Raw genomic sequence first — 56,725 nt, forward strand, 5'->3', positions numbered from 1 at the left:
CCAGCCGCAAAGCCAACCAAGCCCTCAATCCAGATCCATCCGCCCTGCATCCAGCCCACCTCACGGCAAACCAGACCAGAGCTCGTACACTCTCATACCGAAACGTGCGACAACCGGTTCATCTCTCCGGGATACCCCCAGAAGTCCAAAGGATAGGACCCCCAAAAGCCCCGAGCAGACCATTCCGCCGCCCACGCTTCTCTTTCTTCTCAATATCCAATTGTCAAACAACACGGGAGTGTCACCACCCACGCCGGATCAGCGGCAATACTTCGCCACTCCCCGTAAGAGGCCCATCACGAGCAACTCTCTAGAAAACCACAAACGATGGAGGCGCAGATGCCGACCGCCCCGGAACCTTCGTTCCCAGCCAGTCAATCCGGCGACCCCAGGGCCGCCCCGGCGCCACCGCCGTCGTCGATGAGCGGCTTATAGGACCCACCAACCAAACCTGTCAACACAGACGTCGCAAAAATGTCGAGAAAAACGACGGATCGGAAAAACGTCGAGACAAGCCAACAGGTTGCAGGACCGGAGCGTGGGATGGGCGCCGGGCTCCGGGCCGCCTCCGGACCAAGGAGGGCGCATGGCCTCCTCCNCAACACAGACGTCGCAAAAATGTCGAGAAAAACGACGGATCGGAAAAACGTCGAGACAAGCCAACAGGTTGCAGGACCGGAGCGTGGGATGGGCGCCGAGCTCCGGGCCGCCTCCGGACCAAGGAGGGCGCATGGCCTCCTCCGGCGCCCGTCCGGCTCCCCTCCCCCCGGGCGTTCCGACCGGCATGGATGCCTTTCGCAGCGTCCTCCTCTCGTCGCCCTCGTCGCGCATGCCGTCGTGGTGCGGTTCCGAAACCGGGACGGCGGCCCGTTGGAAACGCCGGCACGAACCGGATATGGTCGAAGAAGCGGCGTCCGGGACTGTGCGGGGAACTCCCCGGAGGCCTCGCATCTGAAGGGGGACCGACGCCAGCATGCACCCTATGGCGCACCATCCGCTGTTCATCCTGCTCTCGCTCGGCGTCGCCGTCCTGGGTTCGTGGACGGCGCTCGATCTTCTGCGCCGCGTCGCCGGGAATTTCGGGCGCGCGCGGCTCGGCTGGCTGGCGGCGGCCTCGCTCGTCATGGGCCTCAGCATCTGGTCGATGCATTTCGTCGCCATGCTCGGCTTCGATCCGGGCTCGGCGGTCGCCTACGATCCCTGGCTGACGGCCCTGTCGCTGCTTCTGGCCATCGGCTCGACGGCGGGGGCCTTCTTCTTCGCCTCCGCCGAGACAGTGTCGACGCCGCGCGTGGTGGCAGCCGGCATCGTGATGGGCGGCGGCATCTGCCTCATGCACTACACGGGCATGGCGGCGCTGCGCACGGCCGTCTCGCTCGGCTATGACGGGCGCCTCGTGGCGGCCTCGTTCCTCCTTTCGGTCATCGCCTCGATCGGGGCCCTCTTCGCCGCGCGACGCCAGCATTCGCTGGGCTCGCAGGCGCTCGCCGCCACGATGCTCGGCTTCGCCGTGGTCGGGATGCACTATACGGCGATGGCCGCCCTGCGGCTGACGCCTGCGGCGGACGCGCCCGCCTCCGCGGCGACGCCGCCTTACGCGCTCGCCGTGGCGGTGGCGGCTGCGACCGCGCTCATCCTCTTCGTGGCGCTGATGGCAGCCCTCCATGACGAGCGGGGAAACCTGCAGGCGGCGCTCGCGGCGGGCGGGGTGGGCTACTGGGAGCTCGACCTGCGCAGTTTCACGCTCCACATCTCCGACACCGGCAAGGCGATCTTCGGCCTTGGGGCCGCCGACGATCTCACCTTCGAGAAGGCGCTCGAGCGCATCGCGCCGGAGAGCCGCGAGCAGCGCGCCCGGGCCATGGCCGAGGCGATCCGCTCCGGGACCGACTACGACGTGGAATATCCGCTCGCCGAGGCCGGCCGCTGGGTGAACGCCCGCGGGCGCACGCTGAAGGCCCGCTCGGGGCGGCCGCGCCGCATGGTCGGCGTCGTCATCGACGTGACCGAACGCCATCAGGCGATGACACGCATCATCGAGAGCGAGCAGCGCCAGCGCCTGCTCATCGACGAGCTGAACCATCGCGTGAAGAACACGCTCGCCACCGTCCAGTCGATCTCGCGCCAGACGGCCAAGCGCGCCGAGAGCCCGGCCGCCTTCAACCGCGACTTCGAGGCGCGGCTCCTGGCGCTCTCCTCCACCCACAACGCGCTGACGCGCGGCGGCTGGGAGGGGGCGAGCCTGCGGGAGATCGTGGACGGGGAACTGCGCCCCTACGCGCAGTCGCAGGTGAGCCTGTCGGGCGAGGACGTCGTCCTCAAGGCGCGCGAGGCGCTGGCGCTCGGCATGGTGGTGCACGAACTGGCGACGAACGCGGCCAAGCATGGCGCGCTGTCGCTCGCCGCGGGGCGGCTCAGCCTTTCCTGGCGCTGCGAGGCCTTCCAGGAGTCCCGCGCCCTCGTTCTGGACTGGGTCGAAGAGGGGCGCCCGATCCTGCAGGCGCCGACCGCGCGGGGCTTCGGTTCGCGCCTCATCCATGCCAGCATCGAGCAGGAACTCGGCGGCGTCCTGCATCTGGACTATGCGCCGAGCGGCCTGAAGGCCCGCCTCCTCGTGCCGCTGGCGGGCGCCCGGCCCCAGGCCATGGCGGCGGTGGCCTGATGCGGGGCGCGACAGGGAGAGACGACATGAGCGACGACACCACGGCGCAAACGACGGAGCCGCGCTGGAAACACGACGGCGTGCGCGTCGTCCCCGGCGACAGGCTCGACGCCAACACGCCGCAGACGCCGGGCATGCTCCGGCAGGCGGCGATCGACCATGCGCGGGTGGGGGCGCAGAAGCTCTGGGCGGGCACGGTGCGCATCGATCCCGACGCCAAGACCGGCGTGCATCATCACGGCAGCCTGGAAAGCGTGATCTACGTCGTCAGCGGCCGGGCGCGCATGCGCTGGGGAGATCGGCTGGAATTCGTCGCCGAGGCGGGGCCCGGCGACTTCATCTTCGTGCCGCCCTACGTGCCGCACCAGGAGATCAACGCCAATCCGGACGAGCCGCTGATGTGCGTGCTCGTGCGCTCGGACAACGAGGCGGTGGTGGTGAACATCACGGATATCGAGCCGGTGGAGACCCCGCAGACCGTGCCCTGGATCGACCCGACGCACCGCCATCCCTGATCCGCCCCTGATCCGCGAGCCTCCGTGCCCCCGGGGCCACGCGCGGTCGCCGAGACAGGGCGGGCCGGCCCGGCTATGACGGGGCTCGACAGCGAAGGAAGACCCGATGCCGGCCAAGACCTATTTCATCGCGCAAGGGTTCCAGAAGAGCGGGCGCAAGCTCGTGCCCGTGTCGCCCAACCAGTTCCGCACGGCCGAACAGGCCGTGGCGCGCGCCGGGCGCGACGGCGAGCGCTATGCGGGCGCGGTCGCCTTCCAGCAGATCGCCGACGAGGAGACGGGCGAACTCCTGGAGGAGCCGACGATCCTGGCCCGCTTCGGCGAACTGCCGGCCGAATTCGGCAGCTGAAGGCGCGGGCGACGGCCGAACCCGCCGGCGCGGCATCGAAAAATCGGCGATTGGCGACGCGATGACGAAGGCGAGGCCTATCCCCTTTCTCCGCCGCCGGACTATCTGCGCAGGAAGGGGCGAATTTTAAGGCCTTCGGAGAGCTTCGTGGACATCGTCTCATCCCAGATGCTGCGGCGCGCGCTGCCGCTTTATACCGCGCTCGCCGTGTCGATGCTGGTTCTGATCTTCGCGGTCATCCTCTATTTCGGCCGCGAAATCTTCGTTCCCTTCGCGCTGGCCATCCTCCTCTCGTTCGCGCTCGCGCCCATCGTCAACGCGCTGCAGCGCATGAAACTGCCGCAGGGGGCGGCGATCGCCGGCGCGGTCGTGGCCGCCGTCGTCGTCATCGGCATCGTGGGCATGGTCGTCGCCAACCAGCTGGCCTCGCTGGCCGGCGAGCTGCCGGCCTACCGCACGACGATGCAGGAGAAGATCCGCACGCTCGCCAGCGCCTCGGACGGCACGGGGCCCATGGGCCGCGCCTTCCAGACCATCCAGGAACTCGCCACCGATTTCGAGACGCTCGGCAGCAACGAACGCGTGCAGGATGCGCGCGAGGCGGCCAAGCCGACGCTCGTCACGCTCGACAACGGTTCGGGCGGCACGCTCGCCACCATCTCCACCATCGTCTCGCCGCTCCTGCATCCGCTGGCGATGGTGGGCATCGTCCTCATCTTCGCCTGCTTCATCCTGGCGCAGCGCGAGGACCTGCGGAACCGCTTCATCCGCCTCGCGGGCACCGACGACCTGCAGCAGACGACCGCCGCCATCGACGACGCCGCACGGCGCCTCTCGCGCCTTCTCCTCACGCAGCTCGCCGTCAACACGCTCTTCGGCATCGTCATCGGCACCGGCCTCTGGTTCATCGGCGTGCCGAGCCCCTATCTCTGGGGCATCCTCGCCGGCATCCTGCGCTTCGTGCCCTATGTCGGCGCGATCATCGGCGCGGCCTTCCCGCTGGCGCTCGCCTTCGCCGTCGATCCCGGCTGGTCGATGGTGATCTGGACCGCGGTGCTCTTCCTGGCGGTCGAGCCGATCCTCGGCCATGTCATCGAGCCGCTTCTCTACGGTCACACGAGCGGGCTCTCGCCGATCGCGGTGATCCTGGCAGCGGCGATCTGGGCCTTTCTCTGGGGTCCGGTCGGGCTCGTCCTGGCGACGCCGCTGACGATCTGCCTCGTCGTCATGGGCCGCTACGTGCCGCGCCTGTCGACGATCGACGTCATCTTCGGCGACCGGCCGGCACTGTCTCCGGCGCAGATCTTCTACCAGCGCATGCTGACGGGCTCCTCGCGCGAGGCGGCCGAGCAGGCCAACGCCTTCCTGCGCGAGCGCGCGCTCGCCACCTATTACGACGAGGTGGCGCTGGAGGGGCTGCGCCTCGCCCACGAGGACGTGGCGCGCTTCGCCGTCACCGGCCCGCGCCTCGAAATGCTGCGCGGCTCGACCCTCGATCTCGTGCACCGGCTCGACCGGCAGGCGAGCCCGCTGCCGCGCGGCGGCAAGCTCAACGCGGAGGCGGCGGCCGCCGTCGACGCGGCCGGGCCCGACAAGGAAGTGGCGCGCATCGTCAAGCGCCGCGACGAGCTGGCGCCCGCCTTCCGCAGCGATGCGCCCGTCGTGTGCGTCGCCGGCGTCAGCGAGCTCGACGAGCCGCTGACGGAGATGCTGCGGCAGGTCGTGGAGAAGCACGGGCTCGGCGCGCGCATGACGACCTGGAAGGCGCTGCGCGAGCGCCGGCCGACGCGCGAGGACGCCAAGGGCGTCGCGCTCGTGGTCCTCTCCTTCCTCGAACCCTTGAGCGTCCTGCATCTGCGCGCCGCCGTGCGCGAGGCCCATCGCATCGCGCCGGGCGCCAAGATCGTCATCGGCATCTGGCGCGAGCGCGACAGCCAGATGGTCGGCGACCTGCGGCGCAAGGTGCATGCCGATGCGCTGGTGACGACCTTCAACGAGGCGCTGGACGCGATCCTGCGCCTGTCGACGATCGACGGCACGAAGGGCCGGCTGGAGACGGTCGAGGCGCGGACCGGCGAGAACGCCAGCGCCTCGATCGCCGCATGACCGCAGGCCCCCTCCCCTCGCTCGACAGGACAAGACCGGCATGAAGGTCTCTGAGATCATGAGCCGCTTCGTCGACTTCGCCGCGCCCGAGGATTCGGCCAAGGCGCTGGCCGAGCTGATGGGCGATCTCGACGTGGGCGCGGTGCCCGTGGGCACGGCCGAGGAGCCGCTCGGCGTCGTCACCGACCGCGACATCCTCTACCGGGTCGTGGCGCGCGGCCTCGATCCGGCGACGACGCCGGCGCGCGACATCCTCTCGACGCCGCTCATCGCCTGTTCGCCCGACGACGATCTCGATGCGGCGATGGACCTGATGGCGGCCCACCACATCCGCCGCCTCGCCGTGCGCGAACGCGACGGCGCGATGGTCGGCTGGGTGACCCTGTCCGACCTCTCGCGCAAGCTGCTTCTGGAGACGAAGACGGTGGAGACGGCGCTGCGCGAGCTCTCGGCCTGAGCGCTCGCAGCCGACAGTGCGGCGGCGGCCGGTCCATGGCCGTGCCCACCGACCGGACTCCTGCCCGGGCGGCGCCGCCTAAGTCCTGAACCGCCGCGTCAGGCTGCCGACGATCTCGGGGCCGAGCTTGAGCCGGGCCGCCATATAGGCGAGGTGCAGGCGCGCCAGATCCGTGCGGCGCGGCTGCACGACGAGCGCCACGGCATAGGCCTGGCCCGACAGGCCCGCCGAGACGGCCGAGTCCAAAAGCGGGGCCAGCGCCGCGGGCCTTGCCATCGCGGTTTCGAACGCTGCGATCTGGCGGTCCTCGGCGCCGGCCTTGCGCAGCCGCTCCGCCGCCTGGAGCCGCGCGGCCGCGTTCGTCTCGCCGACGGCCACGAGCGCGCCGGCCGCGACCCCCATGAGGATGGCGGAATGGACCTCGCCGTAATGGCCGAGATTGAGGACGAGCGGCGAGGAGGTCTGGAAACGGTTGTCGAGATGGGCGCCGAGGAGCTTGGCCGCGAGACGCTCCTCCAGAAGCGCGCGGCGGGCCTGCGCGGGATTGCGCAGCGAGGCGGGCGCCCTGGCGGCCGCGCCCTCCTTCGGGACCGGATCGGAAAAGCGCAGCGCCTCGAGTTCGGCGACATGGCCGTCCCGCGGGCCCGCCTCGTTGGCGGCCCTTCGCCAGAGCCACTCGAAGCTCACGAGGGCGTCGCCTCCGCGGCCGCACCCGCCGGCAGCAGCGCGTCGATCTGGGCGAGCAGCTTGGAGAAGTCCACCGGCTTGGCGTGATAGTCGTCGCATCCGGCCGCCAGCGTCTTCTCGCGGTCGCCCGACATGGCGTGCGCCGTCAGCGCGATGATCGGCATGCGCGGCATGGACGTGTCGGCGCGCATCGTGCGCGCGGCGGTCCAGCCGTCCATCACGGGCAGGTTCATATCCAGCAGCACGATGTCGGGATTGGAGGCGCGCGCCTTGTCGACCCCGTCCTGGCCGTCATGGGCGAGAATGACCTCGAAGCCGCGACGCTTCAGCCGGCGCGACAGGAAATCCCAGATCTCTTCGTGGTCTTCCACGAGCAGGATGCGGGTCATGAAAGCGGTTCCACTTCTTGGTCTGGTGCCCGGAGGGAGGGGATCGGGGGATCGCCGACCTCCCCTCGTTCGACGATAACGCGGATCTCGGCCGCAAGGTCCTTCAGCGCCACCTCGCCCTTCGACAGGATCTGGTCGGCATCGGACTGGAGGCGGCGCCACTCGTCGGCGGTGAGATCCTTGGAGGTGAGGACGACGACGGGGATCGTGCGCCATTCGGGGTTGGCCCGCAGCGCCTGCAGGAACTCGAACCCGTTCATGACGGGCATGACGAGGTCGAGCAGGATGAGGGTCGGGATGCGTTCGGCGACGCGCTCGAGGCCGATCCGGCCGTTGGGCGCGGTGACGACGGGCAGGTTCTCGCGCATCATCATCGTGGAGAAGCGCGCCAGCGTGTCAGCGTCGTCGTCGATGGCCAGAACCAGCGCGTCGGCATCGGCGCGGTAGCGCGACATGACGCGTTTCAGGCGGTCCCATTCGACGGGCTTCAGGAGATAGTCCGAGGCGCCGAGCGCGTAGCCGAGATTGTGCTCGTCGATGACGGTGATCATCACCACGGGAATGCCCGCCAGCACCGGATCGGCCTTCAGCTCGGTCAGCACCGCCCAGCCGTCCATGCGCGGCATGGTCACGTCGAGGATGATGACGTTCGGCCGGATGGCGCGCGCCATCTCCAGGCCCGAGACGCCGTCGGACGCCGTGCGCACGGCGAAGCCCTCGCGCGACAGGAAGCGCGTGACGAGCTCGCGCGCGTTCGGGTCGTCGTCGATGGCGAGCACCAGCCCGGCCGACTGGCCCTTCGAGCCGTCGGGCAGGTGCTTGATCTCCTCGTCCACCTTCGGCTCGGCCACGTCGGCGGGAATGCGGATGGTGAAGATCGACCCCTCGCCCTCGTGCGAGCGCACGCCGATATCGCCGCCCAGAAGCCCGCAGAAGGCCTTGGTGATGGCGAGGCCGAGCCCCGTGCCGCCGAACTTGCGCGTCGTGGAGGCGTCGGCCTGCGTGAAGCGCTGGAACAGCTTCTCCACCTGTTCGGGCGTCATGCCGATGCCCGTGTCGCTGACCTCGAAGGTCAGCCAGTCGCGGCCGTCGTCCGGCGCGCGGCGGGCCTTCAGCGTCACCTTGCCGTTCTCGGTGAATTTCGAGGCGTTGGAGAGAAGGTTGATGAGGCACTGGCGCAGCTTGACCTGGTCGGTATGGGCCGAGCCCAGATTCGCGCCGAGATCGAGCACGAGCTCGTTGTTCTTCTTGTCGAGGAGCGAGCCGACGGTCGAGGCGACCTCGCGCGCGACGTCCTCCACGGCGAAGGTCTCGGCATAGAGGTCCATGCGCTCGGCCTCGATCTTGGAGAGATCGAGCACGTCGTTGATGAGCGACAGGAGATGGCGGGCGTTGCCCTCGATCTTCTTCAGGTCGGCCAGGAGATGGGCCTCGCCCAGATCCTCGACCTCCTCCTCCAGCATCTCGGCATAGCCGATGACGGCCGAGAGCGGCGTGCGCAGCTCGTGGCTCATATTGGCGATGAACTGGCTCTTGGCGCGGTTGGCGTTCTCGGCCGCTTCCTTCGCGGCCTCCAGCTCCTGCTCCACGGCGCGCTGGCGCGTGACGTCGGTGTTGGTGCCGAACCAGCGCACGATCTGCCCGTCCGTGTCGCGGATGGGCGTCGCCTGCGAGAGGAACCAGCGGAAGGTGCCGTCGGCGCCGCGCAGCGGGAACGTGTCCTCCCAGACGTCGCCGTCCGACAGCGACCGGTCGAAATTATCCTCCACGCGCTTGCCGTGGTCGGGATGCTGCACGTCGCGCCAGCCGCGGCCGCGCATCTCCTCCAGGGTCTTGCCGGTATAGTCGAACCAGCGCTTGTTGTACCAGAAGATGCTGCCGTCCGGATCGGCCATCCAGGCCAGCTGCGGGATGTTGTCGGCCAGCGTCTCGAACTGCGCGCCCGTCTCGCCGAGCTTCTGCTGCATGGCCTTGAGGTCGGTCACGTCCGTATGGGTGCCGACCCATTCGGACACCTCGCCCGCGTCGTCGAGGATCGGCACGGCGCGCACCGACATGGCGCGCCACTCGCCGTCGTGCCGGCGCAGGCGGTGCTGGACGTTGTAGACCTTGCGCTCGGCGAGGGCCGCCGACCAGAGGCGCATGGTCATCTCGCGGTCGTCGGGATGCACGGCCTCGATCCAGCCGGTGCCCAGATGCTCGTCCGCGCTCTGGCCGGTGAACTCCATCCAGCCCGGCTGCGGCGCGGAGAAGCGCCCGTTCGGCGGCGCGGCCCAGACGATCGAGGTGGAGGCCTCGACCAGCGAGCGGAAGCGCAGTTCCGTATGGCGCAGGCGGCGCTCGGCCTGCTTGCGCCGCGTTGTCTCGATGAGGACGAGGCCGACGCCCCGTTCGCGCCCCGGATCCTGCAGGGTCACGGGGAAGGCGTTGAGGATGAGCGAGCGGCGCTCCGCGTCCGGCCGGTCGGCGAAGAGGTCGATGTCGAGGCTGGAATGGGTGCGCCCCTGCGCGATCACGCTGCGCAGGAGCGGCTCGATGGCTGCGCGCGCGCCGTCGTCCACCGCCCAGAGCGGCACGCCGGCGGAGTCGCGCGCGATGGCGTCGAACGCGGCGTTCGAGCGGAAGGGGCGCAGCGAGGCGTCGAGGAAGCCGATGGCCACGGGCGCGTTCTCCAGGAGCCCCTCCATCAGTTCGGTCGTGGCGCGGCTCTCCTTCTGGCGCCGCCAGGCGAGGAGCGACATCCACAGCGCGAGCGCCACCATGGTGGCGAAGGCGATGGCCTGGATGACGCTCGTGCGCCGCGTCTCGGCCGCGATTCTCGCGATCTCGCCGTTGGCTTCCGCGATCACCTCACGCGCCCGGTCGCGCAGCGCGTCCATGATGCGCTTGCCGTCGCCCTGGCGCACGGTCTCGGCCGCGGTCTCGAACCCGTCGGCCCGGCGCTGGTCGATGCCGTCGGCGGCGAAGGCGACCTGCTCCTTGGCGTATTGGAGGACGGCGGAGAAGGCGTCCGAGGGCGGACCGCTGCGCGCCTGCACGTCCTGGAGGACGACGAGGTCGTCGGGAAAGGTCTGGATCGCGGTGCGATAGGGCGCGAGGAAGCTCTCGTCGCCGCTGATGACATAGCCGCGATGGGCGCTCTGGATCGTCGTGACGGTGGAGACGAGACGCTGGACGGAGGCCACCAGCTCGTTCTGGTCGCGCGTCTGGCGCCCCTTGGACCAGACGTCGAACACGGTCCAGGCGAAGACGAGGATCGTCAGGACGAGGAAGGCCCCGGCGACCAGCGGACGGCGCGACTGCCGTTCGACGAATGAGCCGCTATTGCCGCCCTGCGGGCGCGCACCATCATGCATGTCGAAGAGGGCCTTTCCAGAACCGGACGTTCACGGGGCGAACACGCCCGCGTGCGGATAAGGTGGACCCGTTTCGTTCGACGAGAAGAGCTTCACCCGCGTCGGGGCGCATCTATTTCTTCTTCCGCCTTCCTTTCTCCCCGGACCGGATCTTCATGACCCTCGACCAAGCGCTCGCCTTCGCCCTCGTCGCGCTGACGGTGGCCGCCTTCGTCTGGGGTCGCCTGCCCTACGACCTCGTGGCGCTCGCCTCGCTCGCCACCGGCTTCGCGATCGGGATCGTGCCGGCCGACCGGGTCTTCGCCGGCTTTGCCGACGACGTCGTCGTCATCGTCGCCTCCGCCCTCGTCATCAGCGCGGCGGTGGCGCGCTCCGGCATCGTGGAGGACGCGATGCGCCCGCTCCTGCCGCACATGAAGACGGCCAGGACCCAGGTGCCCATCCTGGTCGGCGCGACGATGCTGATGTCGATGGTGACCAAGAATATCGGCGCGCTCGCCATCTTCATGCCGGTCGCCGCCCAGGTCGCCAAGCGCTCGCAGACCTCGATCTCGCGCCTCCTGATGCCGATGGCCTTCGCCTCGCTGATCGGCGGGCTCGTCACCCTCGTCGGCACCTCGCCCAACATCATCGTCTCGAAGATCCGCGTCGACGTGTCGGGCGAGCCCTTCCGCATGTTCGACTACGCGCCGGTCGGTCTCGTCATCGCCTTCGTCGGCTTCGTCTTCCTGTCCTTCGGCTCCGGGCTCCTGCCCAAGCGCAAGCCCGGCGGCTCGCTCGGCGCCTCCTTCGCGCTCGACGCCTACACGGCCGAGGCGCTGGTGCCGGACGGCTCGCCCTTCGCCGGCCAGAGCGTCGCCGCGCTGGAGACCATGGCCGACCGCACGATCCAGGTGCGCTTCGTCCTGCGCGAGCGCTTCCGCCGGCTCATCCCCTCGCCGGACCTCGTGCTGCAGGCCGGCGACCACCTCCTCCTCGGCGGCGAGCCCGAGGACCTCGAACGCGCCGTGCAGCGGGCCGGCCTTCGCCTGTCGGGCACGGAAGGCGTTCCGGTGGCGGACGTGGAGAGCGAGAGCGTGGTGGAGGGCGTCGTCACGCCGCAGTCGCCGGCCATCGGAAAGACGCCGGCGGGCCTTGCGATGCAGGATCGCCACGGCGTCACGCTGCTCGCGGTCAGCCGCGGCGGCCTGCCCATCGGCCAGCGCCTCTCCTCCCTGAAGCTGCGCGCCGGCGACGTCGTGGTGCTGAAGGGCACCGCCGAGAGCGTGCCGGAGGCGCTCGCCGCGCTCAAGGTCCTGCCGCTCGCCGAGCGCCAGATCGTGCTCGGCCGCTCGCGCCGCAGCTTCCTGCCGATCGCCATCCTCGGCATCGCCATGGCGATGACGGCGCTCGGCATCGTCAGCGCCGCCATGGCCTTCTTCGGCACGGCGGTGATCCTCCTCCTCCTGCGCGTGATGAGCATGACGGAGGCCTATCACACGGTGGAAGCCTCGGTGATCGTGCTGCTCGCCGCCCTCATCCCCGTCTCGGAGGCGATCCAGACGACGGGCGGCACCGACCTCATCGCCCATTGGCTGTCGCCCCTCCTGTCGGGCCTGCCGCCGGCCGGCGCGCTCGCGGTCGTCATCCTCATCGCCATGGCGGTGACGCCCTTCCTCAACAATGCCGCGACCGTGCTCATGCTCGCGCCGATCGCCGCCTCGATCGCCATCGACCTGAAGATGAATCCCGACCCGTTCCTGATGGGCGTGGCGCTCGGGGCGGCCTGCGACTTCCTCACGCCCATCGGTCACCAGTGCAACACGATCGTCATGGCGCCCGGCGGCTACCGCTTCGGCGACTACTGGCGTCTCGGCCTGCCGCTCTCGGTCCTCGTCGTCGTCGTCGGCACGCCGATGATCGCGCTCGTCTGGCCGTTCTTCCAGTAGCGGCAGGAACCGCCGCGATCGGGCGCGCCTGCCGAGGCCCTGCAGCGCGTTGACGCGCTGCCGTCCCATTTGCTAGCCTTTCGTCTCAACATATGGGACGGACGATGGCGCCCTCGACCGTCCGTGCCCCTCATCGGCGGCGCCGCAGGGAGCGAACGGCATGAAACTCTTGCGTTACGGGCCGCGTGGTTCGGAAAAGCCCGGCCTGATGGCCGCCGACGGCACGATCCGGGATCTCTCCGGCCATATCGCCGACGTGACGCCCGAGGCGCTGTCGCGCGCCGAACTCGACAGGCTCGCCGCCCTCGACCCCATGAGCCTGCCGAAGGTTGAGGGCACGCCCCGGCTCGGCGTCCCAGTGGCCGGCATCGGCAAGATCGTGGCGATCGGCCTCAACTATGCCGACCATGCCAAGGAATCGAACCTTCCGATCCCCTCCGAGCCGGTCATGTTCATGAAGGCGCTGTCGAGCCTCACCGGCCCGAACGACGAGGTCATGCTGCCCAGGGATTCGGTCCATTCGGACTGGGAGGTCGAGCTCGGCGTCGTGATCGGGCGCACCGCGCGCTATGTCGAGGAGGCCGACGCGCTCGACCACGTGGCGGGCTTCACCATCGTCAACGACGTGTCCGAGCGCTTCAACCAGAAGGAGCGCGGCTCGCAATGGTCGAAGGGCAAGGGCCACGACACGTTCGCGCCGACCGGCCCCTGGCTGGTGACGACGGACGAGATCGCCGACTGCCAGGCGCTCGACATGAGCCTCGACCTCAACGGCCGGCGCATGCAGACCGGCAACACGAAGACGATGATCTTCCCTGTCGCCGAGCTCATCGCCTATGTCAGCCGCTTCGTCACGCTCCTGCCGGGCGACCTCGTCATCACCGGCACGCCTCCGGGCGTCGGCGACGGCATGAAGCCGCCGCTCTTCCTGAAGGCGGGCGACCGGATGGACCTGTCGATCGCGGGCCTGGGCACCCAGTCGCAGGCCGTCGTCGAATGGCGCCGCCTGCCCGAGGACGCGCGGTGACGGCCGCGCGCTTCGAGGGTCAGGTCGCCATCGTCACGGGCGGGGCGGCCGGCATCGGCCGCGCCTGCGCCGAGCGGATGACGGCCGAGGGCGCCACGGTCGTCGTCTGGGACGTGTCGCAGGAGGCGCTGGACGGCGCGTCCTTCGCCGCCCACCGCGCCCGGGTGGACCAGTCGGACGAGGCCGGCGTCGAGGCGGCGACGCGCGCGGTGATGGAGCGCTTCGGGCGGATCGACGTCCTCGTCGTCTCGGCCGGCATCACGGGTCCGAATGTCGAGGTGAAGGACTATCCGGCCGACGCCTGGCGCCGGGTGATGGAGGTCAACGTCAACGGCACCTTCTACTGCAACAAGGCGGTGGTGCCGACGATGGTCGCGCAGGGCTACGGGCGCATCGTCAACATCGCCTCCGTCGCCGGCAAGGAGGGCAATCCGAACGCCTCGGCCTATTCGGCCTCCAAGGCCGCCGTCATCGGCCTCACCAAGTCGCTCGGCAAGGAGCTCGCCCGCACCGGCGTCACCGCCAATGCCGTCTCGCCGGCCGCGGTGAAGACGGCGATCTTCGAGCAGATGTCGCAGACCCATATCGACTACATGCTCTCGAAGATCCCGATGGGCCGCTTCGGCACGGTGGAGGAGAACGCCTCCGCCATCCTCTGGCTCGCCAGCCGCGAGGCGTCCTTCACCACCGCCTCGGTGATCGACACGTCCGGCGGACGGGCGACCTACTGACGGCGCGGCGCCGGGCCGCCCGAAAGGCATGGCGATGAGAGAGGACGACAGGGAGCCGGCAGGCGAGCCCTCGCCGGCCGCGGGCCCGGCAGGGGCGCAGACGCTGCTGCGCGGGCTCGCCGTCCTCGAGGCGGTGGGCGAGGGCCGCAGCGGCCTTGCCGCCATCGCCGCCTTTCTCGGCCTCTCGCGCTCCACCACCCACCGCCTCGCCTCGGCGCTGGTGGAGGCGCGCTATCTCGTCTTCGACCCCGCGCACGGCTATCGGCTCGGCCCCAAGCTTCTCTCGCTGGGAGACCGCGCCAAGGCGCAGCGGCCGCTCGTGCAGGTGGCCCGCCCCATTCTCGAGCGCCTCGCCGAGGAGACGGAGGACACGGTGCATCTGGGCGAGCGCGAGGGCCTGTTCGCGGTCTATCTCGACAAGGTGCCGGGCCGGCGCCGCGTCGAGATCCGCTCCAAGATCGGCGAGCGCCAGCCGCTCGCCTCCACGGGCCTCGGCAAGGCGCTGATCTTCGACGCCTCGCCCGACGTCTGGGCGAGGGCCTGCGCCGCCGCCCCGCCGGCCGACGGCGCCGGCGCCTGGGGCGAGCGCATGCGCGCCTATGCCGAGAACGGCGTCGCCTTCGATCTCGAGGAGAACGAGGACCGCATCCGCTGCGTCGCCGCCCCCGTGCGCGACGCCTCGGGCGCGATCGTCGCCGCGATCAGCCTGACGGGCGCGGCGCATTACATGGACGACGCGCGCCTGCGCGCGCTCGCCGCGCGCGTCGCCGCCGCCGCCGCCGAGATCGGCGCGGCCCTCGGCTGGCGGGGCGACGCAGCCCCGCGGTGACGGCGCCAGGAACGCCACGGACCACCGGCGCGACAAGCGGGTTAGCCGTGACGATAAATATCCCGTGACCTGCGGCCTTGACCTCGCCTGACGCCGCCCCATGCCGATGGGCCCGTCCCGGGAAGCCGCTCCATCCCGTCGAGCCCCGCCGGACCGCCTGTGCGCCGGGCCTTGCGCCCCCTCCGGGCCGCGGGGGCGGCAAGACCGCGACGATCCGCTGAGCGCCCGCGCGATCCGTCCCGCGCCGCGGCAGGCGCCCGGCCCCGGCCCGGCCTTTACCGAATCATGAAGGTTTGCGGACTATCGAAATTCATCGCGAAGAGGACGAGTGACCGGTCGACGGGGCGGAATCCATGGCGTTGCATGTCGATCTGCAGACCCTCTACTATCTCGTCATCGGCCTTCTCTGCCTTGTCGCGGGGATGACATTTCGAGAGCGGGCCGCGTTTCCCCGGCGCGCGCGCGCGATCGAGGCCTGGGCCGGCGGCTCGGCCATCCTCGCCATCAGCTGCATCACCATCGCCTGCCGCGAGTTCCTGCCCGTGCGCCTCGGCTCGGCAACGTCGAGCGTCATGTCGGCGGGCGCCTATCTCCTCATCGCCCACGGCGTGGCGCTGCTCGACGGCCGATCCTTCCGCCGCGCCATGATCGCCGGCCTCGTCGCCTTCGCCGCGGGCTGGGCGGTCTGGGGCCCCGGAAACGAGCTCCTGCTCTGGCGCTACTACGGCTCCCTGGGCGTCGCCCTGGCCAATGTCGCCCTCGTCTGGCTGCTGGTCACGAGCGAGGCGCTGCGCGGCCAGCGCTCGCGCAGTCTTTGCATCGCCATCGCCGCCATCCATGCCGGCTTCTATCTCGCGCGCGTCTTCGTCGTGCCCTTCGTCGAACTGGCATACGGCCCGCAGACCCTCGAGATCACCGCCGTCGCCACCCTCTTCGAAGGCTGCCTCTACGCCGTGGCCATGCCGATGACGCTCCTGTCGCTCCTGCGCGAGGAGATCCACGGCCAGCTGCTCACGGCCACGCGCACCGACTTCCTGACCGGCCTCGGCAACCGCCTCTATTTCTTCGAGGAATGCCGGCGCCTCCTGAAGACCGAGGCGCGCCCCGTGGCGCTGCTGGCCTTCGACCTCGACCATTTCAAGTCGATCAACGACCGGCACGGCCATGCGGCCGGCGACGAGGTGCTGAAGCTCTTCGCGAGCGTCGCGCGCGAGGCGCTCGGCCCCGAGGTGACGCTCGCCCGGCTCGGCGGCGAGGAATTCGCGGCCCTCCTCTTCGGCGAGAGGGCACGGGCGGCACGGGCGAGCGCCCAGACGATCTGCGACCGGTTCCAGGTCGCGAGCCTTCTCGACGGCTCGCCGGCGCGCGCGACCGTCAGCATCGGCATCGCGCTCTGCGAGAAGAGGACGCGCGACGCCGACTGCCTGCTCGGCGAGGCGGACAGGGCGCTCTACCGGGCCAAGAGCCTCGGCCGAAATCGCGTCGAGGACAATGCGAAACCGGCGGTGGCGACGGCCGCCTGAAGCGCGGTCCGCGGCCTCGCCCGCCGCCGTCCCGCGCGCGCGGACCGCGATCCGGCCGATCCCCGTCAGGCCGTCGCCGGCACGCCCTGTTCGATCGCCCCGAAGATCGAGCGCCCGCGCGCGTCGCGCATCTCCAGCCGCAGGCTGCGCCCTTCGCCGGACGCCGAAAGGCGCATCTCCACGATCGTGCCCGTCCTCAAGGGTCGCGCGGCCGCGGCGGCGGCGAGGAGGCCGGCGATGTCGAAGGGCGGCGATCCCAGCGGCTCGAAGGCATGGTTGTCGAGGGAGCGCAGCAGGGGCAGGTCGAGCCGGCCGTCGGCGAAGGCGGCATCGAACTCGTCGGGCGTCACCGCCACGGGCGAGAAGCGGCCGGGGCCCTCTCCGGCCGTCCCGGAGGAAAGCATCATCAGGCGGATCGCCTCGGTGGCCGCCGCGCGCGAGGCGTCCATCGGCACGTCGCCGGTCACGACGGCGAGGCCCGGCAGGCCGCTCCCGGCGCCCCTCTCGACCTCCGCCGCGTCGCGCGCGCCGAGGCAGAGGTCGGCCGCGGCCGGCCGGACCTCCCGCGCGTCTGTTTCGGCGTCGACCAGAAGCCGCAGGTAGCTGCGCGGCAGAGGGCCGGCGCAGTCGTGCTCGTGGAAGCGGAAGGACGGCACCGTGTCGAGTTCGAGCGCCGTCGCCAGATCGCCGAGGCGTGGTCCCGCCTCGCTCCAGCGGTCGAGCGCGCCCTGCAGGGTCGGCGCGACCAGAAACGCGTCGGTCGCGCGCGTCAGATCGTGCGAGACGACGACGAGGCGCCCGTCGCGCCCGTGCCTGAGGGAGGCGAGCTTCAAGACGCCCTCCCCTGCCGCAGCCGAGCGGCGCCCCGCCCGCTTCGGCGGATGGCGGCGCCCTGCGGCCGGACGGGCGACGCCGCGCCCGTATCGAAGCCGCGCGAAACGCGGCGTGTCGGGATAGAACGGTTCATTGGACGGCCCTCCCAGATCCGTCCGACGAGCATGGCACCGGGCACCAAGCCCTGTCGAGACGCCGCGATCGAAAGGGCGGCGCGCCGGGCCTGGGCTTCCGCGTCTAGCGAGAGGCCGAAGGCGGGATCATTCCCACTCGATCGTGCCGGGGGGCTTGGACGTGATGTCGTAGACGACCCGGTTGATGCCCTTGACCTCGTTGATGATGCGCGTCGCGGTCTGGCCGAGGAATTCCATGTCGAAGGAGTAGAAGTCGGCCGTCATGCCGTCGACGGAGGTCACCGCGCGCAGGGCGCAGACGAACTCGTAGGTGCGCCCGTCGCCCATCACGCCCACGGTCTGCACCGGCAGGAGCACGGCGAAGGCCTGCCAGATGGCGTCGTAGAGGCCGGCCTTGCGGATCTCGTCGAGATAGATCGCATCCGCCTGGCGCAGGATCTCCAGCTTCTCGCGGGTGATGCCGCCGGGACAGCGGATGGCGAGGCCCGGGCCGGGGAACGGGTGGCGGCCGACGAAGCGCTCGGGCAGGCCGAGTTCCTTGCCGAGGACGCGCACCTCGTCCTTGAAGAGTTCGCGCAAGGGCTCGACGAGCTTCATGTTCATGCGCTCGGGCAGGCCGCCGACATTGTGGTGCGACTTGATCGTCACCGAGGGCCCGCCGGTGAAGGAGACGCTCTCGATCACGTCCGGATAGAGCGTGCCCTGGGCCAGGAACTCGGCACCGCCGATCTTGGCGGCCTCGGCCTCGAAGGTCTCGATGAACAGGCGCCCGATCGTCTTGCGCTTGACCTCCGGGTCGACCTCGCCCTCCAGCGCGCCGATGAAGAGATCCTGCGCCTGAACGTGGACGAGAGGGATGTTGTAGTGATCGCGGAACATGGTCACGACCTCCTCCGCCTCGTTCAGCCGCATCAGGCCGTGATCGACGAAGATGCAGGTGAGCTGGTCGCCGATCGCCTCGTGGATGAGGACGGCCGCGACGGAACTGTCGACGCCGCCCGACAGGCCGCAGATGACGCGGCCCTTGCCGACCTTGGCGCGGATCTCCTCGATGGCCTGCTCCTTGAAGGCGGCCATGGTCCAGTCGCCGGGCAGGCCTGCGATCTTGTGGACGAAGTTGGAGATCAGCCGGGCGCCGTCCGGCGTGTGCACGACCTCGGGATGGAACTGCACGCCGTAGAAGCGGCGCGCCTCGTCGGCGATGGCCGCGAAGGGGGCGCCCGGCGAGGTTCCGACGACGGAAAAGCCCTTGGGCAGCGCGGTGACGCGGTCGCCGTGGCTCATCCAGACCTGATGGCGCGTGCCCTCGGCCCAGATGCCCTCGAAGAGCGGCGAGGCCTTCTGGACCTCGACGAAGGCGCGGCCGAACTCGCGATGCAGGCCGCCCTCGATATGGCCGCCGAGCTGGGCGCACATGGTCTGCTGGCCGTAGCAGATGCCGAGGACCGGAATGCCCGCCTCGAAGATCGCCTGCGGGGCACGCGGCGAATTCTCCTCCGTCGTCGAGGCCGGCGAGCCCGACAGGATCACCGCCTTCGGCGAGAGCCGGGCAAAGCCTTCCGCCGCGAGCTGGAACGGCACGATTTCGGAATAGACGCCGGCCTCGCGCACGCGCCGCGCGATGAGCTGCGTGACCTGGGAGCCGAAGTCGACGATGAGGACGGTGTCGGGATGCGCTGTCATGGCGGACTTCTAGGAAAGTGCGGGACAAATGCAAGGCCGATTCGTTACTCCGGGGCATGGGACGGAGGAACTCTTCGCCATGCCGGCCCGCTAGTTCAGCCGAACGATGGCAAGGTTCAGGAGGCTCGCATAGGCGACCCAGGCCGCATAGGGCACGAAGCACCAGAAGGCGACGGGCTCGCGGGCGCGGGTGGCGGCCAGGAAGCCGAGGATCGCGGCGAGTAGCGCCAGGATGACCGCGAGCGCCAGACCCGGCGCCTGTGCGGTGAAGAACAGCGGCGACCAGGCGAAGTTCAGCGCCATCTGGAGCGCCCAGAGCGCCTTCGGCCGGCTCTCTCCGGTCCGCCAGACGCGCCAGCCGGCGATGGCGATGAGGATGTAGAGCACCGTCCAGGCCGGCGCGAAGACCCAGTCCGGCGGGTTGAACCAGGGCTTGTTCAGCCCTTCGTACCAGCCGCCCGGCACGTTGTTCGCCCCGATCAGCAGGCCGCCGCCGAGCGAGACGAGAAGGAAGAGAAGAAGGGCGCCCCAGCGTTTCACGAGCCGGTCCTTGTCAGGAGAGCGAAGAAGAAGCCGTCCGTGCCGGTGCGGCGCGGCGTCATCGTGAGGACGGAGCCCGTCGCGACCGGCTCGACGAAGATCGCCTCGCGGCCGGCGGGAAAGACGGTCGCAAAGAGAGCCGCCGCGTCGGCGGGCCCGAAGTCCGGCCGGGCCGCGAGAAAGGCCTCGACGCGCGCGGCATTCTCCGCGCGCAGCACCGAACAGGTGATGTAGGCGAGGCGCCCGCCCGGCCGCACGAAGCGCGCGGCGGTGGCGAGCACCTTGTCCTGCTCCTCCATGCGCTTTGCGAGCTGGCCCTGGCTCAGCCGCCACTTGGCGTCCGGCCGCCTGCGCCAGGTGCCGGTGCCGGTGCAGGGCGCGTCGACGAGGACGAGATCCATCGTGCCCTCGAGCGCGGCGATATCCTCGCGCGGCGCGTGGACGATGACGTTCGACGCGCCCGCGCGCGCCAGGCGCTCGTAGATGGGCGCCAGGCGCTGGCGGTCGGCGTCGGTCGCATGCAGGGCGCCGGAATTTTCCATGAGGGCGGAAAGCGCCAGGGTCTTGCCGCCGGCCCCGGCGCAAAGGTCCAGCACCCGCTCGCCGGGCGCGGCGCCCGACAGGAGCGCGGCGATCTGCGAGCCCTCGTCCTGGATCTCGAAGAGGCCGGTCTGGAAGCCGGCCTCCACCTGCACGTTCGGATGGCGTCCCGCCCCCTCGATCGGCGCGATGCGCAGGCCGAGGGGCGACAGGGGCGTCGGTGCCGCCGCGAAGGGCGTGAGCATCGCTTCCACATCGGCGCGCGAGGCCTTCAGCGTGTTCACGCGCAGGTCGAGCGGCGGCCGGTCGCAGAGCGCGGCGGTCTCGGCCACCCAGTCGGCGCCGAGCGCCTCGGCGAGCGGCGCCTCCAGCCAGTCCGGCACATCCGCCCTGACCGGCCCCGGCGCCGCGTCGAGATGGCCGGCGAGGAAGCGGTCGATGACCTCGCGGGGCGGCGGGGGCGGCGCGAACCGGTCGCCTTCGAGCGCTTCGCCGAGCGCCTCGGCCGACAGGCCGCCAGCCTCCAGCGCCGCGCCGTAGACGAGCGCGGCGTGGTCCGGCATGCCCATGCGATGGGCGAGCGAGCGGCGGCGGCGCAGGACGTCGTAGACGAGATTGCCGATGGCCGAGCGGTCGCCCGAACCCGCGAAGCGATGCGAGAGGCCCCAGTCCTTCAGCGCGTCCGCCACGGGGCGGCGGCGGGCGGCCATGTCGTCGAGCACCTCGACGGCCGCGGCGATGCGTCCGCCTAGGCGCATGGGAGAACTCCCCGGCCGGTGGAGCGGGCGGGATGGCGGGTGCGTGGAACGGTCAATCGATCAGGCTTCGTAGGGGTTGAAGAGCTTGGCGCCGGTCGGCTCGAAATGGCGGATGTTGCGCGTGGCGACGACGAGATCGTGCTCCAGCGCGGTCGCGGCGATGAGGAGGTCCATGTCGCGGCGCTGCAGATTGGTGACGAGCCGCCCCCAGCGCATGGCGACGGCCGTCGTGACCGGCAGCGTTCTCTTCGCATAGTCGACTTGCGTCTCGTCAAGCCAGTCCTCCAGACGCCTGAAGACTTCGACGTCCCGCCCACGCTGCTTTTCGATGCCGGCCTCGATTTCACCGAAACTGACGACGCTGACGAAGAGCCGCTCGGAATCGGTGCGCTCCAGCCAGTCCACGACACTTTGAACGGGCCTCGGACGAAACCCTTCGGAGATGACCATCGTATCGAGAAGGTACATCGCTCAGTCGAAGTCGATCTCGCGCGGAGCGAGTTCGAGCTCCATCGGGTTTCGCTTCTCGAATAGGTCTTCGCAGCCCTCGGGCAGCTTGGGCGCGCCCAGAATATGCTCGACGAAGGTCTTGGGCCGTTTCGACATCAGCTCGTAGTCGTGCGCGGAGACGACGACGACGGCCTCGCCGCCCTCCGTCGTCACGCGCTGCGGCTCGCCCTTCTGCGCGGCCTCGACCACGGCGGCGAGACTGTCCTTGGCATCCTGAAGCGTCCAGATCGAACCCATGGAAGGTCTCCGTGCCCGTTTGCGCCCAAGGATAGGCGCGACCGGGCCCCGCAACAAGACGAGAGCGATGGACGGGCGCAGAACGGCAAAGGGCCGGGATCGCTCCCGGCCCTTCGTCATGCGTTGCGAAGGTCGCCTATTCGGCGGCCTGCTGCGGCGTCTCGGCAGTGACCGAGATGGCCGGCTCGCGGCCCGTCAGCGCGGCGCGGGCGCGGCGCACGCCCGCCTCGTAGTCCGGATGGACCCGCTTGAAATGGGCGAGCTGGCGCTCGGCGATCTCCTCGGGAATGCCGCTCATCGCCGCGGCGAGATTGGCGAAGAGCCGCTCCTTCTGCCCGGCGTCGAACAGGTTGAACAGCGCCGTCACCTGCCCGTAATCGTCGTTGCCGATCCGGTGGTTGTAGCGGTCCGCGTCGCCGTGGATGCGCAGCGGCGGCTCCTTGGCGGAGGGCTGCTCGACCGGGCCGTTCACCGAGTTCGGCTCATAATAGGCGTCCGGATTGCCGGTCTTGATGCCGCCGAAGACGTTCATCTGGCCGTCGCGGTGATAGTGGTGCACCTCGTTCTTCGGACGGTTCACGGGAATCGTCTCGTAATGGGTGCCCAGACGGTGGCGATGGGCGTCCGCATAGGCGAAGACGCGCGCCTGAAGCATCTTGTCGGGCGAGTAGCCGATGCCCGACACGATGTTGGACGGCGAGAAGGCCGCGTTCTCGATCTCGGCGAAGTAGTTCTCGGCGTTGCGGTTCAGCTCCATCACGCCGACGTCGATCGGCGGATAGTCGGCATGCGGCCACACCTTGGTGAGGTCGAACGGGTTGTACGGGGTCTTCTCCGCGTCGAGCTCGGGCATGATCTGGACCTGCACGGTCCAGCGCGGGAACTCGCCCTTCTCGATGCCGCCGAAGAGCGCTTCCTGGTAGCTCTCGCGCGTCTTGCCAATGACCTGGTCGGCCTCCTCGTTCGTGTAGTGCTTGTGGCCCTGCTGGGTCTTGAAGTGGAACTTCACCCAGTAGCGCTCGCCCGCGTCGTTCCAGAAGGAGAACGTGTGGCTGCCGTAGCCGTTCATGTGCATCGGGTCGATCGGCAGGCCGCGGTCCGACATCAGGATCGTCACCTGATGCAGGCTCTCGGGCGAGAGCGACCAGAAGTCCCACATGGCCGTCGGCGAGCGCATGTTGGTCTTGGGGTGGCGCTTCTGCGTGTGGATGAAGTCGGGGAACTTGTAGGGGTCGCGGACGAAGAAGACCGGCGTGTTGTTGCCCACGAGGTCCCAGTTGCCCTCCTCGGTGTAGAACTTCAGCGCGAAGCCGCGCACGTCGCGCTCGGCATCGGCGGCGCCCGCCTCGCCGGCGACCGTCGAGAAGCGCGCCAGCATCGGCGTCTCGGTGCCCGGCTGGAACACCTTGGCCTTGGTATATTTGGAGATGTCGCCGGTGATCTTCAGCGTGCCGAAGGCGCCCCAGCCCTTGGCGTGGACCACGCGCTCGGGGATGCGCTCGCGGTTCTGGTGGGCCAGCTTCTCGATCAGCTGGTAGTCCTGCAGCAGCACCGGGCCGCGCTCGCCGGCGGTCCAGGAATTCTGGTTGTCGGGGACCGGAGCGCCGGCCGTCGTCGTCAGAATGGGCTTGTCAGCCATCGGGAGCTTCCCTCGCTGGAATGGTTCCAGACATACATAGGCGCTCGGGCGATAATCTCCAATCGTATTTCCAAGAGGTTGCGATCGGATTAGCTTATGGCGATGATGACCCTTCGCCAGATGCGCTACTTCGAGGCCCTGTCCCAGACGCTGCATTTCGGCCGCGCCGCGCGCCGCCTCAACATATCGCAGCCGGCCCTCTCGGCGCAGATCGCGCAGATGGAGGAACTGTTCGGCGGGCCGCTCTTCCTGCGCGGGCCGGCCGGCGTGCAGCTGAGCGCCGACGGCATCCTCGTGGGGGCGCGGGTGGCGCGTGTCCTTGCCGAGGTGCGCGAGCTCGAGAGCCTCGCCAGCGCCGGGGCCGGCCTTCTCACGGGGCGCCTGCGTCTCGGGATGATCGCCTCCGTCGCGCCCTATCTCCTGCCGCGCGTGCTGGCCCGGCTGACGCGCGACCACCCTTCCCTCGACTGCGGGGTGCGCGAGAGCGTGACCGATCGTCTCATCGACGATCTGAACGCCGGCGACATCGATTGCGCCATCCTCGCCCTGCCGGTGGAGGAGAGGGGCCTCGAAACCCTCCCGCTCTTCGAGGACGTGTTCCATCTCGCCGTGCCCGAGGGCGAGGCCGGCCGTTTCGCGGACGCCGTCGACCCGGCCACGCTGCGCGGCGAACGCATGATCCTGATGGAGGAAGGCCACTGCCTGCGCGACCAGGCGCTGCAGATCTGCCGCATCGCCGATCCCGGCGAGCGCTCGGGTTTCGGGGCGACGAGCCTTGCGACGATCCTGCGCATGGTCGCCGGCGGCCTCGGCGCCACGCTCATCCCGCAGATGGCGGTGGAGGACGAGCGCGGGCGCGGGGGCCTTGCGATCCTGCCCTTCGCGCCCCCCTCCCCGTCGCGCACCATCGCGCTCGCCTTCCGCCCCTCCACGGCGCGCCGGCGCGATTTCGAGGCGCTGGCGCAGATCCTGCGCGAGGAGCGCAGCGGGGCGTAGGAGATCCGGCCCCTCGCCCCGCCCGGCAAGGGTCCCGGCGCGGGGCGCCGCCATCTTGCGCAGCACGGCCCGCGATGCTGTAGCTGCCGGGCGCGGACTTGAGCTGCCGGGCGCGGACTTGACGGCCGCCACGAACGCGGCGCAATGCCCGGTCATCGTCTCGAGGAGGCCGACGCGCCGTCGCCCCGCTCCCGGAGCGCCTTCATCCATCGCGGGGACGCGCGGCCTTGACGCTCGAACGAACCTTTTCCCAGCTGCGCGAGGCCGCCCGCAGGCGCCGCGCGCAGGAGGCGCCGGCCCAGAGCCGCCTCGTCGCGCTGCGTCGCGCCCGCAGGGCGCTGCCCAGTCTCGCCTCGCTGCGCCTCGCCTCCGGCCTCGTCCTCTTCGCCTATGCCGGCATGCATCTCGTCAATCACGGGCTCGGCAACATCTCGCTGGAAGCGATGGCCGAGGGCGCGCGCGTCAAGCGGATCGTCTGGGGCAATCCGGTGGGCACGGTCGCGCTCTACGGCGCGCTCCTCCTGCATGTCGCGCTCGTCCTCGCCAAGACGATCGACCGGCGCTCCTGGCGTCTGCCGCCCTGGCAGGTCGTGCAGATCGCCACGGGGCTCGCGGTGCCCGCCCTCCTCCTGCCCCATATCGCGGCGACGCGCGGCACGGAGATGCTGCTCGGCCAGGAGGTCGGCTATCGCCAGCTCCTGACGCTCGCCTGGCCGAACGAGATCGTGCGCCAGACGCTGCTTCTCGCCGTCGTCTGGATCCACGGCTGCGTGGGCCTGCATTTCTGGTGGCGCCTGCGCCCGTGGTACGCCAAGGTCGCGCCCTATCTCGGCTGGGCGGCGGTCGCGGTCCTCGTCTTCGCCATCTCCGGCTTCGTCAGCGCCTCGCGCCTCGTCATCGCCGAGGACCTGCCGCGCCGCTTCCTGCCGCTGCCGGCCGTCCAGGCCATCGGCTACTGGACCGCCGAGATCCGTCTGGCCTCGCTGCTCTTCGTCGCCGCGCTCGGCGCCTATGTCGCGCTGCGCCCGCTCCTCGACCGGCTGCAGGGGCAGTTCCGCGTGACCTATCGCGGCGAGCGGCCGATGCGGGCCTCCTACGGGCCGACGCTTCTGGAGATCAGCCGCGAGGCGGGCCTCGCCCATGCCTCGGCCTGCGGCGGGCGGGCGCGCTGCTCCACCTGCCGCGTGCAGGTCCTGTCGGGGCAGGATCTTCTGGACCCGCCCGCGCCGGCCGAGGCGCGGCTCTTGGAGCGCATCTCCGCCCCGCCGGACGTGCGCCTGGCCTGCCAGACGCGGCCGCGCGCCGATATCGAGGTGCGCATGCTCGTCAATGCCGGCGAGATCTACGATCCGGCCTCGGCGTCCGACCCCTATCGCTGGGGCATGGAACGGCAGGTGGCGGTGATGTTCGCCGACCTTCGCGGCTTCACCGCCCTCACCGAGACGCGCCTCGCCTACGACGTCGTGCATTTCCTCAACGCCTATTTCGACCGCGTCGCCCGCGCGGTCGAAGGTCACGGCGGCGTCGTCGACAAGTTCATGGGAGACGGCATGATGGCGCTGTTCTCCATCGACGAGCCGCTGCCGGCGGGCGCGCGCAAGGCGGTGGCGGCCGCCGCCGAAATGCTCGCCGTCATCGACGCGCTGAACGCCGAACTCGAGGGCGAACTGGAGACGCCGCTGCGCATCGCCGTCGGCCTGCATTGCGGCCCGGCCATTCTAGGGCGCATCGGCGGCGGGCTCGCCGCCGCCTCCGCCTTCACCGCGCTCGGCGACACGGTCAACACCGCCGCCCGCCTCGAAGGCATCGCCAAGGCCGAGGACTGCCCGGTCTGCGTCTCGGAAGCGCTCGCCGAAGCGGCCGCGCTCGGCGAGGGGGCGGGCTCGCGCCTCACCGCCGACATCCGCGGGCGGCGCGGCGACGTGCCGGTGCGCCTCTATGCCGACGCCGCGGCGCTTCACGCGGCGATGGGCCGGACGGTCGCCGCCGCCTGACGCCGCAGGCCGGCGCTTCGGCGCCACGCCGACCAATTCGCCCGCCCTCCCTCGACGCGGCGCCGCCATGCGCAACCTACCGTCCCGCGGCGGATGAACGCCCTTGGCCGACGAGGTCCGGCAGACCTGCGCCCGAAGCCCGCTGGCCCGGCAGGGCCGGGACGCGGGGACCGGCCCGGCCCGAACGTGGAGACCAATGATGATCGTCGTGCACAGCCTCGCCTATTCCCGCGCCGTGCGCGTCGTCTGGCTGCTGGAGGAGATCGGCACGCCCTACGACCTTCGGACCTACGACCGGACCGAGGCCTATCGCGCGCCGGAGACCCTCAAGGCGCTCCATCCGCTCGGCAAGTCGCCGGTGATCGAGGACGATGGCCTCGTCCTCGCCGAATCCTCGGCGGTGCTGCGCTACGTCAACGAGCACTATGCCGGCGGGCGCTTCGCGCCCGAGCCCGGCACGCAGGACCATGCCCGCCACGACGAATGGCTGGACGGCGCGGAAGGCTCCTTCGCCCGCTCGATCATCGCCTCGTTCTGGGCCGCGCGCAGCGGGGCGGAGATGGAGGCGCGCATGCGCGACGAGCTCGCCCGCAACATGGCCTATCTGAACGCCGTCCTGTCGGAGCGACGCTACCTCATGGGCGACGGGCTGACGCTCGCCGACATCCAGTTCGCCTATCTCCTCGCCATGGCGGAGAAGACCGGCGCGCTCGCCCCTTACGCGGACGTCCTCACCTACTGGCACCGGCTTTCGCGGGAACCCGCGCTGCGGCGCGCGCTCGCGAAGACCGGCCCGATGATGCCCGAGCGGCTCTGACGGACCGCCGGAGAGCGGGCGCCCCTGCCGCGAAGGCGGCGCCCGCGGGCGGCGTCAGCCGCCGGAGCCGGGATAGTTCGGGCTCTCGCGGGTGATCGTCACGTCGTGGACATGGCTTTCGCGCAGGCCCGCATTGGAGATGCGCACGAATTGCGCCTTCTCGCGGAACTCCTCCAAGGTCGCGGCGCCCACATAGCCCATGGCGGCGCGAAGGCCGCCGGCGAGCTGGTGCAGGACGGCGCCGACCTGGCCCTTGTAGGGCACCTGGCCCTCGATGCCCTCGGGCACGAGCTTCAGCGTGTCGCGCACCTCGGCCTGGAAGTAGCGGTCGGCCGAGCCGCGCGCCATGGCGCCCACCGAGCCCATGCCGCGATAGGATTTGTAGGAGCGGCCCTGGTGGAGATAGACCTCGCCGGGGCTCTCGTCGGTGCCCGCGAGCAGCGAGCCGACCATGGCGGCGGAGGCGCCGGCGGCCAGCGCCTTGGCGAGATCGCCCGAGAACTTGATGCCGCCGTCCGCGATCACCGGCACGCCGGCGGCGGAAGCGGCCTCGACCGCGCCCATCACCGCCGAAAGCTGCGGCATGCCGACGCCGGCCACGATGCGCGTCGTGCAGATCGAGCCCGGGCCGATGCCGACCTTCACGCCGTCCGCGCCCGCGTCGATCAGCGCCCTGGTGCCGTCGGGCGTCGCCACGTTGCCGGCGATCACCTGCACCTCGTTCGACATGCGCTTGACCCGCGTCACCGCGTCGAGGACGCGCTGCGAATGGCCGTGGGCGGTGTCGACGACGATGAGGTCGACGCCCGCCTCGATCAGGCGCTCGGCGCGCTCGAACCCGTCCTCGCCGACGCTGGTGGCGGCCGCGGCCAGAAGACGGCCCTGCCCGTCCTTGGCCGCGTTCGGGTTCAGCTGCGACTTCTCGATGTCCTTCACCGTGATGAGGCCGATGCAATGGCCCTGCGCGTCCACGACGAGGAGCTTCTCGATCCGGTGCTTGTGCAGGAGGCGCTTGGCCTCCTCCTGGTCGACGCTCTCGCCCACCGTGACGAGGTTCTCCTTCGTCATCAGCTCGAAGATCTTCTGTGCGGGATCGGAGGCGAAGCGCACGTCGCGATTGGTGAGGATGCCGACGAGGCGCCCGCGCGTCTGGCCGCCCGCGCCGCCATTGTCGACGACGGGAATGCCGGAGATGGAGAAGCGCTGCATCAGCGCCTGCGCATCGCCGAGCGTGGCGTCCGGCCCGATGGTGACGGGATTCACCACCATGCCGCTCTCGAACTTCTTGACCTGCCGCACCTCCTTCGCCTGCTCCTCGGGCGTGAGGTTGCGGTGGATGACGCCGATGCCGCCGGCCTGCGCCATGGCGATGGCGAGGCGCGATTCCGTCACCGTGTCCATCGCCGCGGAGATGATGGGCATGTTGAGCTTGAGCGTGCGGGTGATCTGCGTGCGCACATTGACCTGGCCGGGCATCACCTGGCTATGGCCGGGGATCAGCAGCACGTCGTCGAAGGTGAGCGCCGTTCCGCCCGTGGCGGTCTCGATGATGCGGGCCATGCCGGTCCTTGCGAGGTCGGGCCGGCTGGGGCGCCGGCGGCAGAGGAATGGCAAGGGCTGGTAGCATGGCGGCCGCCGCTTTGGAAGCGGCGGCTTCGCAGATGCGAACGGCGCGGCGCCCGCGAGAGGCGCGCGCGCCGCAACCGGTTCAGGCGTCGCCGTCGATGTCGAACTGGTAGCTGGCGGCGACGTAGCGATAGCCGCCGTCCTCCATCTTCTCCACGAAGCCGACCGCGGGGAACGGCATGTGGAAGCCGATGAAGGGCGCCTTCTCCTGCGCGATGCGGTCGAAGACCTTCCGGCGCGTCTCGCTCGCCATGGCCTTGTCCTGGTCGAAGCGCACCTGCCAGTCCGGCTTCTGCAGCGAGGCGACGAAGTGGTTGGCCGTGTCGGCCGTCAGCCACAGCGCCTTGCCCCCGCTTTCCAGGCGAAACACCATCATGCCCGGCGAATGGCCGAAGGCCTCCAGGGCGGTGAGGCCCGGCACCACCGTGTCGCCCTCCTTCACGAGCGTCATCTTCTCGCGCAGCGGCACGACGAGCTTCTCGACGAGCGCGGCACCGTCCTTGCGCTCGCCCGCCTTGGCCTCGTCCGAGGTCCACCACTCGTATTCGCGCGCGCCCGCCACGTAGCGGGCGTTCTCGAAGGTCGGCCTGCCGCCGGCGACGAGGCCCTGGATGTGGTCGCCGTGAAAATGCGTCAGCACCACGACGGTGACGTCGGAGGGCGCGTAGCCGGCCGCGCCCATGCGCTCGACCAGCCGGCCGAGCCCGTTCTTGGCGCCGCCCTCGCCAAATCCCGTGTCGACGAGGACGAGATCGTCCCCGGTCTCGATCAGGACCGGCGTGAAGCCGTTGACGAAGCGGTCCTCGGGCAGGAAATTCGCCTTCATCAGCGCGCCCATCGCCTCCTGCGACTGGTCGGCGCCGAAGGTCGGGAAGGGGCCCTCGCCGGGGCGCAGCCCGTCGAGAACCGTCGTCACCCGCGCCTCGCCGATCGTGAAGCGATGCCAGCCGGGCGTGCCGGTGCGCTCGGCCGGCGCCGTGGCGCCCGGTGCCGCGGGAGCGGCTGTGGCGGCCGCCCCTTGCGCGACCGCCGGACCGGCGGCGCCGAGGAGCGCGGCGCTGGCGCCAGCGCCCGCCGCGATCTTGAGCGCGCTGCGCCGGTCGTAGGGGCGATTTGCGTCGCGTGTCTCGTCCATGGTCGATCCTTGTCGCTGCGGCGGCGCGCGCGCCGCCCGTCCGATATGAGCCCCGGTGACAGGCCGAAGGGCGGCCTGCGAAAGGCCTTGCCGCGCGGCAAGGCCCCGCTCCCGACACCGGGCGTTCCTCTCCCGGCCGGCGCGCGCGAAGCGTCGCGGCCGCGACGCCGCACCTTGCCGACGCGGCCTCGAGCCCGATCTGGGGTTCGCGCCGCTCCCGGCAACGGCCGACACGCACAGTTGAGAAGGGGCGTGCCGCCGGCCCTTGCCCAAGCGCCGCCATGGGTATTTCTACGCGTCGCTAAGCCACGCTTATCTTTCGTCGTTCTGCCGGGAAGTCCAGACTTGAAACGCACCGTCCCGATCGTCCTCGCCGTCGCCCTCTTCATGGAGAACATGGATTCGACGGTGATCGCGACGTCCCTCCCCGCCATCGCCGCCGATATCGGCACGAGCCCGATCGCGCTGAAGCTGGCGCTGACCAGCTACTACGTGTCGCTGGCGACCTTCATCCCGATCTCCGGCCGCCTTGCCGACCGGTACGGCGCCAATCTCGTCTTCCGCCTCGCCATCGCCGTGTTCATGGCCGGCTCGCTCGCCTGCGCGATGGCCGACAGCCTGACGGGCTTCGTCGCCGCGCGCTTCCTGCAGGGCATGGGCGGGGCGATGATGACGCCGGTCGGGCGCCTGCTCCTGGTGCGCGCCGCGCCCAAGTCCGAGCTCGTCAGCGCCATGGCCTGGTTCACCATCCCCGCCCTGATCGGCCCGCTGGTCGGCCCGCCCATCGGCGGCGCCATCGCCACCTATGCCGACTGGCGCTGGATCTTCCTCATCAACATGCCGATCGGGATCGCCGGGATCTGGCTGGCGACGGTCTATCTTCCCAGGGTGGAGAAGGTGCGCGGCGTCTCCTTCGACGCGCCGGGCTTCGTGCTGTCGGGCATTGCCTGCGCCGGGCTCGTCTTCGGCCTCTCGGTCATCTCGCTGCCCGCCCTGCCGCCGGCCGTGGGCCTTGCCATGGCCGGCGCCGGTCTCGTCAGCGGCCTTCTCTTCGTGCGCCACGCGCGGCGCGTCCCCGAGCCGCTGCTGCGCCTCTCGCTGCTGCGCACCGACACGCTGCGCGCGGCGATGAGCGCGGGCATCCTGTTCCGCGTCGGCTCGGGCGCGGTGCCCTTCCTGCTGCCGCTGATGCTGCAGCTCGGCTTCGGCTACACGCCGTTCCAGTCGGGCCTCGTCTCCTCCGTCTCGATCGGCGGGGCGATGATGATGAAGTTCCTCGCCAAGCCGATCCTCAAGCGCTTCGGCTTCCGCACCACGCTGATCGCGGCCGCGATCCTCGGCGGCTCGCTGATGGGCGCGCTCGCGCTCTTCGACCCCGCCTCGCCGATCGCGCTCGTCCTCGTCCTCCTGCTCGTCGGGGGCTTCTTCCGCTCGCTCTTCTTCACCGGCATCAACACGCTCGCCTTCGCCGACGTGCCGCCCGCGCGCGCCGGCGACGCCACCGCCATGCTCGCCTCGGTGCAGCAGATCTCCGTCGCGCTCGGCGTCGCGCTGGCCGGCGGCATCCTGGAGGCGGGCATGCTGATGGGCGGCCGCGAGGCGGCAACGCTCGCCGACTTCCACGCCGCCTTCCTCGTCGTCGGCGTCGTCACCGTCTCGGCCGCGCTCGCCTTTCTCGGCCTGCGGCGCGAGGCGGGCGACGAGGTGGCCGGCCGGCGCGTGCCGGCCGAGTGACGCCGGGCCGGCCGCGGGGGCCACGGCCGGCGGTCAGGCGGGGCGACCAAGCGGGCGGGCGGCCTGGGTCGACAGAACCGGATCCCATGTGTCGTCCGATGCCCTGGGGCCGGCGGTCAGGCGGTCCGGGTGCGGTGGGCCGGGCCGGGCCGGCTGTCATTGGCGGGCCGGGCCTCGGCCGTCTCGATCGGGCCGTCCCGGTCGACGATCGCCTCCAGCATGTCCGCGATCTCGTGCAGCCGCTCGGCCGGCAGGCGCTGGGCGAGGCGCTCGGCGGGCCCGCGGCCGGCGAGCCGAAGGTCCAGCACCATCAAGAGAAGATCCGCAAGCGTCTTCTGGTTCATGCGGTTCTCCCAGCGGTTCAAGCACCCGCAAGACGGTGCGCGCCCGCGACAGGACGGGCTCCCGCCCCGGTCTGCACGCGCCCGGCCGGAGCGAAGAGCATCGGCCATGAGCCACCCGGAGCATCCGTCGATCATAGCGTCTCGGACGGGCCGTCTCCATGTCCGAGCATCCCGCAAGCTTGTCCGAGCGTCCCGCCGGCACCCTCGCTTTGCGTGTCCCGTCGCGAAGGTCTGCAACTTCGGGCCGACAGCCGCATTCCGTGCTGGCTTGTCACGAGGTCGCCCATGAAGAATCCGCCGTTCGCGCGTTTCGCGTTCGACAGCCGCAATCCCGATCTTGCCGATCCCTTCGAGGCCTATCACGACCTCTACGCCGTCGGCTCGGACGTCCAGCGCGTCGGCGCGCGGTTCGAGGCGCGCTTCGAGGCCAGGCTCCTCGACCGGCTCGTCCTCTTCGACCGGCATCTCAACGACGTCGCGCACGAGCGTACGGCAACCCGCGTGCGCGCCGACGGCTTCACCCATTTCACCCTGCAGCTCGTTCTGTCCGGCCGGATGCGGATCGAGCTCGCGACCGGCGCGCGCGAGGTCCGACCCGGCGAGATCGCCGTGTTCGACCTCACGCGCCCGCAACGCACCCTCGCCTTCGACGCGCGGATCCTCACCTTCTCGGTGCCGCGCGACATCGTCGAACATGCGACCATCCACGCCATGGGCCTGCACGGCACCGTCCTCGACACCGCGCAGGGCGCGCTTCTGGCGGACGTGATGGTCTCCATCGTCAAGCGCCGTCTCGCCGAGACGACCAGCGACCCCGCCGGCGTGGTGCGCGTTCTCCAGGCCGGACTGGCGCTGGCGCTGCGGCGCGAGGACGACGGGCTCGACAAGGCCGACACGGTCGAGATCCTCGAGCGGGTGCGGCTCGTGGTGGAAGCGCATCTGGGCCGGCGCGACCTGGCGCCGGCGATCGTCGCCCATCTCTCCGGCGTCTCGCGCACGCAGCTCTACGCCCTGTTCAAGCCGATGGGCGGCGTCTCCCGCTACATCCAGGACCGCCGGGTCGCCCGGCTGCGGGCCTCGCTCCTCCATGCCGGCGGACGCGCGACCAGCATCGAGCAGCTGGCGTTTCAGGCCGGCTTCGCCTCCGGCAGCCATGCCAGCCGCCTCTTCACCCAGACCTACGGCACCACGCCGGGCCGGTTCCGCGCGGACGGCACCGATCGCACCGCCCTCGAACCGACCCGGCGCTCGCATTTCGAGACCTGGTTGCGGACGCTCGCGTGACCGGCGGGGCGGCAGGACGATGAAACCGGGGATGCCGGCGGGCCTCGTCCTCGCGCTGTCGCTCTGCAACGTCGTCGCGACCATGGATCGCAACCTCTTCAGCCTCCTCCTCACCCCGATCAAGACGAGCCTCGGCCTCGGCGACACAGAGCTCGGCCTGCTGCAGGGCACGGGCTTCGCCCTCCTCTATGCCCTCGCCGTCGTTCCCGCGGGCCTCCTCGCCGACCGCCTCGACCGCCGCCGCCTCCTCGCCGCCGGACTGGGCCTCTGGAGCATGGGCATCCTCTCCTATGCCCTGGCGCCCGGCTTCTCCGCCCTCTTCGCCGCCTCGCTCGTGGTCGGGCTCGGCCAGGCGGTGCTGCAGCCCTGCGTCCTGCCCATCCTGGTCCAGTCCTTCCCGGCGCGCGCGCACGGGCGCGCCATCGCCGTCTTCACCGCGGGCGCGGTGGCGGGGCGGGCGACAGCCCTCATCGGCGGCGGCGCCGTCCTCGCCGCGCTTTCGCGCGGCACGCCGTGGCCGGGCGCGATCGAGCCGTGGCGTCTCGTGATCCTCCTCTCCCTGATCCTGAACGCGCTGGCGCTCGCCGCCTTTCTCGCCAGCCGGCCGCCGGACGGAGCCCGCACGGCGCCGACCGGCGCGGATCGCCGCCACGCAGCCGCGCTGGCCGCCCTTCGAGCCACGCGCCCGCTCGCCTTGCGGCTCTTCCTGCAGATGAGCGCGACGGTCCTCGTCCTGCAGAGCACGGTGGCCTGGGCGCCGACCCTCCTGCATCGCCGCTTCGACCTCGCGCCGGCGAGTGCCGCGCTCGCGGCCGGCGGCGTGATGGTGCTCGCGGGAATCTGCGGACATCTGGCGGGCGGCGGGCTCGTCGATGCGGCGGGCGCGCGGCGGCGCCGGGCGGCGCCGTTCCTCGTGGGCGCGGGTGCGCTCGCGACAGGCGCCCCCTTCCTCGCGCTCTTCGCGCTGGCGCCCGGCCTGCCGACGGCGCTTCTCGGCCTTGCGGGCTTTGCCGCCGCCATCGGCGCCGCGGCGCCGTCGAGCCTCGCCGCCCTGCAGGATCTGGCGCAACCGGCGGTGCGCGGCGCCGTCACCGGCCTGATGCTGGCGGCCGCCACGCTTTTCGGCCTCGGCCTCGGCCCCTTCGTCGTCGGCCTCGTCAGCGACGGTCTCGCGAGCGGCGGCGGGGCCCTCGGTCCGGCTCTCCTCGTCGTCGTCCTGCCGGTCGTCGCCTTGGGCGTTTCGTCCGCGCTGTCGGCCGCGACCCGTCTCGCCAGCCGGACCGGCGCCCCGGCCCTGCGAGCCTGACCGGGCGAGACATCGGCCTCGCCCCGTTCTGCGGGATGCCTTCTTCGACGGCACGCCCCGAAGCGCCGCCGGGCGAGCCGAAAGCAAGAGGTAAGCCGGCGCTTCAGTCCTCGCCGCGCGGATCGTCGCGCCAGTCGGGCGCCGGCGCCTCGGCCTCGCGCTCCTCCGGCCGGTTGCCCTTGAAGCCCTTGGCCAGGACGTAGAGTTCCACCGAGCCGTCGCGGCTCGCAGGCGGCTTCACATGGTGGACGGTGGCGAAGGACTGCTTGAGGAGCGTCAGGAGATCCTGCTCCGTGCCGCCCTGGAAGGTCTTGGTGAGGAAATGCCCGCCGGGCTTCAGCGTGCGCACGGCGAAATCGGCGGCCACCTCGCACAGATGCATGGTGCGCAGGTGGTCGGTGCGTCGGTGCCCGGTCGTGGGCGCCGCCATGTCCGACAGGACGATGTCCGGCGCGCCGCCCAGCGTCTCGATGAGGCGGGCGGGCGCGGCCTCGTCGAGAAAGTCCATCTCCAGGATCGTCGCGCCGGCCACGGGCTCGACGGCGAGATAGTCGATGCCCACGACGCGCAGGTCGTCCACCGTCGAGCCGATGCGCTCGGCCGCGATCTGGCACCAGCCGCCGGGCGCCGCCCCGAGGTCCACCACCAGCATGCCCGGCTTGAGAAGGTGGTAGCGGTCGTCGATCTCGGCGAGCTTGTAGGCCGCGCGCGAGCGATAGCCGTCGGCCTTGGCGCGCTTCACGTAAGGGTCGTTCAGCTGGCGCTGCAGCCAGGCGCGCGAGGAGGCCTTGAGCTTGTTGTTCTTCTTCACGCGCACGAAGAGCCCGCGGTCGTCGCCGCGCCCCCCGCTCACGAGGCGGCCCTTCGCACCGCGTCGGCGCGCCGCCAGGCATTGTCCGCCACCATCATCTCCGTCAGCAATCCTTCCCTGAGGCCCCGATCGGCCACGCGCAGGCGCGGCGCCGGCCACACGCGCCGGATCGCCTCCAGGATCGCGCAGCCCGCCAGGACCAGATCGGCCCTGTCGCTGCCGATGCAAGGGTTGGCGACGCGGTCCTCGAAGCTCCAGGAGGCGATCCGGGCGACCAGTTCGTCCGCCTCCTCCGAGGTCAGCCACAGCCCGTCCACCTGCCGGCGGTCGTAGCGCTCGAGCTTCAGATGGATGCCGGCGAGCGTCGTCACCGTGCCGGACGTGCCCAGAAGATGGAAGTTGCGCCCGCCCACGATGGCATCGAGCTTGTGGCGGTCGGGAAAGCCCTCGATCAGCGCCACGGTCTCGGCGATCATGGTCTCGAAGATCTCGGGCGTCACGTTGCGTCCGCCATGCTTCTCGGCCAGCGTCACGACGCCCGTCGGCAGCGAGGTCCAGGCCACGATATTGCTGGCGAGCCGGCGCGACATGCCCCCGCGCAGGTCGAGCAGCGCGATCTCCGAGGAGCCGCCGCCGATGTCGAAGAGGACCGCGCCCGAGGCGCCGCGATCGACCAGCGAGCCGCAGCCCGAGACCGCGAGACGCGCCTCGGTCTCGCGGCTGACGATCTCCAGCGAGAGGCCCGTCTCCTTCTCCACCCGCTCGATGAACTCCACGCCGTTGGCCGCCGCCCGGCAGGCCTCGGTCGCGATCAGCCGCGCCCCGCGCACGTCGCGCGCGGCCAGCTTCTGCGCGCAGATGCCGAGCGCCGCGACGGCGCGGTCCATCGCCCCGCCCGAGAGGCTGCCGGTGCGCCCCAGACCCTCGCCGAGCCGCACGATGCGCGAGAAGGCGTCGACGACGCGGAACTGGCCCGGGCGCGTCGGCATGGCGACGAGAAGGCGGCAATTGTTGGTGCCGAGATCGAGCGCGGCATAGACGGGTGGGCGCTCGGGCGGCCTTGCCTCGGAGAGCGCGTCGCTCGCCGCGCGCCGCGGTGCCGTGCCGTCCGGCGCGGGCCGGATGGCAGCGTGGCCCGCGGGCTGGCGCGCGATCATAGCCCCCCTGGCCTCGGCGGGACCGACGGCCTGGCCGGTCGGCTGTCCATGGCCTTGGCCGCGCGGCGCCGCTTCCTGCGGCCCGGTACCCGGCGCTGCCGCATGTCCCGGCGCGCCGCGCCGCTTGCGCCGCCGCGGCTTGCGCGACGCCTGTGCCGGCGGCTCGCCCGCGAGCGCCGACGCCGCGCCCGCGGCCCGCGCGCGCCCATCCCGGCTCGCGCCCGCATCCGTGCCCGATCCCGCCGCCTTGCGGCGACGCCGGCGCTGCCGCTTGGTCAAGGGATCGCCGTCGCGCGTCTCGCCGGGTCCCGACGCCTGATCGCGGCGGGCGGCGCCCTCGTCGGCCGTGCCGCCCAATCCTTTGCCGCGACGGCGCCCGGCGGGCTGGGCCTCGACCGTCGTCTCGCCCCACAAAGGCTTCGCCGAGGCGACGGAGCCGCCGCGGGTCTCCCCGCGCTCCCCAGGCGCGCGCGGCGCAGCGGCGGACTGCACCGCGGTTCCGGCTTGCGAGCCGGCCGGGCGCCGATCCCTGAATGGCGATTGCGATCCGTCGGAAGCGGCCGGACGCGACGCCCGCGCAACGCGCCGGGACGCGGCGTCTGGCGCAGGCGCGATCGGATCGGAGGCGGCCCGCGAGCCGTTCGTCGGGCCGTCCGGCCGTCGCGCAGCGCCCGCCTCGCCCGCCTCGCCCGCGCGCGAGGTGGCGCCGCGGCCGGACGGGACGCCCGGTTCGAAGACGCTTCCATCACGCCCGCCCGAGGGTTCGGCGAACGCGTCGTCCGCCCCCCGCTCGGCCGTCACGAAGCCTCGCCGCGAACCGTGCGACGGGCCGTCCGTTCGGGCGCCCTTGGGTCGCAGGACGGTCTCCGGCCCCGGCGGTTCCGTTTGGGCAAGGGGCGCGGGAAGCCCGCCTCCCTCGCGATCATGGTTGCGCACGTCTGACTTTCCGGCGCGGCGCGGCCCGAAGGCGGGCGCCTGCGCCTCGTATCTCATGTTGTTGGCGCGGAGTGTATCAAGCCTTCGTGCGAGCACAAGCCGCCCATCCGCCCGCATTTTCAGCCTTTTCCGGCAGGCCCCTCCCGCTCCTTCGAGCCCGCGCCTCCACCCCGCGCCTTGAGACGCCGCCACCGCACCCGATTTTTTCGCCCGGAGGGTTCACACAGCCGCCGCCATTCGCTATACGCCCCTCACCAAGGCGCTCGGCGCCCGGTGGGGAATAGGTTAACGGTAGACCAGCGGACTCTGACTCCGTTAGTCCTGGTTCGAATCCAGGTTCCCCAGCCAGCATACAGCAAGCTCCTGTAATTATTGTTTTTTCGGCGGCTGAGAATCCTCTCGGCCCTTTCGCCACGCGATGTGCCCAAACCTGTAGCCCACAGGTGATGCCCGTCGGCGTCTCCTCGGGCTCGCGGCTCAAGGGGTCCGGTCGGTGGCGACTCGGCATGACACAAGCAATCTCGAACGGCGCGGCCACACCTTCTACTGGCGCGCTCGCGTGCCGACGCGCTTCCGGAAGGTGCCTCCGCAAGCCCGCCTCTCCTTCTCACTTCGGTTGTCCGACCATCACAAAGCGGCCTACATGGCGCGGCGGCTCAACACGCTGCTTGCCGACCTCACCGTGAGACCGACCGCCGCGATGACTGGACTTGCCTCGAGAAAGTGGAGCGTTCTCAATGCTGCCTGAGGAACTCCATGGCAGAGGCGCAGGGACGATTCACGAAGGACTTTCAGGAGGAGGCCGTGCGTCAGGTCGAGGCGAGCGGCCGGACGCAGCGCGAGGTCGCGGAAGACTTTGGCATCGGGGTATCGACACTGTGGCGCCCGATCTTCCGTCTCGACGAGAGCCGGACACGAAGAAGCGCAATCTCTTCGCGCTCGGCAAACGCCAGATACCGTCCGAAAAACGGCTTGGCCGACGGCCTGACCATTGCCGGTGTCATGCCGGCCGCCTTTCGGAACCAGCGGGCGCCGACAGGGGCCGAGATGCCCGCCGACACAGCCGCGTCTTTGCTGCCAATCCTCGGAGCAATACCGGACCGGAACCGCGGGAGCTCGGCTCGTGAGGCCGATGGTGGCCGTCGCGGTGATGGCAATCGCGCTTGTCCCGAAGGATCCGATCTCCGTTTCCTGATGTCCATCGCCACTCCTTGCCCGAGGCAGAAGACCGGACGATCAGGTGTCGCGACGGCCGTTCGAAGGTCGGCGATACGGGTCGATCACGGGCCGCTTCAGGCCGAGGCGTTGGGTCTCGTGTGGGGCGGGCCGAAGGCTTCGTCGATGTAACCGTCGTAGAAGCTTCGGACATGCGGCATCACCGCCGCTGCGAGCTGGCGGCGCTCCCTCTCGGCGCCGTCGAGAGGCAAGCCCATTCTCTGGGCGATGTCCGCGAGGGTTCCCGGCCGATCGACGCGGGTGAAGATGCCGGCCTCGTAGATGACTTCTCCGGCGACGAGGACGGTCCGAACGCATTCGCGCCTGGCGCGATGCACCAGCACGTCGAGAAGCGCGATCTCGGGATTCTGGTACGGGTAGGTCAGGCGGTTCCAGTCGAGCAGCACGATGTCGGCCGCGCCGCCCGGTCGGAGATGGCCGATGCGCGTGCCGAAGGGCGTCGTGGCGGCACCGTGCTCTGTCGCCATGCGCAGAATGTCGGCGGGCTTGGGATGCGGACTGTCGATCCCGGGCTCCCGGTGGACGTTGAGGACGAGCCGCATCTCCTGCAGCATGTCGCGGTCGTCGTTGATCCCGGCCTCGTCGATGCCGAGGGCAACCGGGATGCCGTGCGCGGTGAAGCGGTTCAACGGCGCGACGCCGCTCTTCAGCCGGAAGTTGGACGAGCAGTTGTGGCAGATGCGCGTGCCGGTTCCGGCGCACAGGTCGATGTCGGCCTGCGTCATCCAGACCCCGTGGCCGAGCGTGACGTGAGGCCCGGTGAGCCCGAACCGATGGACATGCTCCAGCGCGGACCCGCCCGTCCGCTTGCTCGCATAGGCGCGCTGATAGGGCGTCTCGAGAAGGTGCATGTGGACCGGGGCGCCCGTCTCGGCCGCCATCTCGGCAGCGCTGGCGAGGGCGGCGTCCGACAGCCAGTGAAGGTTCGAGGGCGCGATCTGGATCGCGATGCGATCCTCTCCGGCATATCGGCCCCGCAGGGCATGGAACACCGCGACCTGCTCGGCGAGCGGCAGGGCGAACCGTCGGAAGTAGGCGGCCATGGCGGGCCTGAGATCGGGCGGCAGGCGCTCGAGAAAGGCTTCGTCGGCCTCGTAGACGAGCCGGTTCTGGTCGCGCAGCGCGAAGGAGTAGGAGGCGCGCATGCCGATCTCGCGATAGGCGTCGATGACCGCGCCGGCGGCGGCGAGCACGGCGTCGGGTCCCCCCGGTGCGCGGGAATGAAGATGCTGGACGGTGGTGACCCCGGAGGCGACCATCTCGAAGGCGGAATAGAGCGTGTCGAGCCGCGCCGGCACGTCGCGCAGGGCGAGGCGGCTGGCGAACCAGAGCTCCAGCGGATGATCGGCCGAGCCGAGCTGCAGCGGCGTCAGCCCCACATGGTGATGGGCGTTCACCAGACCGGGAATTGCGACTTGGCCGCGCCCGCCGACGCGTCCGGCGTCCGGATGGGAGCGCTGCAACCCGGCCCGGTCGCCGACCTCGCGAACGACGCCGTTCTCCACGAGGAGCGCGCCGTTCTCGACGAGGTCGGGAGCGCCTTCGGCGGTGAAGCCCAGAAGGATGTGGTCGGCTTCGACGATCGTCGTGGTCACCGGGCGTTCTCCATGCGGGCGAGGGCGAGGCGGATGGCGGCCGGCACGGGCTCGATCAGCTCCGCACCGACCGACCCGCGAAGGGCGCGCGCGGCCCGGGCGAGAGGCCCGCCGCCGACGACGACGGCTTCGGCGCCCGCTCGGACCGCTCGGGCGCAGGCGTCGCCCAGCGCGGCGGCGAGCCGGTCCGGATCGGCCATCGTGTCCATCGGCGCGCCCGATGTCAGGAAGGTGCCGAGGAAAAGCTCGCCGTCACCGTGGCCCTGCGCGGCGCGGGCGATCGCGCCGACGAGCTCCGGCGTCGTGGTGGCGACGGCGAAGCGTCGACGACCGCTCGCCGCCTCCCTCATCCCCGCCTCCGCGATACCCGTCACGGGACGCGCGAGGCGCCGGCGCAAGGCGGCGAGCCCGGGATCGCCGAAGGCCGCGACCACGACGCCGTCATGATCGGCGACGTCGGCGGCAAGATCCTCCACCGCGAGGGCAGCCCTTCCCAAAGCCGCCTCGTCGAGGATGAGCGGCGCGCCGAAACGCGCGGTGAAGCCTTCGACGACGATGCCGGGACCGGCCTCGCGGGCGATGGCAAGCATCGCTTCGGTCGTCGCCAGGCTGGTGTTCGGGTTGATCAGCGCCAGACGCGTCATGCGCTCGCCGCCAGAAAGGCGCGGGCGATGTCGGCGCGCCGCGCGATCCACAGCCGGTCCCGCCGCCGCTGCAGCTCGTCGAGGATCGCCTGCAGGGCCTTGAAGCGCGCCGGCCGGCCGACGATGCGCAGGTGAAAGCCGAGGTTCAGGAGACGCGCCTGCCCGCGCGCCGCTTCCGCCTCCAGCACATCGAGCGCGTCGCGGACATAGTCCACCATCTCCACCGCTCGCACGAAGCCGTTCGGATGGAAGAACTTCATGTCGTTGGTGTCGAGCGCGTAGGGCACCACGAGAAGCCCGGTTTCCCCGTCGCGATAGGGCAGATCGTCGTCGAAGCCGTTCGACGTGTAGAGATAGCCGCGCTGGACCAGAAGTCCGCGCGTCCAGGGGCTTTCGGCACCGCGGCAGAAGAAGCCCACCGGGCGCTCGCCCGTCGCCCGCGCGATCGCCGCCGCGCAGCGGTCGAGGTCGGCGCCTTCCGCCTCCGGACTTTCGTAGTCGGCATGCGGGCGCCAGCGCCAGCCGTGACAGGCCGCCTCGTGACCGCGCTCCACCAGAATGCGGGCGAGTTCGGGAGAGCGCTCGGCGGCGCGCCCGCAGAAGAAGACGGTCGCGGGCATCCCGGCCCGCTCCAACGCGTCGGCGATGCGCCAGAGGCCGGCCCGCAGACCATAGGCGAAGATCTGTTCCTGTCCCTTGTCCGGCCGGCCCGGCTCGACGACCGACACAACCTCGCCCATCGGTTCCGAGCGCGGATCGCCGTCGCCGACCTGGTTCTCGGCGCCTTCCTCGAAATTGACGACCAGCGAGACCGCAAGGCGAGCCCCGTTCGGCCAGCAGAGATCGGGCCAGCGGCCGCCATAGCCGAAGAGATCGCGGTTCACGGCGCGAAGCCTGGATGTGTCGGCCCGGGCGCCCAGGGTTCGAGGCCGAGACCGGCGCGCCAGTGACGCGCGATCGCCTCGCGCCGCGCGAACCATACGCCGTCATGGGCCAGCGCGTGATCGAGAAAGGCTTCGAGCCCGCCGATCCGCGCCGGGCGGCCGATGATGCGAAGATGCAGGCCGACCGAAAGCATGCGGGGCGCCTGCGCCCCTTCGGCATACAGACGGTCGAAGGCGGCGATGCAGTAACGCGAGAAATCCTCCGCGAAGGTGAAGCCGCCACGGTTGAAGAAGCGCATGTCGTTGGTGTCGAAGGCATAGGGCAGGACGACATGCGACCTGCCGCCGAGCTCGGCCATGGTGGGCAGATCGTCGTTGTAGGCGTTGGAATCGTAGAGGAAGCCGCCGTGTTCGACGAGGAGCGCCCGGGTGCGCTCGCTGGTCGCCGAGCGGGTGTGCCAGCCGACGGGCGGCGTTCCCGCCGCGGCCTCGATCGCCGCGACGGCCCGTGCGATCGCGGCGCGCTCCTCGGCCTCGCCCATATGGACATGCCGCTCCCAGCGCCAGCCGTGGGCGGCGACTTCGTGGCCGTCGGCGACGGCATCCTCGGCGAGCCAGGGCGAAAGGGCCAGAGCCCGGCCGTTGGCGTTCAGCGTCGCCGCCACGCCGCGCTCGGCGAGCGCGCGGCGGATGCGCGGCCAGCCGGCCCGCGTCCCGTATTCGAAATGGCTTTCCATGCAGAGGTCGCGCGCGCCTTCGACACCCTCCACCGCCTCGTAGATCGTCTCGTTGCGCTCGTCGCCCATGCCGAGGGAGAGTTCGGCCCCCTCCTCGACATTGACGACCACGGAGACGGCAAGCCGCGCGCCGTTCGGCCATCGGATCGCCGGCGGCCTGCCGCGATAGCCGGCGAAATCGCGATCGGTGGCGCTCATGCCGCCCGTGCCGCGTCCATGAAGCGCTGCGTCTTGGCGCCGTCCCAGTGGAGGATGTCGGCGCGTCCGGCATCCTCCTTCATCAGGGCGGTGGAGACGACGGCCCCGTCGGCGACCTCGAGCGTCGCCCGGATATTGTCTTGCGTCACGCTGCCGCCCAGAAGGATCGGGCGCCGGACGCCGGACGTCTTCGCGGCGCGGATGCGCGACAGGCTGTCGTCGAAGGTCGCCCCGGTGATGACGAGGCCGTCCGCTCCGAACTTGACCGCGCCCTTCGCCGCCTCCTCGGGCGAGATGTCGATGAGGGGCACGCAGGTGCGGTCGAAGACGTCGGCGAGGATGGCGATGTCGTCGCGGCCGAGCCGGTGGCGATAGGTGCGCGCCTCGACGGCGAGCGCCTCGCGCGTGCCCTCCAGGGTCATCGCCGCGCCGACGAAGATCTTGAGGCGCACGAAATCGGCGCCGCTGGCATGGGCGATGGCGAGCGGGGCGACGGCGTCGTGGGCCTGGACGATGATGCCGAGCGAGAGGTCGGGATGTTCGCGCTTCATCATGCGCCCGAGCGCCGCGGTCACGGCGATCGTCTCGGCGCTCGCCGCGCCCTTCCGGCGCGTCTGGTCCTGCAGCATGATCCGGCGGATGCCGGCTCCGACGAAAACCTGCGTGTTGGCGAGAACGTAGTCCTCCAGGAACGCCATCGAGACATCCCGGCCGACCGACAGGTCGGGCAGATGGAGGGCGGCGACGACGAAGGGATCGGCGGCGCCGGCGACGGGAAAGAAGCTCATGAAGGGTCCATCAGGCTGAGCGGCGCGCGAAGGCGCTGGGAAAGCGAGGGGTCGAGGGAGTCGAGGAAGGCGGAAAGGCGGTGTCGCGCGGCCGAACGGGCGGTCCCGGCGATGTGGAAGGGGCCGAACGCTTCCACGGCGAAGGACGCCGACACCGTGCCCATGCAGGCGGCGAGCAGCGGATCGCCGGTCAGGACCAGTCCGGCCAGCACGCCGCCGCAGAAGGCGTCGCCCGCCCCGGTCGGATCGAGGGCGACGACGCGGGCGGAGGGCAAGGCGACCGTGTCGCCCTCCCCTTCCAGAAGCAGCGAGCCCTGCGCGCCGAGCTTGGCGAGGAGCAGCGCCGGGCCGGCCTTCCGAAGAGCGCGGAGGGCCTCGGTCGGGGCGGCGCCCGGGGCGAGGTCGCGCAGTTCCTTTTCGCTCGGCAGGAAGGCGGCGACCGCCTTCATCACGTCCGCCACGCACTCGCGCAGGAGGAGAGCGTTCGAGCCGGGATCCAGCGTCACCGCGATCCCGCGCCCGGACAGCGCATGGGCCATGTCCATCTGTTCGGCGACGAGATTGGCCGCCAGATGGGCGCCGCCCGCCTGAAGCCAGGCCTGCGGCACGTCCGCCAGACGGACGGGATGCCGGCGGCGGAAGGCCGCGAAGGTCGCGCCCTCGCTCGACCGGCTCTTGAGGCGGGATTCCAGCCGGGCGACCTCGTCCGGCGACAGGCGCCGGCCGGGCTCTGCCGGAAGCGGCCGATCCATCGGCGAATGGAGATGGTCGGCGCGGCTGCCGTCGGCGCGGTAGAGGAACCATTCGCCTTCGCGGACCTCCGCCGTCTCGTGCCGGACCGCGGAGATGTCGATGCCGCAGGCCGCCAGTCGATCGAGGAAGCGACGCGGATAGTTCGCCGGAATCCGGCCGACGATGCCGACGCCGTCGAGCCAGAGCCGGGCTCCCGCGGCCGAATACACGGCATTGCCGCCCATCGTCTGGGGGCCGAGCGTGCCGTCCGCGGCCACCACCGTGTCGACGATGATGCCGCCGGCCGTGAAGAGCCGCACCATCTGCCGTCAGGCCGCCGCGCGAGCGGGCGCACCGAGGCCCCGCGCGGCTCTTGCGACCGCGAAATGGTAGGCGAGAAGATGGAGCGGCAGGATCGACAGCATCGGCGCGAGGGCGGCGGAGGTCTTGGGCAGCCGGACGACCGCTTCGGCGCGGGACTCGATGTCGGGCGCCGCCTGCGAGAGAATGGCCAGGAGCGGCCCCCCGACATGCTCGGCGACGAGCGCGGTGTCGAGCGCGCGCTCCAGGCTTGCCTCGTCGCTCGCCACGAGGACGATCGGGTCGCCCGCCTTCTGCGAGCGATAATGGTGATATTCCTCCAGCGGCAGCGCGAAGGCGTGAACGGGCGAGAGTTCGCGCAGCTTGGCGGCGCCGATGGCGGCGGCGGCGAAGTTCGGACCGAGCCCGGTGAAGAGCACGAGGTCGCGGATCGCCCAGCGCTCGGCGAGCGCGGCGACCGGGGCGTCGAGCTCGGCCGAGACGCGATCGATGATGGCGGGCAGCGTCGCGAGTTCGGCTTTCAGCGCCTCGCCCGCTGCGCACGCGGGAGCGACGGCATGGCCGAGCGCGACGAGGAGCGCCATCGTGGCGTTGGTGGACTGGGTCGGCCAGCCCTTGCGGGTCGCGCGGACCATCAGGGCCGCGTCGAATTCCGTCAGGATCGGGCTGTCCTCGGTGTTCGAGATGCCGACGCAATAGGCCCCCCGCTCCCTGGCCGCCCGAAGGGCCCCCATCACCGCCGGCGTGTTGCCGCCCGAGGAGATGCCGATGCACAGGGTGCCGGACCCTCCGGCCCGCGCGCCGTAGCAGGCGAAGTCGAGCGCCTGGGCGCCCTCCACCGGCAGGCCCGTCACCGTTTCGAGCGCATGCCGCATGGCGACGCCGGCGAACCAGGAGTCGCCGCAGCCGGCGACGACGATGCGCGTGAGGGCGCGGCCCTCGAGCGCCGCCGACAGGGCGGAGAGGGGTGCCGCGGCTTCCGCCAGGGTCTGCCTGATGGCCGCGCCCTGGCCGAAGAACTCGGTGCGGGTGCGCTCGACGCGCGAAAGGCGTGCCGCATCGTCCGGCGTGTCGCGGGAAGGCTCGGCGGTCAGGCTCTTCAGGCGGCTCGTGAAGTCGGTCATGCGTGTCTTCTCAAAAGGCGGTGGGAGCGTCAGCGGCCGAGACGATCGAGGCCGACGGCCTTGGCGATCACCAGCATGACGAGGAAGGAGAGGCCGATCTCGAGCGCGGAGATGGCGGCGATGATCGGCGAGGAGTCGAACTGGACGAGGTAGTAGAGTTCCACCGGCAGCGGCCGGGCCCGCACGTCGGAGGTGAAGAGCGAGACGGTGACGTTGTCGAAGGCCTCGATGAAGGTGAAGGCCGCGGCGGCGAAGGCGGCCGGGGCGATCTGGGGCATGGTCACCCGCCAGAAGGTCGTCAGCCTGCCGGCGCCCAGATTGGCGCTGGCCTCGTCGAGCAGCGGGTCGAGCCCGGCCAGCCGGGCCATCACGATCCGCACGACGAAGGGCAGGCAGAACACCGACAGCGACAGGACGAGCATCAGGTCCGACGCCCGGAAGGCGATGTAGGCGCCGAAGAAGAGCGAGGCGATGCCGATCACCATGCCCGGCATCATCTGCGGGGACAGGAGGACGGCGTTGAGCGCGGATTTTCCGGCGAAGCGGCCGCGCACGCTGGCGAAGGCCGCGGGAATGCCGAGCGCCAGGCAGATCAGCATCACGATGAGCGAGATGCGCAAGGACACCAGGACGGAGTCGATGAGCTGCTGGTTCTGGAACACCGCGCCGTACCAGCGCAGCGAGAAGCCCGAGGGCGGAAAGGCGATGTAGGCGCGGGGCTCGAACGAGATCGCGATGACGATCAGGCTCGGCGCCACCAGGAGCAGGAGCGAGAAGGCCGTCAGCGCGACGAAGCCGATCCGGGCGAGGCGGTCGCCGAGATCGTGGGTCTGGCGAAGGGCGCTCATCGGCGGACCTCGTTCCAGCGCGTCAGACGGTTGCCGACGGCCACGATCGCGAAGACGAAGAGGAAGCAAGTCGAGAGGAGAAGCGTGGCGAGGGCGGCCCCGCGCGACCAGTCGAGCACCACGATCGTCTGCTCGTAGACCTGCACGGCGAGCGTCGAGTAGTTGCCGCCGCCCAGGAGCTGCGGGATGATGAAATTCGTGTAGGAGACGGCGAAGACGAGGGCGAAGCCCGCCACGATCGCCGGCATCGACATCGGCACCACGACGCGGAAGAAGGTCGAGACCTGACTCGCGCCCAGATTGAGCGAGGCGTCCTCGAAGCGCCGGTCGCGCTCGGACAGGACGGCCAGCAGCGGCAGGATCATGAACGGCAGGTGGATCTGCGTCATGCCGATCACGACCGCCGTGGAGGTGTTGAGAAGCTGCAGCGGCTGGTCGACGAGCCCCAGCGACAGGAGCGTCTGGTTCAGGAGTCCGCGCCGGCCGCCAAGGATCACGATCCAGGCATAGGTGCGCACGAGCGCGCTCGTCAGAAGCGGCGAGATGATCGCGACGAGGAGCAGCGTGCGCGAAAGCCCTTTCAGATGGCCGTAGGCATAGGCGACCGGATAGGCCAGCACGAGCGTCAGGGCGGTGGAGACGACGGCGATCCAGAACGAGCGCCCCATCAGCCGCCAGACGAGCGGGTCGGACAGGACGGTCGCCATGTGGCGCAGCGTGAAGCCGCCGTCGCCGATGGCGCCGCGCTCGATCGTCACGAAGCCGAAGGTCAGAAGCGTCGCGATCGGCGCCACCATGAAGACGAGAAGATAGAGAAGCGCCGGCACGGCCGGCCAGATGCCGCCGCCTTCGAGGAAGCGGGCGAGGGAAAAGCCGCGCGGGCGCGGCGCGGCCAGGATCGCGTCAGACATGGAGAGGCGCTCCCTCCGCCGCGCGGCCCGGCAGTAGGACGGCCGCCGCCTCGTCGCGGATCCGTGCCGTGACGAGCGTTCCGGGCTCGAGCGGCGCGCGCCCCGCCTGGCGGGGAATGGCGGCGCGGATCGGCTCCCTGAGGCCGCAGTCGATCTCGTATTCGACGACCGGCCCGAGCGCCGTCGAGAAGCCGATCGTGCCGGGCCAGCCGACCGCGCCGCCGACGACGATCTCGATGTTCTCGGGCCGCGCGACGAGGGTCGCGGGACCGTCCGGCAGGGTCGTCGCGATCGCCTGGGGCGAGTTTGTGCGCCCGCCCGCGATCTTGGTCGGCACGAGGTTGGCGCGCCCGATGAAGTCGGCCACGAAGTCCGTCCGCGGCCGATCGTAGATGTCGAGGGGCGCGCCGAGCTGTTCGATCCGCCCGCCGCGCATGATGGCGATGCGATCCGACAGCGTCATCGCCTCCTGCTGGTCGTGGGTGACGAAGATCGAGGTGATGCCGACGCGGTCGATGAGCTTGCGCAGTTCGATCTGCATCGAGAGACGAAGCTGGGCGTCCAACGCGTTGAAGGGCTCGTCGAGCAGGAGGACCTCCGGCTCGAGCACGAGCGAGCGCGCGATCGCCACGCGCTGCTGCTGGCCGCCGGAAAGCTGCTTGGGATAGCGGTCGGCGAAGGGTGCGAGGGCGATGAGCGCCAGCGCCTCCTCGACCCGCCGGCGGATCTCCTCGCGCGGGCGGCGCCGGATCGTCAGGCCGTAGGCGATGTTGTCGCGGATCGTCAGATGCGGGAACAGCGCGTAGTTCTGGAAGACGTAGCCGACGTCGCGCCGGTTCGGCGGCAGATGCGAGATGTCCTGGCCGTTGACGAGGATCCGGCCCGCATCCGGCCTCAGGAAGCCGGCGATCGAGCGCAGAAGCGTGGTCTTGCCGCAGCCCGAAGGTCCGAGCAGCGTGACGACCTGGCCTTTCTCGACGGAGAGATCGCAGGACTGAAGGACCTTCAGCGCTCCGAACTCCTTCGACACGTTCTCGATGACGAGCTGGCTCATCGCGCGAGGACTCCCTGCATGGCTTGAATGACCGGAAAAGGGTGGAGTGCGGGGCACAGGGCGGCCGCGCCGTGGCCGGACACGGCGAGCGCGCCGATGGCGAGAGCCGCCTGCGCCGCCCCGCGCAGATCGCCGCCGGCGAGCCGGGCGCCGGCGAAGGCGCCGACCGTCGCGTCGCCGGCGCCCGTCGGGTCGACGAGGCGGGCGGCCGGCGCCGGCAGATGCCATCCGTCGCCGCCTCCCGCCTCGACGCCGTAGGCCCCTTGCGCGCCACGCTTCTGCAGCACCGCCGGCCCGAGCTCCGCGAGGCGCCGCGCCGCCTCGTCGTCGCAAAGGTCCGGCAGGAGAAGGCGCGTCTCCTCGCGGCTCGGCGCGAGCACGGCAAGGCGGGGCACGAGCGCGAGGATCGCGGAGCGCTCCTCGCGCACGAAGGCCTCGCTGAGATCGGCCACCACAGGCAGGCCGGCGACCTCGGCCGCGTCGAGCAGCGCCTCGAGCGCCGTCGCGGGCATCGGGCAGGCGACGACGAGACCGCAGCCCCCCAGATCGTCCGGCAGAGCCGGCGCGTGGCGCTCGCTCGCCTCCCACCATCGCGGGTCGCCGAAATGGGTGGAGCGCCGCGCGCCGTCCGCCTCGTGGCGGATCTGCGCCCAGCGCGACGGCACCGCCTTGCGGGCGACGCCGGCCAGACCGATCCCGACCGCATCGAGCGCCGAAAGCCATTGCGGGGGATAGTCGCTTCCGACCGAGGCGCAGAGATCGACCGACGCTCCCGCATGGCGGGCGCCCAAGGCCGCGAACAGCGCTGCGCCCCCGGCCTGCCGACGCCCTCGCCCGTCGGGCTGGACGACCGTATCGACCGACAGGTAGCCGGCGACGAGGAGGCGGGAGGCAGGGTTCGCCATCACAGGCCCGTGCCGATCAGGGAACGGCGGGTCAGCATGCGGCTGACGCGAAAGCGCGTCTCGTCGTTCTTCAGGTGCAGGCGGGTGTTCGGATCGAGCCCGGCGGCGAGCGCCAGTTCGTAGGCGAGGCGTTGCAGCGGCAGGGCCGAGACGAGCGGCGCCAGGGCGGGCTCCGTCGACGGCAGCGTGACGCGCCACGTCGCCGTCTCGATCCCTGCCGATGCGGTGTCGATCGCCAGCGTCGAGACGCCGAGCGCGGCGAGCGCCCTGGCCGATTCCCGGGCGTACTCGGCCAGCACCGGATGGGTCGCGACAAGGACGACCAGATCGGTCGCGGGCATGGCCCAGTACTGACTGTGGGCGAACTCCTCCAGCTCGCCGCTCCAGGCCGGTAGGCGCGTCAGTTCGACGAGCTTGGCCGCCCCGTAGTCGACCGTGCCGCGCTCGGCGCCGGACGACAGAAGGCGGGCCCCCGAGAAATCCCTCTTCGCGATGGCGGCGGCAAGCGGGCCCGAGGCCGCGAGGGCGGCCTCCTGGGCCGGCGCGAGCGCGGAAAGATCGAGCGCGCTGCCTCCGGCCATGCCTTCGGCGACGAGGAGGAGAGCGGCGAGCGTCGCCGTATAGCTCGCCGTGCCGCAGAGAAACGGCGCGATGTCCGGCAGGTCGAGCGAGATCCGGGCCTTGGCGATGGCGCCGAGCTTGCCGCCTTCCCCGTTCACGAGAGCCAGGATCGGCAGGCCGCGGGCTTCGACCATGCGGGCGGCCTCGACCGTCCGGTCGACATTGCCCGACATGGAAATGGCGACGACGCGGTCGCCCGACCTCAGCTCGTCCGCTCGCACGAGAAGATCCAGCGGCCCGGCGACGTGCCAGTCGAGCCCGAGACGCCCCGCGAAGGCGCTCGCCGCCTCGGCCGCGAAGAGGCCGTCGCCGCAGCTCGTCACGAAGACGCGCCCCTGCCGACCGCCGAGGCTCGCGCCCGCCGCGCGAAACGCCTGCCCGCGCGCGGCAAGGCTCCGCAGGACGGCGGGCTGGCGCCCGACATCCTCCAGCATCGGCTTTCGATCCAGGATGTCCATTGCGCTCACGAGGCGAAGAGGCGATCGAACTGCTCGACGATCGCGCCACGCTGGGGCGCGATCACCGACCAGTCGACGCTCTGGAGCGCGGCGACCTCCTCGGGGCTTGCCGGCGTGTAGGCGCGCGCCGCCTCGGGCACGGCGACGCCCTGGACGGTGGGCCCGAAGAAGTAGGGCGCGCCGGCCGCCATCTCCTGGTATTCGGGCGACAGGAGGCCGTTCATCCACTCGTTGACGAGGTCGGGATAGCGCGTGTTGGCGATGGCCGACATGAAGGAGATGACGGCGATCGGGCCGGGCTCGGGCTTCACGAAGGCGATCGGCAGGCCTTTTTCCGCGGCGCCCGCCGCATCGTTGTTCCAGATCGGCGCCATCAAGATCTCCTCGCGCTCCAGCATCTGCAGAAGCTGGGTCGGCGAGCGCCCGACCTTGGGCTGCAGCTCCTGAAGCTTGGTCCAGCCCGGAGCGAGGTCCCCTTCGGATCCGCCGAAGGTCTTGGCGGCGGCGACGAGGAAGCCCAGGCCGAGATTGGACGAGGCACGGGGAATGCCGACTTGGCCGCGGTTGGCCTCGGCCCAGAGGTCTTCCCAGCGCGTCGGCGGCGTCTTCACGAGATCGGAATTGTAGGCGATCCCGATCAGCGAATAGCTCACCGGCACCCCGTGGCCCTGGCTCTTCTCCAGGAAGGACGGCGCGACCTTCGCCACGTTCGGCACCGCGGCGGGATCGAGGGGCTGGATGTATTTCTCGCTGACCGCGATGCGATGCGGCGGCTCTCCGTTCGGCATCGCGTCATAGGGCGAGAAGCCCTGCGCGGCCTTGATCTGCGCCACCACGTCCTGGCTTTCGGACGGGACCAGCCGGATCACGAGGCCGGGATGCTTCTCCTCCATGCGCTTGGCGAGCCATTGGTGCGGCTCCTGGAGCTGACCCGCGAAGGAGACGATCACGAGTTCGCGCGCCTCCTGCGCGCGCAGGACGCCCGGCAGGGCCAGGCTGGCGCCGAGCGCGGCGCCGGACTGGAGGAAGCGGCGGCGGTTGGTGGAGAGGATCATCGGGAGCTGTTCCTTGAACGAGGGCGGCGGATCAGATGGCGAAGGTGCGGTCGAAGCGTTCGACGAGTTCGCCGCGCACCGGGACGATGCTCGGCCAGTCGATCGTCTGGAGAGCCACGACTTCCTCGGGGCTGGACGGCGTGTAGGGCGCGGCTTCCGGCGGAACGTCGACGCCCTTCACCGTCGGGCCGAAGTAGAAGGGAGCGGCGGCCGCGCGGGCCTGATAGTCGGGGCTCAGGATGCCGTTCATCCATTCGGCCACGAGTTCGGGATAGCGGGAATTCGCAAAGCCCGACACGAACGAGATGATCGCGACGGCGCCGGGCTCGGGCTTCACGAAGGCGATCGGCAGGCCCTTCTGCGCCGCCGAGGCGGTGTTGTTGTTCCACAGGGGACAGATCGCGATCTCCTCGCGCTCCAGCATCTGCGTCAGCGCCGCCGGGGATCGGGCCGCGCGCGGCTCCAGCTCCCGCAGCTTCGACCATCCGATCTCCAGATCGCGCTCCGATCCCCCATGCGTCTTGGCGGCGATCGCAAGGGTCGCGAGGCCGAGATTGGAGGAGGTTCGGGCGATGCCGATCTTGCCGCGGAACTCCGGCCGCCAGAGATCGGCCCAGGATTGGGGCGGCGTTTCCACGAGATCGGTGTTGTAGGCGACGCCGACGAGCGAATAGGTCGCCGGCACGCCGAACCCGCCGCCCTTCTCGACGAGTTCGGGATAGGCGTTGGCAAGGTTCGGGATCGCCGCGTCGTCCCGCCTGGCGAGATAGCCCTCGGCGATGCCGATGAGGTGGGGCGGCTCGTCGTTCGGACCGGCGTCGTAGGGCGAATAACCCTGCGCCGCCTTGATCTGGGCGACGATGTCCTGGCTGTCGGAGGGAACGAGGCGGATGGACAGTCCGGGATGGCGCGCCTCGATCTGGTCGGCGAGCCAGCGATGCGGCGCGGAGAGAGCGCCCGGATAGGTCACGATCACCATTTCGCGCGCATCCTGCGCGGACGCGCTCCGACTGGCGCCGATCGCCACGATGCTTCCGCCGACCATGTATAAAGCGCGACGCCGATCGATTCTCATGCATAAATCTCCGATTGCAGAGTAAAGGGGATCATGCGCGTGCAGGGGGTCATCCCGGCGACACGAGGTAACGAGCGCAGTCGATCGGCACGCGATCGCAGACCGGTGCGGCAGGACTGTCAATGGGAAAGGGCAGGCGGCCGCGCGGCTCGGAGAGCCTATTGCGCAGTCAGATCAACGTGTTGATCCCTGGATCGCCGAGAGGAGAACGACGAAGAGGCGCGAGGATCTCGAGCACCAGCGCGCGCTGCGCCGCCGCTTCGCCGAACGGCCGCGACCCGCCACCTGAGAGCGGCGGCCGAACGTCCGGAAAAGAGCGGGAGTGCGATCCATCCGCGAATGCTTACACAGAGCCTCGATGCATGCAACGATTTCTTGGCTCCTCGCTGATCCAATAGTGGTCAGCAAGTGCTCAATCGTTCAGCACCACCCCCTCGACCGGTGTTCGAGCGGGCCGATCGACGGTTCGAGAAGCCGTCTCGTCTGTCCGATGGCGGCAGACCGCGTCACACGGACCGACCGGACCGGATCGTCGGCTTCGGCTTGCAAAGGCGAGCGTTCGGCCGCTCGCTGCAGGAGCGGCCTCGACGGGGACGGCCGAGGCGATCGCCGGGTCGGTGGCGTCGGCGAAGGGCCAGGCGAAACGCGCGCCAGCGTTGCCGTCCGCGCTCGGAACGCGGCATCGGGACGATCTCCCGCAACGGACAGATCGTGGCCTCGAAACCGGCCGACCTCCGAAGTCGTGTCTCAGGAAATGGCGTTGAGGCGCTTATAGGCGCCGATGACCTGGCTGTCGTCGAGGGCGCCGTCGCCGGCGCCGGACGCGGAGAGGAAGAGCTGGTGAGCCGTGGCGGCGAGCGGCAGGGCCGCCTTCGCGTCGCGTCCGGCCTGCATGACGATCCCGAGATCCTTGACGAAGATGTCGACGGCGCTGGTCACCTCCGGCTCGGTCTGCAGCATGCGCTCGCCCCGGTCCTTCAGCATCCAGCTCGACGCCGCCGACGAGCCGACAATGTCGAGAAGGACGGCGGCGTCGAGGCCGACCTTCAGTCCGAGCGCCAGCGCCTCGGCCGCCGCCGCCAGATGAACGCCGCAGAGGAGCTGGTTGATCGCCTTCACGGTCGCGCCCTGCCCTGCGCGCTCGCCGACATGGAAGACCCTCTGGCCCATCGCGCGCAGGACGGGGGCGATCTCGTCGAACACGGCCGCGGGCGCGGCCGCCATGATGGTGAGGCTTCCCGCACGCGCGCCGACGACGCCGCCGGACACCGGACAGTCGACGAACCGCCGTCCGCTCGCCTCCACCCGGGCGGCGATGGCCGCGACCTCGCTCGGCGGACAGGTCGCCATGAGGCAGACCACGGCATCGGGGGAGAGCTGTTCGAGGGCGCCGGCCTCGAACAGGACATTCTCGGCCTGCGCCGCGTTGACCACCATCAGGATCAGGGCTTCGGCCTGCGCCGAGGCATCGGCGATGTCTCGCGCCGCCCGCCCGCCCGCCTCTGCCAGAGCCGCGCGCGCATCGGCCCGCATGTCGTAGCCGGACACGGCATGGCCCTTCGCTGCGAGATTGGCCGCCATCGGCAGGCCCATCGATCCCAGGCCGACGAATGCGATGGTCTTCATGGCTGGCGTTCCTTGCGCGCATCCTCGGCGCCGGCGCCGAGGACGGGTTTTCGTGGGTGCCCCGACCGCTCAGTAGAGCGTCAAGGCCGGAATGTAGCTGATCATCGCGAGAACGATCATCGAGACGAGGAAGAAGGGCCAGAGCTCGCGGGTCGTGGCGCCGAGCGTCGATCGGGCGATCGAGGTCGATATGAACAGCGTCGTGCCGATCGGCGGCGTGTAGAGGCCGATGCCGAGATTGAGAACCATGACGAGACCGAGCTGCACCGGGTCCATGCCGATCGTCGCCGCGAGCGGCACGAAAATCGGACCGAGCAGGAGGATCGCCGGCGGCAGATCCAGCGGCATGCCCACGACGAGCAGCAGCACGTTCATCGCCAGGATGATCAGGATCGGGTTCTCGATCGTGGCCCCGATCCATTCGGCGAAGCGCTCGGGCACCTGGTCGAAGGTGAGGATCCAGCCGACCACCGCGCTGCCCATGATCACCAGCATCACGACGCCCGTGGCGACGCCCGCCTCGATCATGTTGTCCTGGAAGCGCCGCCAGGTGATGTCGCGATAGATCAGGAGACTGACGGCGAGCGCGTAGGCGACGGCCAGGACCGCGATCTCGGTCGGCGTGGCGATGCCGAAGCGCAGGCCGAGGATGATGAGGACGGGCAGGAGGAGAGCCGGGCTCGACAGGAGCGCCAGCCGTCCGAGTTCGCGAAGGCCCGCCGACTTCTCCGGCGCCCGGAAGCCGCGGCGGCGCGCGATCCAGTTGCAGGTGAGGAGCAGGCCGCCCGCGAGAAGGATGCCGGGCAGGAGACCGGCGGTGAAGAGATCCGCGATGGAGGTTCCGCTGACCAGGGAATAGAGGATCAGCGGGATCGAGGGCGGGATCAGGATGTCGATGATGGCCGATGTCGAGTTGTTGGCGGCGCAGAGCGCGGCCGGATAGCCCTGCTTCTTCTGCCAGGGAATGAGAACCGAGCCGAGCGCGCTCGCATTGGCGACGGCCGAGCCCGAGACCCCGCCGAAGACGACCGAGGCGACGACGGTGGTGGCGAGCGGGCCACCGCGCCAGCGTTCCATGACCTTCGAGGCGAAGGCGAGAAGCTCCGCGCCGAGCTTGCCGCCGAGCATCAGCGTGCCCGCCAGCATGAAGAAGGGCAGCGCCAGCATGGGGAAGGACTGGGTCTGCTGGTAGAGCTGCTGGGCCACGATCGACAGCGGCAGGCCGCCGAAGAAGTAGATGGCGATGCCCGAGGCGATGATCAGCGCGTGCCCGACCGGGACGGCGAGCAGCATGAGAAGGCAGAAGAGAAGGACGAGGACGAGGCTCATAGCCCGAGTTCCTCCGGATTGGGCGTCGGCATCGCCTCGGGACCGATCACGAAGAGGCGCAGGATGAGCGCCAGCGTGGCGACGATCACGGCCGCCGCGCCGCCGGCGATCGCATAGTAGCTGAGACTGGCGGGCAGCCCGAGCACGGGGCTCTGGTCGATCCAGGAGATTCCGGCGACGTCGAGCGCGACGACGGCCAGCACGCCGTGGCCGGCCACGACGCAGAGCTGCGCGAGGATGCGCACGACCTGCCTGCCGCGGCGGCCCAGGAGATCGGGCAGGAGCTCGACGGCCATGTGCCCGCCGCGCTGCGCGGCGAGAGCGACGCCCGCCATGATGAAGAACGGAAAGATGCGTTCGGGCAGTTCCTGCGCGAAGGAGAAGCCGCCGCCCAGCGTGTAGCGGGCGACGACATTGGCAAGGAGCAGCGCCAGGAGGGCGCAGCCGGTCACGACCACGATGGCCTGGGCGAGGACCGAGACGATGCGGTCCAACCCGTCCGCGAGCGAGAGCGGGGGACTGGGCGGATGGGGCGGACCTTCGACGCCCGTGACTCGCTCGGGATCCGCCGCCTCGATGTTGGGACGGGGGCTCATCGATCAGGCCTTGGCCGCGTCGATGAGCTGGCTCACGAAAGCACCGAAGGGTTTCGCCTTCCAGATCTCGGCGACCGGGGCGGACGCCTGGCGGAAGGCCTCCTTGTCCACCTCGTTGATCTTCAGCTTCGCGTCGGCCTTGAAGGTTGCGAAATGCTTGGCCTCGGCGTCCCGGATCAGGCCGCGCTGCATCGCGGTCGCCTCGTCGGCCGCCGCCTGGACCGCCGCCTTGTCCTCGGCCGACAGGCGCGCCCAGGTGATCTGCGAGATCAGGAAGGGCGAGACCTCCCACTTGTGGCCCGACAGGCTGATGAAGGGATTGACCTCGTAGAGCTTGGAGCTCGCGATGTTGGTGAGCGGGTTCTCCTGTCCGTCGACCACGCCCTGCTGGAGAGCGATGTAGAGTTCGCCGAA

At 70.6% G+C, this 56,725-nt stretch carries 50 protein-coding genes, 1 tRNA gene and 1 pseudogene (1 of these 52 cut by a window edge); 19 read left to right on the top strand and 33 right to left on the bottom strand.

Going from position 1 to position 56,725, the window contains the following annotated elements; genetic code table 11:
* Positions 1–973: 973 nt before the first annotated feature.
* The 5 genes from ASG48_RS11440 to ASG48_RS11460 all read left to right on the top strand — a co-directional run bounded on the left by ASG48_RS11440 (position 974) and on the right by ASG48_RS11460 (position 6,089).
* A complete protein-coding gene (locus tag ASG48_RS11440; RefSeq protein ID WP_082529424.1) occupies positions 974–2,662 on the top strand; it encodes an MHYT domain-containing protein in 1,689 nt (562 codons plus the stop codon).
* Positions 2,663–2,688: 26 nt separating this feature from the next.
* Positions 2,689–3,177: a cupin domain-containing protein gene (locus tag ASG48_RS11445; protein ID WP_055849785.1), complete on the top strand. Its 489-nt coding sequence runs from the start codon at positions 2,689–2,691 to the stop codon at positions 3,175–3,177.
* A 106-nt stretch (positions 3,178–3,283) separates the two neighbouring features.
* A complete protein-coding gene (locus ASG48_RS11450) occupies positions 3,284–3,526 on the top strand; it encodes a hypothetical protein (protein ID WP_055849787.1) in 243 nt (80 codons plus the stop codon).
* Between the two features lie 147 nt (positions 3,527–3,673).
* Positions 3,674–5,632, top strand: coding sequence for an AI-2E family transporter (locus tag ASG48_RS11455; RefSeq protein ID WP_244486887.1), 1,959 nt, complete (start codon positions 3,674–3,676; stop codon positions 5,630–5,632).
* Between the two features lie 40 nt (positions 5,633–5,672).
* Positions 5,673–6,089, top strand: a complete 417-nt coding sequence (locus ASG48_RS11460; protein WP_055850579.1) for a CBS domain-containing protein — start codon at positions 5,673–5,675, stop codon at positions 6,087–6,089.
* Positions 6,090–6,167: 78 nt separating this feature from the next.
* Here the strand turns inward: ASG48_RS11460 and ASG48_RS11465 are convergent, their stop codons facing one another.
* From ASG48_RS11465 to ASG48_RS11475, 3 genes are read right to left on the bottom strand one after another with little or no spacing between them, the layout of a single operon-like run.
* Positions 6,168–6,776, bottom strand: a complete 609-nt coding sequence (locus ASG48_RS11465) for a hypothetical protein (RefSeq protein ID WP_055849790.1) — start codon at positions 6,774–6,776, stop codon at positions 6,168–6,170.
* Complete coding sequence (locus ASG48_RS11470) at positions 6,773–7,165, bottom strand: response regulator (protein ID WP_055849792.1); 393 nt, start codon at positions 7,163–7,165, stop codon at positions 6,773–6,775. Before ASG48_RS11470 ends, ASG48_RS11465 begins: the two co-directional genes overlap by 4 nt.
* Entirely contained in the window at positions 7,162–10,521 is a 3,360-nt protein-coding gene (locus ASG48_RS11475) for a response regulator (protein ID WP_055849794.1), read from the bottom strand. Before ASG48_RS11475 ends, ASG48_RS11470 begins: the two co-directional genes overlap by 4 nt.
* A 155-nt stretch (positions 10,522–10,676) precedes the next feature.
* Between ASG48_RS11475 and ASG48_RS11480 the strand changes: the two genes are divergently transcribed.
* From ASG48_RS11480 to ASG48_RS11500, 5 genes are all read left to right on the top strand, one after another.
* The gene (locus ASG48_RS11480; RefSeq protein ID WP_055849796.1) at positions 10,677–12,449 is read left to right on the top strand and encodes an SLC13 family permease; all 1,773 of its coding nucleotides are present in this window, start codon (positions 10,677–10,679) and stop codon (positions 12,447–12,449) included.
* A gap of 160 nt (positions 12,450–12,609) precedes the next feature.
* Positions 12,610–13,476, top strand: a complete 867-nt coding sequence (locus tag ASG48_RS11485; protein WP_055849798.1) for a fumarylacetoacetate hydrolase family protein — start codon at positions 12,610–12,612, stop codon at positions 13,474–13,476.
* Positions 13,446–14,207, top strand: coding sequence for an SDR family NAD(P)-dependent oxidoreductase (locus tag ASG48_RS11490; RefSeq protein ID WP_055849800.1), 762 nt, complete (start codon positions 13,446–13,448; stop codon positions 14,205–14,207). The genes ASG48_RS11485 and ASG48_RS11490 overlap by 31 nt, the downstream gene beginning before the upstream one ends.
* Before the next feature lie 34 nt (positions 14,208–14,241).
* The gene (locus tag ASG48_RS11495) at positions 14,242–15,036 is read left to right on the top strand and encodes an IclR family transcriptional regulator (protein WP_082529460.1); all 795 of its coding nucleotides are present in this window, start codon (positions 14,242–14,244) and stop codon (positions 15,034–15,036) included.
* Between the two features lie 353 nt (positions 15,037–15,389).
* Positions 15,390–16,559 (top strand): GGDEF domain-containing protein, encoded by a 1,170-nt coding sequence (locus ASG48_RS11500; protein ID WP_156381575.1) that lies wholly within the window; start codon positions 15,390–15,392, stop codon positions 16,557–16,559.
* 65 nt (positions 16,560–16,624) lie between these two features.
* Here the strand turns inward: ASG48_RS11500 and ASG48_RS11505 are convergent, their stop codons facing one another.
* From ASG48_RS11505 to katA, 7 genes are all read right to left on the bottom strand, one after another.
* Positions 16,625–17,392 (bottom strand): hypothetical protein, encoded by a 768-nt coding sequence (locus ASG48_RS11505; protein ID WP_055849805.1) that lies wholly within the window; start codon positions 17,390–17,392, stop codon positions 16,625–16,627.
* A gap of 261 nt (positions 17,393–17,653) precedes the next feature.
* The gene (gene guaA / locus ASG48_RS11510; RefSeq protein WP_055849807.1) at positions 17,654–19,210 is read right to left on the bottom strand and encodes a glutamine-hydrolyzing GMP synthase; all 1,557 of its coding nucleotides are present in this window, start codon (positions 19,208–19,210) and stop codon (positions 17,654–17,656) included.
* Between the two features lie 90 nt (positions 19,211–19,300).
* A complete protein-coding gene (locus ASG48_RS11515; RefSeq protein WP_055849809.1) occupies positions 19,301–19,750 on the bottom strand; it encodes a TspO/MBR family protein in 450 nt (149 codons plus the stop codon).
* Positions 19,747–21,048 carry an RsmB/NOP family class I SAM-dependent RNA methyltransferase gene (locus ASG48_RS11520; RefSeq protein ID WP_055849813.1) on the bottom strand — a complete coding sequence of 434 codons (1,302 nt, stop codon included), beginning with the start codon at positions 21,046–21,048 and terminating at the stop codon, positions 19,747–19,749. The genes ASG48_RS11515 and ASG48_RS11520 overlap by 4 nt, the downstream gene beginning before the upstream one ends.
* Positions 21,049–21,108: 60 nt before the next feature.
* Complete coding sequence (locus ASG48_RS11525; protein ID WP_055849815.1) at positions 21,109–21,516, bottom strand: type II toxin-antitoxin system VapC family toxin; 408 nt, start codon at positions 21,514–21,516, stop codon at positions 21,109–21,111.
* A 3-nt stretch (positions 21,517–21,519) separates the two neighbouring features.
* Positions 21,520–21,795: a type II toxin-antitoxin system Phd/YefM family antitoxin gene (locus tag ASG48_RS11530; protein ID WP_055849816.1), complete on the bottom strand. Its 276-nt coding sequence runs from the start codon at positions 21,793–21,795 to the stop codon at positions 21,520–21,522.
* A 136-nt stretch (positions 21,796–21,931) separates the two neighbouring features.
* Complete coding sequence (gene katA / locus ASG48_RS11535) at positions 21,932–23,434, bottom strand: catalase KatA (protein ID WP_055849817.1); 1,503 nt, start codon at positions 23,432–23,434, stop codon at positions 21,932–21,934.
* A 96-nt stretch (positions 23,435–23,530) separates the two neighbouring features.
* On the opposite strand from katA, the gene ASG48_RS11540 reads away from it, so the two are divergent.
* The 3 genes from ASG48_RS11540 to ASG48_RS11550 all read left to right on the top strand — a co-directional run bounded on the left by ASG48_RS11540 (position 23,531) and on the right by ASG48_RS11550 (position 27,241).
* Positions 23,531–24,430, top strand: a complete 900-nt coding sequence (locus ASG48_RS11540) for a hydrogen peroxide-inducible genes activator (RefSeq protein WP_244486888.1) — start codon at positions 23,531–23,533, stop codon at positions 24,428–24,430.
* 227 nt (positions 24,431–24,657) lie between these two features.
* A complete protein-coding gene (locus ASG48_RS11545) occupies positions 24,658–26,424 on the top strand; it encodes an adenylate/guanylate cyclase domain-containing protein (RefSeq protein WP_055849819.1) in 1,767 nt (588 codons plus the stop codon).
* A gap of 196 nt (positions 26,425–26,620) precedes the next feature.
* On the top strand, positions 26,621–27,241 hold the full coding sequence (locus ASG48_RS11550) for a glutathione S-transferase family protein (protein ID WP_082529425.1): 621 nt from the start codon (positions 26,621–26,623) through the stop codon (positions 27,239–27,241).
* Positions 27,242–27,295: 54 nt separating this feature from the next.
* On the opposite strand, the gene guaB is transcribed toward ASG48_RS11550, so the two are convergent.
* Positions 27,296–28,801 carry an IMP dehydrogenase gene (gene guaB / locus ASG48_RS11555; protein WP_055849821.1) on the bottom strand — a complete coding sequence of 502 codons (1,506 nt, stop codon included), beginning with the start codon at positions 28,799–28,801 and terminating at the stop codon, positions 27,296–27,298.
* A gap of 148 nt (positions 28,802–28,949) precedes the next feature.
* Positions 28,950–30,002 carry an MBL fold metallo-hydrolase gene (locus ASG48_RS11560; protein WP_055849823.1) on the bottom strand — a complete coding sequence of 351 codons (1,053 nt, stop codon included), beginning with the start codon at positions 30,000–30,002 and terminating at the stop codon, positions 28,950–28,952.
* Positions 30,003–30,347: 345 nt separating this feature from the next.
* Here ASG48_RS11560 and ASG48_RS11565 point away from each other — a divergent pair, with 345 nt between their 5' ends.
* Entirely contained in the window at positions 30,348–31,736 is a 1,389-nt protein-coding gene (locus tag ASG48_RS11565) for an MFS transporter (protein WP_055849825.1), read from the top strand.
* Between the two features lie 116 nt (positions 31,737–31,852).
* Here ASG48_RS11565 and ASG48_RS18340 read toward each other — a convergent pair whose 3' ends face one another.
* Complete coding sequence (locus ASG48_RS18340) at positions 31,853–32,080, bottom strand: hypothetical protein (RefSeq protein WP_055849828.1); 228 nt, start codon at positions 32,078–32,080, stop codon at positions 31,853–31,855.
* 285 nt (positions 32,081–32,365) lie between these two features.
* On the opposite strand from ASG48_RS18340, the gene ASG48_RS18345 reads away from it, so the two are divergent.
* Both ASG48_RS18345 and ASG48_RS11580 read left to right on the top strand, forming a co-directional pair.
* Positions 32,366–33,364 (top strand): helix-turn-helix domain-containing protein, encoded by a 999-nt coding sequence (locus ASG48_RS18345; protein WP_055849829.1) that lies wholly within the window; start codon positions 32,366–32,368, stop codon positions 33,362–33,364.
* Between the two features lie 19 nt (positions 33,365–33,383).
* A complete protein-coding gene (locus ASG48_RS11580; protein WP_162243925.1) occupies positions 33,384–34,670 on the top strand; it encodes an MFS transporter in 1,287 nt (428 codons plus the stop codon).
* Between the two features lie 103 nt (positions 34,671–34,773).
* Here the strand turns inward: ASG48_RS11580 and ASG48_RS11585 are convergent, their stop codons facing one another.
* Positions 34,774–35,523, bottom strand: a complete 750-nt coding sequence (locus ASG48_RS11585; protein ID WP_055849833.1) for an RlmE family RNA methyltransferase — start codon at positions 35,521–35,523, stop codon at positions 34,774–34,776.
* Positions 35,520–36,917: a Ppx/GppA phosphatase family protein gene (locus ASG48_RS11590; RefSeq protein ID WP_055850587.1), complete on the bottom strand. Its 1,398-nt coding sequence runs from the start codon at positions 36,915–36,917 to the stop codon at positions 35,520–35,522. Before ASG48_RS11590 ends, ASG48_RS11585 begins: the two co-directional genes overlap by 4 nt.
* A gap of 931 nt (positions 36,918–37,848) precedes the next feature.
* Here ASG48_RS11590 and ASG48_RS11595 point away from each other — a divergent pair.
* From ASG48_RS11595 to ASG48_RS18840, 3 genes and pseudogenes are all read left to right on the top strand, one after another.
* Positions 37,849–37,922 (top strand) — tRNA-Gln (locus ASG48_RS11595).
* Positions 37,923–38,067: 145 nt separating this feature from the next.
* The gene (locus tag ASG48_RS19025) at positions 38,068–38,322 is read left to right on the top strand and encodes a DUF6538 domain-containing protein (RefSeq protein ID WP_348271133.1); all 255 of its coding nucleotides are present in this window, start codon (positions 38,068–38,070) and stop codon (positions 38,320–38,322) included.
* Positions 38,323–38,330: 8 nt separating this feature from the next.
* Positions 38,331–38,459, top strand: a pseudogene (locus ASG48_RS18840) (transposase family protein); the annotation flags it as partial.
* 407 nt (positions 38,460–38,866) lie between these two features.
* Here the strand turns inward: ASG48_RS18840 and ASG48_RS11600 are convergent.
* The 18 genes from ASG48_RS11600 to ASG48_RS11685 form a co-directional block, all read right to left on the bottom strand.
* A complete protein-coding gene (locus ASG48_RS11600; RefSeq protein ID WP_055849834.1) occupies positions 38,867–40,405 on the bottom strand; it encodes an amidohydrolase family protein in 1,539 nt (512 codons plus the stop codon).
* Positions 40,402–41,049, bottom strand: a complete 648-nt coding sequence (locus tag ASG48_RS11605) for an aspartate/glutamate racemase family protein (protein WP_055850590.1) — start codon at positions 41,047–41,049, stop codon at positions 40,402–40,404. Before ASG48_RS11605 ends, ASG48_RS11600 begins: the two co-directional genes overlap by 4 nt.
* Entirely contained in the window at positions 41,046–41,933 is an 888-nt protein-coding gene (locus ASG48_RS11610; protein WP_055849836.1) for a polysaccharide deacetylase family protein, read from the bottom strand. The genes ASG48_RS11605 and ASG48_RS11610 overlap by 4 nt, the downstream gene beginning before the upstream one ends.
* Positions 41,930–42,868, bottom strand: coding sequence for a polysaccharide deacetylase family protein (locus ASG48_RS11615; protein ID WP_055849838.1), 939 nt, complete (start codon positions 42,866–42,868; stop codon positions 41,930–41,932). The genes ASG48_RS11610 and ASG48_RS11615 overlap by 4 nt, the downstream gene beginning before the upstream one ends.
* Complete coding sequence (locus ASG48_RS11620; protein ID WP_055849840.1) at positions 42,865–43,656, bottom strand: BtpA/SgcQ family protein; 792 nt, start codon at positions 43,654–43,656, stop codon at positions 42,865–42,867. Before ASG48_RS11620 ends, ASG48_RS11615 begins: the two co-directional genes overlap by 4 nt.
* Positions 43,653–44,711 (bottom strand): carbohydrate kinase family protein, encoded by a 1,059-nt coding sequence (locus ASG48_RS11625; RefSeq protein ID WP_055849842.1) that lies wholly within the window; start codon positions 44,709–44,711, stop codon positions 43,653–43,655. The genes ASG48_RS11620 and ASG48_RS11625 overlap by 4 nt, the downstream gene beginning before the upstream one ends.
* 6 nt (positions 44,712–44,717) lie before the next feature.
* A complete protein-coding gene (locus ASG48_RS11630; RefSeq protein ID WP_055849844.1) occupies positions 44,718–45,833 on the bottom strand; it encodes an SIS domain-containing protein in 1,116 nt (371 codons plus the stop codon).
* A 29-nt stretch (positions 45,834–45,862) separates the two neighbouring features.
* Positions 45,863–46,681 (bottom strand): ABC transporter permease, encoded by an 819-nt coding sequence (locus ASG48_RS11635; protein WP_055849846.1) that lies wholly within the window; start codon positions 46,679–46,681, stop codon positions 45,863–45,865.
* Entirely contained in the window at positions 46,678–47,592 is a 915-nt protein-coding gene (locus ASG48_RS11640; protein WP_055849848.1) for an ABC transporter permease, read from the bottom strand. Before ASG48_RS11640 ends, ASG48_RS11635 begins: the two co-directional genes overlap by 4 nt.
* On the bottom strand, positions 47,585–48,646 hold the full coding sequence (locus ASG48_RS11645) for an ABC transporter ATP-binding protein (protein WP_055849850.1): 1,062 nt from the start codon (positions 48,644–48,646) through the stop codon (positions 47,585–47,587). Before ASG48_RS11645 ends, ASG48_RS11640 begins: the two co-directional genes overlap by 8 nt.
* Entirely contained in the window at positions 48,643–49,551 is a 909-nt protein-coding gene (locus ASG48_RS11650; protein ID WP_055849853.1) for a carbohydrate kinase family protein, read from the bottom strand. The genes ASG48_RS11645 and ASG48_RS11650 overlap by 4 nt, the downstream gene beginning before the upstream one ends.
* The gene (locus tag ASG48_RS11655; RefSeq protein WP_156381576.1) at positions 49,551–50,630 is read right to left on the bottom strand and encodes an SIS domain-containing protein; all 1,080 of its coding nucleotides are present in this window, start codon (positions 50,628–50,630) and stop codon (positions 49,551–49,553) included. The genes ASG48_RS11650 and ASG48_RS11655 overlap by 1 nt, the downstream gene beginning before the upstream one ends.
* 5 nt (positions 50,631–50,635) lie before the next feature.
* Positions 50,636–51,685 (bottom strand): extracellular solute-binding protein, encoded by a 1,050-nt coding sequence (locus ASG48_RS11660; RefSeq protein WP_055849857.1) that lies wholly within the window; start codon positions 51,683–51,685, stop codon positions 50,636–50,638.
* A gap of 31 nt (positions 51,686–51,716) precedes the next feature.
* Complete coding sequence (locus ASG48_RS11665; RefSeq protein ID WP_162243926.1) at positions 51,717–52,664, bottom strand: extracellular solute-binding protein; 948 nt, start codon at positions 52,662–52,664, stop codon at positions 51,717–51,719.
* A gap of 843 nt (positions 52,665–53,507) precedes the next feature.
* Complete coding sequence (locus tag ASG48_RS11670; protein ID WP_055849861.1) at positions 53,508–54,386, bottom strand: NAD(P)-dependent oxidoreductase; 879 nt, start codon at positions 54,384–54,386, stop codon at positions 53,508–53,510.
* Between the two features lie 69 nt (positions 54,387–54,455).
* The gene (locus tag ASG48_RS11675; RefSeq protein WP_055849863.1) at positions 54,456–55,715 is read right to left on the bottom strand and encodes a TRAP transporter large permease subunit; all 1,260 of its coding nucleotides are present in this window, start codon (positions 55,713–55,715) and stop codon (positions 54,456–54,458) included.
* Positions 55,712–56,311 (bottom strand): TRAP transporter small permease subunit, encoded by a 600-nt coding sequence (locus tag ASG48_RS11680; protein ID WP_055849865.1) that lies wholly within the window; start codon positions 56,309–56,311, stop codon positions 55,712–55,714. The genes ASG48_RS11675 and ASG48_RS11680 overlap by 4 nt, the downstream gene beginning before the upstream one ends.
* A gap of 3 nt (positions 56,312–56,314) precedes the next feature.
* A protein-coding gene (locus ASG48_RS11685; RefSeq protein ID WP_244486889.1) for a TRAP transporter substrate-binding protein crosses the window boundary here: on the bottom strand, positions 56,315–56,725 show its end. 606 nt of this gene lie beyond the right edge of the window; 411 of the gene's 1,017 nt are visible here — the last part of the coding sequence; its start codon lies off the right edge, out of view — the gene reads right to left on this strand; its stop codon occupies positions 56,315–56,317.

Source organism: Aurantimonas sp. Leaf443 (assembly GCF_001425575.1).
GTDB lineage: Bacteria > Pseudomonadota > Alphaproteobacteria > Rhizobiales > Rhizobiaceae > Leaf443.

Bases quoted from the DNA above. Each gene is read 5' to 3' on its own strand.
- ASG48_RS11680 (WP_055849865.1), bottom strand. From the start codon at position 56,311: ATGAGCCCCCGTCCCAACATCGAGGCGGCGGATCCCGAGCGAGTCACG.
- ASG48_RS11495 (WP_082529460.1), top strand. From the start codon at position 14,242: ATGAGAGAGGACGACAGGGAGCCGGCAGGCGAGCCCTCGCCGGCCGCG.
- ASG48_RS11540 (WP_244486888.1), top strand. From the start codon at position 23,531: ATGGCGATGATGACCCTTCGCCAGATGCGCTACTTCGAGGCCCTGTCC.
- ASG48_RS11605 (WP_055850590.1), bottom strand. From the start codon at position 41,049: ATGACGCGTCTGGCGCTGATCAACCCGAACACCAGCCTGGCGACGACC.
- ASG48_RS11655 (WP_156381576.1), bottom strand. From the start codon at position 50,630: ATGGACATCCTGGATCGAAAGCCGATGCTGGAGGATGTCGGGCGCCAG.
- ASG48_RS11630 (WP_055849844.1), bottom strand. From the start codon at position 45,833: ATGACCGACTTCACGAGCCGCCTGAAGAGCCTGACCGCCGAGCCTTCC.
- ASG48_RS11620 (WP_055849840.1), bottom strand. From the start codon at position 43,656: ATGAGCTTCTTTCCCGTCGCCGGCGCCGCCGATCCCTTCGTCGTCGCC.
- ASG48_RS11550 (WP_082529425.1), top strand. From the start codon at position 26,621: ATGATGATCGTCGTGCACAGCCTCGCCTATTCCCGCGCCGTGCGCGTC.
- ASG48_RS11675 (WP_055849863.1), bottom strand. From the start codon at position 55,715: ATGAGCCTCGTCCTCGTCCTTCTCTTCTGCCTTCTCATGCTGCTCGCC.
- ASG48_RS11525 (WP_055849815.1), bottom strand. From the start codon at position 21,516: ATGTACCTTCTCGATACGATGGTCATCTCCGAAGGGTTTCGTCCGAGG.
- ASG48_RS11640 (WP_055849848.1), bottom strand. From the start codon at position 47,592: ATGTCTGACGCGATCCTGGCCGCGCCGCGCCCGCGCGGCTTTTCCCTC.
- guaB (WP_055849821.1), bottom strand. From the start codon at position 28,801: ATGGCCCGCATCATCGAGACCGCCACGGGCGGAACGGCGCTCACCTTC.
- ASG48_RS11650 (WP_055849853.1), bottom strand. From the start codon at position 49,551: ATGGCGAACCCTGCCTCCCGCCTCCTCGTCGCCGGCTACCTGTCGGTC.
- katA (WP_055849817.1), bottom strand. From the start codon at position 23,434: ATGGCTGACAAGCCCATTCTGACGACGACGGCCGGCGCTCCGGTCCCC.
- ASG48_RS11490 (WP_055849800.1), top strand. From the start codon at position 13,446: ATGGCGCCGCCTGCCCGAGGACGCGCGGTGACGGCCGCGCGCTTCGAG.
- ASG48_RS11530 (WP_055849816.1), bottom strand. From the start codon at position 21,795: ATGGGTTCGATCTGGACGCTTCAGGATGCCAAGGACAGTCTCGCCGCC.
- ASG48_RS11445 (WP_055849785.1), top strand. From the start codon at position 2,689: ATGAGCGACGACACCACGGCGCAAACGACGGAGCCGCGCTGGAAACAC.
- ASG48_RS11440 (WP_082529424.1), top strand. From the start codon at position 974: ATGCACCCTATGGCGCACCATCCGCTGTTCATCCTGCTCTCGCTCGGC.
- ASG48_RS11580 (WP_162243925.1), top strand. From the start codon at position 33,384: ATGAAACCGGGGATGCCGGCGGGCCTCGTCCTCGCGCTGTCGCTCTGC.
- ASG48_RS11460 (WP_055850579.1), top strand. From the start codon at position 5,673: ATGAAGGTCTCTGAGATCATGAGCCGCTTCGTCGACTTCGCCGCGCCC.
- ASG48_RS11560 (WP_055849823.1), bottom strand. From the start codon at position 30,002: ATGGACGAGACACGCGACGCAAATCGCCCCTACGACCGGCGCAGCGCG.
- ASG48_RS11520 (WP_055849813.1), bottom strand. From the start codon at position 21,048: ATGCGCCTAGGCGGACGCATCGCCGCGGCCGTCGAGGTGCTCGACGAC.
- ASG48_RS11500 (WP_156381575.1), top strand. From the start codon at position 15,390: ATGGCGTTGCATGTCGATCTGCAGACCCTCTACTATCTCGTCATCGGC.
- ASG48_RS18345 (WP_055849829.1), top strand. From the start codon at position 32,366: ATGAAGAATCCGCCGTTCGCGCGTTTCGCGTTCGACAGCCGCAATCCC.
- ASG48_RS11665 (WP_162243926.1), bottom strand. From the start codon at position 52,664: ATGGTGATCGTGACCTATCCGGGCGCTCTCTCCGCGCCGCATCGCTGG.
- ASG48_RS18340 (WP_055849828.1), bottom strand. From the start codon at position 32,080: ATGAACCAGAAGACGCTTGCGGATCTTCTCTTGATGGTGCTGGACCTT.
- ASG48_RS11625 (WP_055849842.1), bottom strand. From the start codon at position 44,711: ATGGTGCGGCTCTTCACGGCCGGCGGCATCATCGTCGACACGGTGGTG.
- ASG48_RS11470 (WP_055849792.1), bottom strand. From the start codon at position 7,165: ATGACCCGCATCCTGCTCGTGGAAGACCACGAAGAGATCTGGGATTTC.
- ASG48_RS11635 (WP_055849846.1), bottom strand. From the start codon at position 46,681: ATGAGCGCCCTTCGCCAGACCCACGATCTCGGCGACCGCCTCGCCCGG.
- guaA (WP_055849807.1), bottom strand. From the start codon at position 19,210: ATGACAGCGCATCCCGACACCGTCCTCATCGTCGACTTCGGCTCCCAG.
- ASG48_RS11670 (WP_055849861.1), bottom strand. From the start codon at position 54,386: ATGAAGACCATCGCATTCGTCGGCCTGGGATCGATGGGCCTGCCGATG.
- ASG48_RS11475 (WP_055849794.1), bottom strand. From the start codon at position 10,521: ATGCATGATGGTGCGCGCCCGCAGGGCGGCAATAGCGGCTCATTCGTC.
- ASG48_RS11660 (WP_055849857.1), bottom strand. From the start codon at position 51,685: ATGATCCTCTCCACCAACCGCCGCCGCTTCCTCCAGTCCGGCGCCGCG.
- ASG48_RS11450 (WP_055849787.1), top strand. From the start codon at position 3,284: ATGCCGGCCAAGACCTATTTCATCGCGCAAGGGTTCCAGAAGAGCGGG.
- ASG48_RS11485 (WP_055849798.1), top strand. From the start codon at position 12,610: ATGAAACTCTTGCGTTACGGGCCGCGTGGTTCGGAAAAGCCCGGCCTG.
- ASG48_RS11480 (WP_055849796.1), top strand. From the start codon at position 10,677: ATGACCCTCGACCAAGCGCTCGCCTTCGCCCTCGTCGCGCTGACGGTG.
- ASG48_RS11615 (WP_055849838.1), bottom strand. From the start codon at position 42,868: ATGAGCGCCACCGATCGCGATTTCGCCGGCTATCGCGGCAGGCCGCCG.
- ASG48_RS11645 (WP_055849850.1), bottom strand. From the start codon at position 48,646: ATGAGCCAGCTCGTCATCGAGAACGTGTCGAAGGAGTTCGGAGCGCTG.